Genomic DNA, 57,671 nt, shown 5'->3' on the forward strand with positions numbered 1-57,671 from the left:
TTGATCACCGCATCGGAGCCGCGCACAGCGGCGGCGACCGAATCGGGGTAGCGCAGATTGGCCTGGACGGCGTGGATCTGGCCGACGATGCCGAGCGGCTGCAGGAAATTGGCGAGATCGGGCCGACGCACGGCGACGCGGACGCGATAGCCGCGCCGGGCGAGCGCCCGCACGACGTGCCGCCCGAGGAAGCCCGAGCCGCCGAAGACGGTGACGAGTTGCTGAGCGGGAGGCTGGGTCGCCATGGTCACGCGAGCTCCGATTTGGAAGCGTTGGAAACTGTTCCTGTCGCGCCTGTCCTAGTTCATCGCATCCCAACTGTGAAGGCGGCGCAACGCCTCGCCGCCCGCTGCACAGCCCTCTGCACAGCCGCGTGATAATTTCGTCGGCTAGGCCGTTGACAGGCGCGTCCGCCCCCCCTAAACGGACCCTCGTTGCCCAGGTGGCGGAATTGGTAGACGCACCAGCTTCAGGTGCTGGCGCTCGCAAGGGCGTGGAGGTTCGAGTCCTCTCCTGGGCACCACTCTTTCTCTTCAGCAAAGAGAAAGAGTTCCGCATCGAGAAAAGCCAGTTTGGCGCCGCATTTATCTTGCGGTTGCATTTGGTGGACCTTCAGATGCCATGACCCGTCACTACCAAGACGGGTTTCTATTTTTAGAGTACGCAGCGCGCACTGTCCTTTGCCTGATCGCAAGGGACAGCGGGCTTCCCTGCTGCAGGCAGGGAGCATCGCTCCGCTGCCATCCGCTACAAGGCCGTCTTCCCGCGCCGAGCGAAGGAAGCGATGATCGCTCGGTCGCGCTTTTTCGCGCGCTGAACGTCCTTGGCACGATCTACGAATCGCTCAAGCAGCCCCCGTGCTTTCGGGGGGACTTATCGGCCGCCTCCCGCCAGCATCGCCTACCTTCGCCGGCGTTGGGGCGTTCCGACAAACCCGGCGCGGTTCGATCAGCCCGCGAGGATCGCCTGCTCGACGATGCCGAGCGCCCGGTCCAGCTCAGCCCGAGCGATCACCATCGGCGGCGACAGGGTGAGCACGTTGCCCTGGCTGATCTTGAAGCTGAGTCCCGCCTCCAGGCAGCGATAATAGGCCCGCTCGGCAAGGCCATTGTCAGGCGTGAAGTCGGCGCGGTCGGAGACCAGCTCCACCCCGAACAGCAGCCCTCGTCCGCGTACATCGCCGACAGAAGGGCAGCGCTCGGCGAAGTTTCGCAGGCGATCCATCGCATAGGCGCCGAGCTCCGCCGCCTTCTCCGTCAATCCTTCCTCGCGGATGATCTCGATCGTCGTCAGAGCCGCACGGGTGGTGACCGGGTTCTTCTCATGGGTGTAATGGCCGATCGCATAGCCGCCCGCGACGTCGAGGTCGCGGCGGGCGACGACAGCGGCGATGGGCAGGATGCCGCCGCCCAGTGCCTTGCCGAGCACGACCATGTCGGGCTGCACTTCGTCATGTTCATGGGCGAAGAAGCGCCCCGTCTTGCCGAGGCCCGTCGGGATCTCGTCGAAGATCAGCAATGTGCCGTGCCTGTCGCAGGCCTCGCGCACGCTCTTCCAGAAGCCGGGCGCCGGCGGATAGGGTGTGGCGCGCATCGGCTCGGCGACGACCGCGGCGATGTCGCCCTCCTTCGCGAGGACATAGGCGATCATCCGGGCGCAGGCGCGTGCCGATGCCTCCAGGCTGTCGTGGCCATAGGCGCAGTTGCGGTTGCCCCAGGGCGCGACGTGCTCCGCTCCCGGCAGCAGCGGGCCGGCGATGCCTGACCGGAAGGTCGCTTCGCCGCCGACGCTCGAGGCGCCGAAGCCGGCCCCGTGGAAAGCATCCCAGAAGGACAGGGTCTTGAACCGCCCCGTCGCCGCACGGGCGAGCCGCAACGCCACCTCGATCGCATCCGAGCCGCCGGTGGTGAAGAGCACCTTGCCGAGATCGCCCGGCGCCAGCCGTGCCAGTGTCTCTGCGAGCTCGACGGCCGGTTCGCAGGTGAAGCGCCGCGGTGCGAAGCAGAGATCGTCGAGCTGAGCCTTGATCGCCGCCTTGAGGCGCGGATGGCCATAGCCGATGTGATGGACGCTGTTGCCATGGAAATCCATGTAGCGGCGTCCCATCGTGTCCTCGATCCAGATGCCCTCCGCTTTGGCGATGGCGGTCAGGCACGGGCTGGAAAGGCTCTGGTGCAGGAAGGTGGCGGAGTCGCGGGCGAGTAGCTCGCGGGTTCCGGCATCGCCGATGCCGGCCGCCCAGCCACCGCGGGCCGCGGAGGTGTTGGACTCACCCTCGGTGTGAACGATTGCGGAAGCTTCGGCGCGCATGGCAGGTCCCGGTTCGCGCCTCGCGGGCGCCATGGAATCCAGAATGCCGATCCCTTCTCCATCTGAGAAATCGCTAATTCGTATCTATCTATAAAATAAATCGATATAACAGCAGCTCCCCTCGCTCGGGTCTTCCTCGCCATGCGCCATGTCCAGCTTCGCGCCTTCCATCAGGTCGCGCTCTCCGGCGGTTTCTCGAAGGCGGCGCAGGCCTTGCACCTCACCCAACCGGCGATCTCCGACCAGGTCCGACGGCTGGAAGAGGAATACGATGTCGCCCTGTTCAGCCGCCGCCATCGCCAGGTCGTCCTGACCCCGGCCGGCAGCAGGCTGCTCGCCGTCACGCACCGCCTGTTCGGTGCGGAAGGGGAAGCTCTGGAGCTGCTGCAGGAGGAACGTTCGCTGCGGACCGGCTCGCTGCGGATCATGGCCGATTCCGTGCATCACGTGCTCGACGTGCTGACCGCCTTCCGCGAGCGGCATCCAGGCATCCAGGTCACGATCGCACAAGGGAATACCGGCAGCATCGTCGAGACGCTGATCAACTACGACGCGGAGATCGGCGTTCTCGGCGAACTCGGCGATGAGCGCGCCTTCACGGTGATGCCGCTCAACGTCTCCCCGATCATCGCCTTCGCTGCCCGCAGCCATCCGGTTGCGGGCAAAGCCAACCTATCCCTGGCGGAGCTCGGCGACTGGCCGCTGATCATGCGCGAGCGCGGATCGCGCACCCGCCAATTGCTTGAGGAGCGAGCCGCCGAACAGAAGGTCGAGCTGCGCTTCGCCGTGGAAGCGGAGGGACGTGAGGCCGTCCGCGCCATCGTGGCCGCCGGTGGCGGCGTCGGCTTCGTCTCCGCCGCGGAATTCGGCGCGGACGATCCGCAGCTGATCCGTATCCCGCTCGACGGGCCGCCACTCCTGATGCACGAAAAGCTGATCTGCTTGCACGAGCGGCGCAACAGCAAGACCATCCAGGCCTTTGTCAGTCTGGCGCAGTCCCTGCGCGGTGTCGCTCACGCGCAGTCCGGCAGCGCAGACGCAGATTGCGGTGCCTGGGCAAATCGGGGCAAGAAGGCGACGCGCTGAATCATCATCGCAGGAGCGATGATCGGGCGGGTAACCGGGCACTCTAGATGGTCACACGCGCAGAGCTCGTATCACGGCTGGAACGGGCGTTTCTGGACCATGGCTACGCGCAGCTGACGATGATCACCATCGCCGGGATCGTCGATGTCACGCGCCGGACGCTCTACAACTATTTCAGCAGCAAGGAAGAAGCATTCCGCTTCCTGATCGAGCAGGCCAATGCGAATGCCGTCGAGGCCGGCATGGCGGCAGGGCGTGCAGCCCTCGCGGCAGGAGACGACGCGGTCGAGATTCTCGCGACCGTTCTCGACATCCGCTACGGCGACACGAGGCGGCGGCTGAGCCAGTCGCCGCACGCGATCGAGATCAACGACCAGGCTTTTCGCCGCTGCCGAGACATCATGGTCGGCTCGGCCATCGCCTTTCAGGACAAGCTGGCGGCGTTCATCGTGGAACTCGAGCAGCAAGGCATTCTGCGCGTCAGGAAGAGCGTAAGCCCCGAGGATCTTGCGCAACTGCTCGCCGACGGAGCCCGCGGGACCAATCAAAGCCTGCCGCCGATCGCTCCGGACAAATTGCATCTGCGCTATCGGGGCATGGTCCGGGCACTGCTTCATGGCACGCTGGAAGGCGGAGGCTGAACGTCCGCGTCTGCCCCGATATGGATACCGCCCCCTTCTCATTTTTTACGATATTGTGCAGAATGCTTGAGGGGGACGGACCGGTACGGCGTCATCCGGCGGGGGGCCGATGCAGTCTTTGGAGTGGAAGATCGATCGGCTGCTGGCCGATCCGCAGTTTGATCGCGCCATCCATCGCCTGGCCTCCGGCTTCGTGGATGTGCAGGCCGCCGCGCCGCGGCTCGCCTCGCAATTTGCGACCCAGCAGCGCTGGCTGATGTCGCACGCGGCGCTGTCGCGTTATTTTCGCGGCCTCCGCTCCGGTCGGCCGGGCTTGTCGCGGACCGAATTCCTCGAGGAAGCGCTGGGCCACCGACTGGCAAGCCGCAACACCGCGACAGCCTTCTTTGCCGAAGCGCTGCACTACGGGTTGATCCGGCCAATTGGAGCCACCGGCCGCAACTCCGGCCAGGTCGAGCCCTCGCCAGCAACTTTATGGGCGCTGACCGAGTGGTACGCCCTGCATCTGTCGGCGCTCGATGCACTCGACAGCGAGAACCGGGTCGAACGCCTGCGAAACGCGGACATGATATTGCTCGGCGAGATGGAGGTCGGCGTCGCCGACGGCCTGCTGGGCTGCGAGCTGATCCGTTCCCCCGCTCCGATCTATGCCGTCTTCGCCTCGGTGGATGATGGCGGCAGCTTGATGGACCGCTTGATCGTCGGCCTGGACAGGGATGTTGCGCCGGCTCAGGAGCACGCACTGACCGACGTCACTTCAGTTTCCGCGCTTGCCCGGCGGCTCAACCTGTCCCGTACGCATACGGGCAGAACCGTGGCGGCAGCGGCTGCTCTCGGCGGGCTCGGCTGGAGCGGCGCGCCCGGGCGCTCACCGATCTGGCTTTCGAAGCGTTTTCGCGCCGAGTACGCGCAGATCCAGGCTGCGAAGCTCGCCATCATCGGCACAGCCTTCGACGCTGCGGCGAGAACGGCAGAGCCTTCCTTGCCGACGGCTGCCGTAGCAGCTCCGGAGCTGGTTCACGGCCATTCCGATGGCCCGCCATGCTGAGGAAGGCTGAAGAGGCAGAGCCTTCGCCAGACAGCCAGGCGCAGCCCTCGATCGGCGCGCGTCTCGATGCGCTGCCGTTCTGCCGGCTCAGGCTGGCGATCTTCGCCGTCACAACGCTGGCGCTGTTTGCTGACATCGCCGAGGTCGCGCTCGGCAATGCGCTCGGCGCGGTCTTCCAGGCGCCGCCGCGCAGCATGACGCGAACCGAGCTTTCGCTGTTCCTCGCCGCGATCTTCGCAGGCGGAGCCGTCGGTGCTCCGGGCTTCGGCCTGCTCGGCGACCGGACAGGCCGGCGCCTCGCCCTCCAGGTGGCGCTCCTGGTCGTCGCCATCGGCTCGATCGGTGCCGCGGCGAGCGATGATGCCGTTACCCTGATCGGCTTTCGTTTCCTGTCAGGGCTCGGCATCGGCGCCTGCCCGCCGCTGATCGCCGCCTATCTCGCCGACGTCATGCCGCCGCGCTGGCGCGGGACAATGGTCTGCCTTTGCGCGGGCCTCGCCTTTCTCGGCGCCCCAGCCATCATTTTCCTGATGCGCGCGACGACGCCGAGCTTTCTCGGCCTGGAAGGCTGGCGCTGGGCGCTGAGTTCGGGAGCCGTTCTCGCCATCCTCGCCGCGGCGCTGTTGAGCCTGCTGCCGGAATCGCCGCGCTGGCTGGCAGCGGCCGGCCGTCTTGAGGAAGCCGAAGCCGCCTTGCGCCGCTTCGGAGGGCAAAAGCGCAAAGTCGCTGCCATTCCTGTTCCGGCAAGCGACCTCACCTCGACTGCGGACGCGCGCGAGACGCTCAGCGTCGGCCGACGGCTGCTCCTGCTCTGCGTGCTCTATGCACTGGCGCCCTGGGCGACGATCGGCTTCCCGCTGATGAGCGGCGCCGTCATGGTCCAGAAGCAGTTCAGCATCAGCGATTCCGTGGTCGCGGCAGGGCTGATCATGTTCGGGCCGGTGATCGGCAACCTGCTCATGGCCCTCGTGATCGATCGGATCGGCCGTAGGGCGAGCCTGATCGCTAGCGCCGTCGCGATGATCCTGCTGGGGGTGGCCTTCGCTGCGGCGACCGAATTCACTCCCCTGGTCGGGATCGGGATCGCTTTCGCGCTGTGCAGCGCCATCTATGCCAGCGTGCTCGGCGTCTATGCCGCCGAGATCATTCCGACGGCACTGCGGTCCTCACGGACGTCGCTGGCCTGGGGGATCGGACGGCTCGTCTCGGTCTTCGTGCCGCTGGTCTTCTTCGCGCTCATCCACCAGTTCGGCGTCTGGACGATGTTCGGCGTGATCGCGGTTGCCCTTGGCTTCAGCGCCTTTCTGGTTGCCAGCGTCGGCGCCCAAGGACGGTCGCGACAGCCTGTCGCCTGACCGTCAGGCCCATACACGACCACCACCCTGGATTGTACCGGCCGATTTTGGGTGATCCATGCATGTGACCATTTTTGAAACGCGTATTGCACAAGATCGAGCAATTTGAGAATTTCCAGTCCTTCATCGGGGCGCGAGATCGCCTCGGCGCGGGTCCGCATGGGTCATCCATCTGCCGTGATCGACGGTAGCAGGCGCCGGGAGACGAGATTTCCTTGATGCGAAGACCGTTCCGGCGCGCTGCCGGAATGGTGGGGGCTGTGTCGAGGTGTGACGTGAAGGCGAAGCGATTGATGTCCGGCTGGGCGAGGCTCGGCCTGGTCATGACCATATCAACCGGCTCGGCCTACGCTCAGCCTACTCCTCCCAAACCCGCGCGCCCCTCCGCGCCAGCTGTGGCGACGGCCACGCCGGCAGCCCCGCCCGCCGCATCCCCGGTATCGCCCGAGCCCAGCAGCACCACGGCGAGCTTCGGCGACTGGACGCTGCGTTGCCAGCGCATCGCCGACGCGGCGAAGCCGATGCGGGTCTGCGAGGTCGCGCAGGTCCTTCAGGCACAGGGCCAGCAGGCTCCGATCGCACAGGTCGCGCTCGGGCGGCTCGGCAATGACGAGCCCGTGCGTATCACGGCGGTGATGCCCGTCAGCATCTCATTCCCCGGGAGCGTGCAGATCGTGATGGGCGAGAAGGACGCAAAGCCGGTCGACCTGCCCTGGCGGCGCTGCCTCCCGACCGCCTGCTACGCCGATGCCGCCCCGGGCGACGAGGCCTTGAAGCAATGGCGCAAGGCGACCGAGCAGGGCCGGATCCTGTTCAAGGACGCCGCTGGACGCGAACTGGCCCTGCCCTTGTCCGGCCGCGGTCTCGATCAGGCGCTCGACGCGCTCGCGAAGGAGCGCCTCTGACATGTCGAAGCGTCGCTCGCTCCGCCCGGCTACGGCATTCCTGCCGCGCACAGCCGGCCCGCGGCAACGCGACGTATTCGCGCCGCGGCCGCGTTCGGTCCTGGCGACCTGGCGGGAGCGTTGCCTGGTCGGCCAGGCGATGGCACTGGCGCTCTGGAACGCGCCGGCCTTCGCGCAGAACATCATCACGCCGGATGGGCGCACCCAGACCAATGTCTCGGTGAGCGGCGGCACGACGACGATCACGACGCAGACGGTGTCCGGTGGGGCCGGCTATAATTCGTTCTCCCGCTTCGAGCAGGCGGCGGGCACGACCGTCAACATGCACCTGCCCCAGAACACCGGCGCGCTGGTCAACATCGTCAGAGACGGCCCCGTCGTCATCAACGGCATCCTGAACTCGTATCGCAACGGCCAGATCGGCGGCCATGTCTACTTCTCGGATTCGGCCGGCTTCACCGTCGGCCCGAGCGGCGTCATCAACACCGGCCAGCTGACCGTCAACACGCCGACGCGGGCGTTCCTCGACCAGGTGATCGGGCCGAACGGCGTCGTCAATGAGGCGATGGCGGCACGCCTGCGGGCCAACGACGTGCCGATCTCGCCCGATGGCACGATCACCATCGACGGCCGGATCAATGCGCGCCGCGGCGTCAGCCTGAACGGCCATACGGTCAGCGTCGCCGGCCAGATCAACGCCAATACCGCCGCCGTCGATATCAGCGAGCGTCGCCGCCAGCACCGGGCGGCCTTCGCCCAGAGCGTCAACACCGCAGGGCTCCAGCAGGGCGGCGCCATGGTCGCACGCCGCGGCGGCGGCATCGAGATCGTCGCGGCCGGCACGGCCTCGATTTCCGGGACCTTGAATGCGAAGGCGACGGCGCACCGTCCGGCGGGGACGATCGCCGTCCGCTCCGGCAAGGGCACGACGATCGCCGCGACCGCGCGCATCAATGCGACGGGCAGCGCGCCAGGCGCTGCACCCATCTCGGCAACGCCAGGCAGCCCCAACGTCAATACGGCGGATGGCGGCAGCGTCTCGATCCTTTCAGGCGGCGCGATCTCGATCGCGCGCGGCGCCGTGATCGATGTGAGCGGCGCCCAGGCGGTCGCGGCCAAGGGCGGCTCGGCCGTGATCTTCGCCGACACCAATCTCGACGTACAGTCGGGAGCGATCTTCCGCGGCACTGCCGGCATCACCGGCGATGGTGGTTTCCTCGAGCTGAGTGCTAAGAACACAGTCACGCTCGGCGCCGTCGATGTCGACCTGTCGGCACGCAGCGGCAAGGCCGGGCTGCTCTACATCGACCCGACCGACATCGTCATCGGCGCCGGCGGCAGCGCCAACATGATCACCAACGGCACGAACGTGTCGCTGGAAGCCACGAACAGCATCACCATCGCCGGCGACGGCATCATCGACACCCGCAATTTCAATCGCTCCGCCGGAGCGCTCTCGGCGCTCAACCCTTCGCTCGGCAATTCCGGCAGCATCACGCTGACCGCGCCGAGCATCACGGTCCGCGGCACGCTGCTGGCCGGTGTCAGCGCCGGCAGCAGCCACATCGCCGGCGACGTGACGCTCGACGCGACGACCTCGCAAAGGCTGATCGGCGGCCGCGCCAGCGCGAGCTCGACCATCGACATCTACGGCACGATCACCGGTCGCGACGTGCTGCTGAAGGCGGACGCCACGGCAATCGCGTCCTATATCGACCCATCGGCGGGTCCGCTGGTGGCGCTGGCGGCTCAAACCGCTGCAGGCGCGGCGCTTGGCCTGAACGGTGGCTATGTCGGCAGCGAGATCACGAGCCGGGTCCAGGTCGCCAGCGGCGCGACGATCGAAGCGTCGCGCGACGTCAGCCTCACCGCCAAGGGCCGGCAGGAGGCCTCGCTGCCGGCGATCACGGTCAACGGGAACAGCGTGTTCGGCGGGGCGGTCTCGATCGGCGAGATTTCCGGCACAGTGACCGCCGACATCGCCTCGGGCGCCACGATCCGTGTCGGGCGCGACCTCGCGGTCAAGGCCGAGAACGACGTCAAGCTCGGTGTCTCCGCCATCTCCGTCACCGTCGGCGAGACGCTAGCGGCGGCGACCGTCGCCTTCGGCAGCGTCGACGTCAGCACCGCGGCCAAGGTCCATTCAGGCGCGACGATCGTCACCGGCGGCGTCAGCAACGTCAGCATCACCGCGTTCAACACCAATTCCTTCTCGACCTCGGCCAACTCCATCGCGGCGTCGGGCGGCGTGGCGGGCGCCTCGATCGCCTATTCCGACTACAGGGCGCAGGCCGATGCCCTGCTCGGCGCCTCGCTCGGCACGGAGGCGAGCAAGCTCAAGCGTGTCACGGTGTCGGCGGTTTCCGACACGACCAAGAACGCCACCAGCGCCTCGACGACAGTCGGCGACAACCTGATCTTCAACGCCGGCCCGGCCGGCACGACCGTCTCGACACTGCTCAGCCAGCTCCTGGGCAAACTCTCGAGCGGCTCGTCGAGCGTTCCCGTCAAGGCCGGCAGCGCCATCGCCATCGCGGACAGCAGCCTCGTCGCCAGGGCCGCGATCGCTGCCGATCCGGGCGGGGCGGCGCCGACGCTGCATTCCGACGGCAATGTCGTGGTGGCGAGCCGCCAATCCGATTTCGGCGTGCGCCTGATCGCCGACAGCTCGATCAACTCGAACTCGAAGGATCCGACGAGCGCGCAGCCAGAGGCGCAGGTCTCGCTCTCCTTCGCCATCGGCGTCGGCAACTACGCGCACGAGTCGACGGCCTCCATCGGCTCCGGCGTGACCATCAACGCCTACCGGGTCGGCGTCGGCGCCACCAACGAGATGCCGATCTCGAACACCTGGACGAACTGGGCCGGCCCCCTCGAGGTCGTCTCGCACCTCAACGGCAATCTCGGCACCGTCAACAACATCATGACGAGCTATGCCAACGCCAGCTCGCAATCCCAGCAGCTCGGCCTGGCCGGCTCGGTCAGTTACTTTCGGGTCGACAACGAGACCTCAGCCTATGTCGCCAGCGGTGCGACGCTCAACACGACGGCGCTGGCCCCGAGCTGGACGACGCCGCTGGCCGACGGCCATGTCCAAAGCTGGAGCAAGGGCGTCAGCGTCACCGCCGAAACGACGGTGCACAGCATCGACGGCGGCGGCAATTTCGGCCTGACCGGCGGCCTCAACGGCGGCGCCGGCTCCGCGGCGGGCGGTGCCCTCCTGAACATCGGCCGCAGCAGCAGGACGGTCGCCGCCATCGCGGACGGCGTGACCATCACCGCGTCGGGGGTCGACGTGAAGGCCAGGACGACGGACGAGATGTACGTCGTCGTGACCTCCTCAGGCAGGGCGCAGGGCGCCGCGCTGAGCGGCATGGTGGGCCTGGCGAACCTCGACAACCAGACGCTTGCCTCGATCAGCAACCGGGCCCTCGTCACCGCCGACGTCGTGTCGGTCAAGGCGGAGCAGTCCATCTCGGTGCTGTCGGTCAGCGGCGGGATCGTAGCGGCCAGCACGGGTGGCAGCAGTGCCGGCGTGTCCGTCGGCCGGATCGACGCCAGCACGGTGACGCGCGGCTATATCGGGGACAATTCCGGCGATCTCTCCGATGATCGCCTGCGCGGCGCCGGGACCACTGCCGGCCGCATCCAGACGGATTCGTTGGCCGTCCAGGCAGAGACCAATGGCTGGCTGTCGGCGGCCTCTGTCGCGGCGGCGGTCGTCGACGGCACGATGGACTTCGTCACCGACGACCCGTTCTTCACGGTCGTCTCGGCCGCCAGCGCATCGCAGGGCGGCGGCAAGCCGTCCTTCGCCCTGGCCGGCAGCGCCGCGGTCGCATCGACCCAGCTCGGCACCTCGGCCTGGATCGACGGCGCGACGATCACGGCCAAGACGGACGCGGTCACCACCACCGTCGCCGCGCTGAACTCGACCATCCTCGAACTGGGCTCGGGCTCCGCCGCGATCAATCTCACTGGCGGGGGGCAGGGCACGAGCGCGGCCCTGGCCGGAGCGATCGCCTTCGCCAAGCTCGACAACAGCACCGACGCGCGCATCAACCGATCATCCCTCACCAATATCGGCGACACTAGCGTGCAGGCGCTGGCCGGCGGCCGCGCCACCGTCGTCGGGCTGGGCCTCGCCGGCTCGGGCGGCGGGAACGCCGCCGCGGCGATGTCGGTGGCGCTGGGGCTGGTGACGAACAGCGTCTCTGCCTCGATCGCCGATTCCACGCTGATCGCACCGACAAACATCTGGGTGTCGAACCTCGTTACGGTCGACGCGTACCAGACGACCGATATCGGCATCGGCGGCGGCGCGGCCTATGCCGGCGCCAAGAACGGCGTCGGCATCGCGCTGACCTATGCCGAGATCCGGGATCCCGATGGCGAGGACGCGGTCAGCGCCAAGGTGACGCGTTCCACGCTCACCGGCGCCGACCGGCTCCAGGTCAGGGCGACGAATGCCAGCCGCATCATCTCCTCGGCCATCACGGCCGGCCTCGGCGGCAACGGGCTCGGCGGCGCCTTCGTCATCAACCGGGTCACGCCGACGACGAACGCGGCGATCTCGGGCGTCAGCGGCACGCTGGCGACGATCTCGGTCTCCGGCGATGTCGTGGTGCTCGCCGATGGCAGCCGGATCGGCGTCTATGACGATATCATCCGTGGCCGCCAGGCCGTCTCCGCCGCCAACCGATCCGAGGTCGACTTCTCCGGCGCGGCAGCCAATGAAGGCGCTGCCATTGCCGAAGGCGCGGCGGTCCTCGCCATCGTCGGCGCCCTGCAGGGCGGGGACAACAATGTCGGCGTCTCGGTGCTCAGCAACACGATCGCCCAGTCGCATATCGCGGCGATCGACTTCGCCACGGTCACGGCCGGCGGCGACGTCAGCGTCGTCGCCCGGGACGGGGCGACGCTGACGGGCATCGCGGTCGGCCTTGGCATCGCGACCGGCCAATTCGCCGGCGTCGCCTCGGTCGCGCAGCAGACCATCGACAACGTCATCAGAGCCCGCATCAGCGGCGGCGGCATCACGAGCCGCGACGTCGCCGTGCAGGCGCAGGCGGCGTCGGAGATCGAGGGCAGAGCCGGCACGCTCGCCGGCAGCACGGGTGTGGCCGCTGTCGGCCTCTCGATCGTCGACAGCAGCATCGCCAACGATGTCGCCGCGGGAATCGGCGGCACGCAGATTCGTGCCTCGGGCGATGTCGTGCTCGCGGCCGGATCGACCGCGAGGATCGACACGGTCGCTATCGGCCTCGCCATGGCGCGCAATGTCGGGCTCGCCGGCTCGGTCGCCAACAACAACGTCGCCACCGATATCGGCGCGACGATCACCGGCGCCGATATCATCGCCGGCAACAATCTCGGCGTGTTCGCCGCCAATACCGACCGGATCACGGTCTCGGCCGGCGCGCTCGGCGCCACAGCGGCGTCCCCCGGGCTAGCCGGCGGCGTCTCCGTCGTCGACAACACGGTCGGTGGCGACACGGTCGCCCGGATCGAAGGTAGCACCGTCGATGCGCGGGCCGGCGGCACCGGTTCGCTGAGCTATACGGCCGGCCAGCTTCTCACGGCCTTCGACCTCAGCACCGCCAACGGCCCGAGCGCGGCGCAGCCCTCGCTCGCGATGACGGCGCGCAGCATCCACGGTCTCGGCGTCGTCGCGACCTCGCAGCAATCCGTGCTGGCGAATGCGGTCACCGGCGGCATCGCCGCTTTCCCGATCACCGGCGCGGTCGCGATCGTGTCGATCCGCAACGTGCTCGGCGGCAGCACCGGCGCGACGATCGATGCGAGCCAGGTCGATACCCGTCTGACTGGAACGGGCAGCACCGCGATCGCCGTCGAGGCGGCGAGCCATTCCTATGCCGCGACCTTCATCAACGTCGGCGCGATCGGCGGCGTCGCCGCCGCGGGAGCCAACACCAGCAACATCATGCAGCGCAGCACCAGAGCTGCGCTGACGAACTCGACCACCGGCACTACGACACCCGGCTATAGCGGCGGCGGCGTCGGCGCGCTCGATATCGCTGCGAACGCCTCGCAATCGGCGGCGAGTAATGTGACCGGTTTCGCTCTCGGCTTCGGTGGCGCCGCGGCGATGGGCGTCGTCAACACCTTCGCGGCCTCGACGAGCGCCGCGCTTGACCAGGGTCTCGTCACGGCCGGACGGGTCGGCGTCAACGCCGACAGCCGCAATGGTTTCCATGCCCAGACGGTCGCAGTCGGCGCAGGCGGCGTCGGCGTCGGCAGCGCCTTCATTGTCGGCACCAGCAAGAACGCGACGCTGGCAACGATTGGCGGCGGCTCCGGCCAGACCGTGCTCAACCTCAATGGCGGCCTGGCCGTCGCGGCCACGAGCCGCAACGCCTTCACTACGCTCGCGACCGGTGGTGCGGCAGGTGGCTTTGCCGGAGTCGCCGGCATGGTCAGCTTCGTCGATGTCGACAACGAGACGCGGGCGGGGCTCTATGGCGCGCGGGTCACGATCCGGCCGGGTGCAATGCAGACCGTCGGCAGCGTCACCAGTGCGGCTGGCATCAGCGTCACGGCTTTCGAGACGACGAACATCACGCCGAAAACCGCCGCGGGAGCGAATGGCAGCTTCGGCGCCGGCGCAGCCGCCAACATTGCGAGCCTCGACAGCAGCGTCCAGGCCGACATCCAGGGCTCGACCCTGGTTGCGCCGGGCACGGTCTCGGCCTCCGCCACCTCCGAACGCACGGTCAGCGCCGAGACGATCACCTATGGCATCGGCGGCTCGGTCGGTATCGGCGCTTCGGTCGCCCTGATCTCGGTCGGCACCGGGACGCCGTCCGCGGCGCAAGGCGAGATCACTTCGGGCGGGGGCGGCACGCTCTCCCGCATCGGCCAGCTCACCGCCGGCAACAACGATCTTGTCCTGAGCGCTGCCGGGCTCGCCAGCTATCGCAGCTATCGAGGTCCCACTGGTGCAGCCATGAGCGAGAGCGCACTGCGCGACGCCGCTCAGACCGATTACAATGAGCTGCTGGCCAATGGTACGGTTTCCGGCGGCACGCTGACCTTGAGCAATGCCGGGGTCGTCGCGTTGCGCAGCGCCGCGGCGAGCGCGCTCGGCATCCCAGACCCGGACGCAGACCAGGTGCGCGGCTGGGCGGCTGCCCGCTATGCAGCGCTGCAGGGTGGAGCGGTCGGCTATCTGCTCAGCGATGCCGGCGTCAGCGCCTATCGGACACGCGTCACCGCGACGACGCCGGATGCGAGCGACGACCAGATCCGCAGCGCCGCCAACGACGCCTATGCTCGCCTGCTGGCGAACGGCACCGTCAGCAGCGGCGTCCTAACGCTGTCCACGGCCGGCATCGACGCCTATCGGGCCGAAGCAAATGCCGACCTCGGCCGCACGGCGACCGATGCCGAGGTGCGCAACTACGCGGCCCAGCAATACGGCTTCTTCACGGCCAATCGCAGCCGCATCGCTGCGCCGACCGCACAGAGCGCTGCGGCCTTGCTGGAAAGCACCGGCTCGGCCACCAGCGCCAGCGTAAGCGGCGGCAGCATTACCAGCGGCGCCGTCGCCGTCTCGGCCCTGTCGAAGACCACGACCAGCAACATTGCCAGCGGCGTCGGCGCCGGCGGCGCGGCCGGCGTCGGCGCGGCAACCGCCTATACCGATATCGGCGACAAGGTCTCGGCGCGTCTCGACCAGATCAACGTGAGCACCGGCTCGATCGCCGTGACGGCCAGTTCCACCGACGGCACAGGCTCTGCGGCACGCATCGAAGCACGCGCCGGAGCCGGTGGCCTCGCTGCCGCGGCGGGGGCAGCGGTTGCGAAGGGGACGATCGACAACGAGGTCAAGGCCACGCTCGGCGGTGCGCTGACGGTGACCGGAGCGACCAGCGTCAATGCAAGCAACAGCCAGACCGGCCGCTCGGACGCCTTCGGCGCCACGGTGGCCGGTGGCCTCGCGCTCGGCATCTCGCTCGCATCGAGCGAGGCGAAGAGCGACGTGGAGGCGAGGTATGCCGGCGGTTCGAACCTCACCGGAACCGGCCTCACGATCGGCGCGCAGAGCACGGGCGCCGCCCATGCCGCCGCCGTCGCCGGTGCCGGCGGCCTGCTCGCGGCCGGTTCGGGCGCCGAGGCCAAGGCGAGCGACACCACCAAGGTTACAGCTTCTATCGGCGCGGGAGCGCGGGCCAATGTCGGCACGGGCACGATCAGCGTCTCGGCGACCGCATCGCCGGATGCGAAGGCCGCAGCCTTCGGTGTCGCGGTTGCCGGAGGCCTCGCCGTCGGCGCCGCCATCGCCGAAGCCACGGTCGGTGCGATCGTGACGTCCGAGATCGAGCGCAATGCCAGCCTGATCGCGAACCAGTTCACCGCCGGCCTGCTCTCGGTCACCGCAGCCGGCTCGGTGTTCGGCACGGCCGCGGGCGATGCCGTCAGGCTGTCGGATGCGACCTCCGGCTTCGCGCGCGGCGGCTATTCCGCTGCCGCCTCGGCCGTCGCCGGCTCGGGCGCCTACTATGTCAGCGCCGTCGGCACCGACGCAAAGGCGCGCAACACCACCTCCGTGACGGCCTCGGTCGGCGACTATATCGGTCTGTCCTCCGGCTCCGTGACCATCAGCGCGACGAACACCACCCTCCAGGCCGCCAAGGCGACCGGCATCACCGTCGCAGGAACGGCGGCGATCGGCAGGATCAATGCCCAGGCCGATGCCGTGACCGCGACGACGGCCTCGCTCGGCGCCTCCTCCACCATGGGCGGGAGTGGCACCGGCCGCTTCATCCTGACGGCGACCGGTGAAGACACGCAGATCGCGCGGGCCGAGGCCGGCAGCGGCGGCCTCTATGCCGGCTCCGGCGCGGAGGGTTCGACCTCCAACACCTCGGATGTGACCGCCGCGCTCGGCGCCAATGCGGTGATCGTGACCGGACTCGCGACGATCGGCGCCAGCCATTCGACACGCTATGCCGCACTGGTCGACAGCCTGCAGGCTGCAGCCCTGGGCGCCAGCGCGGCGCTCGCCAAGAACAATGCCAATGTCGACGTGCTGACCGAGCTCGGCGCCGGTGCCCGGATCACTGCCGCCGGCCCGGGCACGAATGGCTGCTATCTGACGAGCTGCCTGCAGGCGATCTCACTGACAAGCCGCAACACCTTCACTCAACTCGAACTCGGCGATTCCGTGCGCGCCGCCGCCGGCGGCGGCATCAACGGTGCCGGCGCCACCTCCCGGACCGGGCTCGACGGCACCTCCAAGGTGGAGCTCAAAGACGGCGTCGTCCTGATCGGCGGCACGAGCCCGACCGCTGCCCCCGGCTCGATCCTGGCCCAGGCCTGGAGCGAGCTTTTCGGCGACGACACCGCCACCCTGACCACCGGCGGCCTGCTGCAGGGCGCGGGGGTGTCGACGCGCTATCGCGCCGGCTCCGCCCAAAATCCGCTCACGAACACCGTGAGGCTCGGCAACAACGTCGTCCTCACCTCCTTCGGCGCCATCAACCTCGGCACCTATACGCTCGCCGACGTCACGGCGAACGCCTATGTCAGCACGTACGGCCTGGCGGGCGTCGGGCTCGCCGATGCCGACGTCACCATCCGCACCGACAACAAGGTGCTGATCGGTGCGAATTCCGAGCTGCTCGGCCTCTACGACGTCAACGTCACCGCTGGCCGCGACGGCGCGGACGCACGCAGGACCACGCTCTCGGGCACGGCGAATGCGCTCGGCTATGTCCGCGGCCTCATCGCCGTCCCCGACGCCGACGCCTCGACCGACCTGCAGCACCATGCGCGCGTCGAGGTCGGCAGCGGCACCAGAATCTCCAGTGCCCAGAATGTTACGCTCGGCGCCTATGAAGGCGTGCTCGATGCCGAGGCCGACGGCACCGGCCACGGCTACCAGCTCTATTTCATCCCGGTCACCACCGGTTCGAGCAGCCCGGGCCGGTCGTCGAGCTCCACACTTGTGATGAACGGCACGGCGACGGCCGGCATCTACAACACGCAGCGCATCGAGATCGGCTGCGGCGCCAACGCCTCGGTCCAGTGCGGCCCGAACGAGGCTCCGACGATCCGCTTCGTCAGTGGCGCGCCGGTGACCGCCAGCCTCACTTCGACCTTCGATCCCGTCGCCTACATCAATGCACGCTATGAAGCCGCAGTCGCCAGCACCCTGATCTCCGGCGTCAATGCGGGCCCGGTCAAGGCGATCAGGCTCAGCCAGCTCTATGCGGCGGGCGGCAACGTCTTCGTCAGTGCCGGCACGGTTCAGGGCAACGGCTCGCTCGTCGCCAGGGGCGGCCCGTCGATCACGGTGATCAACCGCAGCAACGCCTATCTCGTGCTCGACGGCGGCGCCTATATCCCGCAGTCGAGCGGGGGGCAGATCATCGGCTCCACCGGGACATTGGCGCGCAGCTCGAACCCCGACGCGACGCCCTCCATCATCATCGACAATGCCTATAGCCGCCCGCTCGACCCGGGCGACAAGGGGCCGGCGCTGCTGATCGGCGGCGACATCACCAATCTCAGCGGCCTGGTCTCGATCAACAATACGCTGGGCTCGTTCGGCTTCTCCGGCCAGCGCATCGACTCGCTGCAGTTCAACATCACCGTGCCGAACGGTGTAGTCGCGGTGTCCTCGAACGGGCCGAACGGCATGTACAATGCCGGCGGCTCGCCGCAGGGGGAATACAATCACGCGATCTACTATCCCGGCGGTGCGCCGGGGTCGGGCTCGTTCGACGTCAACCAGGCGGTCATCGCCGCAGCCAACGCGCTCGCGACAGCAGCCGGCTACGGCAACAACATCAACTACTTCCTCTATGGCCGGCAGGACGAGGGTGCGACTCGCAACTGGTCGCTGCAGTTCTTCGGAAACTGCGCCGGCTACATCGCCAATTCCGGCGCCAACTGCACCGGCGACTACAATATGGGCCGGGGCATCAATTTCTACGCGCTGCCGACGATCCCGACCTATCGCGAGAGCAATCCGACCGTGGCGGGCAGCGCCCCCAAGATCTTCGGTGCCCAGGTTGCGATCAAGGCGACGACGATCAACATCAACGCTTCGATCGAGGCAGGGCGGATCACCAACTGGTCGGGAACGGTCGATGCCGGCATGGCGGCCAGCCTGCGGAGCCAGCGCCAACATTACATTGATCGCGGCTATGTCGAAGTCAGCCTCAAGGAGGCCCTGGGCGGCAGCTGGGCGAATGCGGGCGCGGCGCCGGTATACTACGATATCGTCAACGATCGGCTGGTCCTTTGGGACGTCAATGCCTCCTCGGGCGGTGGCTCGGTGCTGCTCGACGGCCAGATCATCAGCACCAACACGCTCGGCTCCATCAAGATCAATGGCGGCTTCGGCGATGTCAGCCTGAACAACACGTCCGGGCTCGACCTCGTCGTCAACCGCGTCAATACCGGCACCGGCGTCGGGGTCGCCGCGAGCGTCAGCAAGATCACCATCATCGACCGGCTCATCACCTCCGGGCCGAACACGACGGTCTATGCCTACACGCCGGGCTCCGGCATCGCGAAATACATCACGCATAATGGCGCGCAGCCGATCCTCACCGGCGCTGGCGCCTCGGTGCCTGTCGAGTTCATCTCCGGCGATCTGACGCGGCACGAAACCGTTGCCGGCACCCGTTACGAGTGGACACAGCAGGCCCTGCTCCAGAAGGTCGGCCTGACCGAGGAGAACCGCAACCAGGCGAACATACCGGGCGTCTACTGGCGCTTCGACTCCGGCACCTCGAGCAATCCCTGGGTCTATGTCGACGCGCAGTCGCCCAGCACCGATCCAGGCGAGGATCCGAGATTCTGGTGGTCCCGAGATGCGCAGGCGCCGAGCGCCGAGCTGGTGTCGGGCCGGGTGGTGACGGGCAAAACGGGCCTCAGCCATGTCGGGATGACGCAGGAGATCACCGGCGGCCATCTCGACTTCATCCACAACCAGGCGAGCTACGGCGGCTGCAACGGCCAGGCGATCAACCATTGCGACTACGACTTCGTCGCTAAGGCGGGCGAAACACAGGCAAAATGGGACTATAATTACGCGACCAGGGCCTTCGTCCAGATCACCACCTCGGTGAAGGCCGATAACCCGTTCAACATCAGCTTCGCCGGCAACGCGGCCGGGCGCATCAACATCACCTCGAACAGCTCCGTCCTGCAGAACGGCACCATCGTCAATCCGAGCGGCACGACGACGATCATCGCCTCGGGCGGCAGCTTCACCCAGACGAACAACGCCACGATCCTTAGCAGCAACCTGAACCTGAGCGCGCGTGACTCGATCGGCACGCAAACGACGGCGATCAAGGCGACGCTGACCGCGGGCGCGCAGCTCAATGCGACGGCCGGTAGCGGCGGCATCAATCTCGACATTACCGGCAGCGCCCAGGTGGTCGCGCTGCGCGCCGACCAGAATCCCGCCGCCTATGGCGACATCAAAGTGCAGGCCACGGGCAGCCTCGAGGCCGCAGCCACCGGCGGGCCGCACGTCGTCGGCCGCAACATCACGCTGGTGAGCGAGGAAGGGAGCATCGGCTCGACCTCGAACCTCATGCGGATGCGCGCGGTCGCGACGCAGCTTCCGAACGGCAGCCATGTCGATGGCATCGTGAACGTCAGAGCCCGTGGCGATATCGGCGTCGCACAGACCGTCGGCGACCTGCGCGTCGGTCAGATCGCGAGCGCCGCCGGCAATGTCCGCATCGACGTCAGCGCCGGCCGGCTCGTCTCGGCTTCGGGGCAGACGGCGGCGCAGGCGCTGAGCGCCGAGCAGCTGTCGCAGGTCTCGCGCGCCCTGAAGCTCACGGCGGCCGACGGCGCGGGGGCGGCTGCTCAAGCCAGCGTCGCGGCCTTCGAGAAGCAGGTGACGCAGAGCTACGGGCTCTACACCGCGCTGATGCGCAACGGCGAGATGAAGCCGCGCACCGTCAACGGTGTCAGCCGGCTCGTCTTCACGCTGAACGAGGACGCGATCGCGCTCTATCAGGCCTTCGCCGACGCGGCCGTGGGCGGCACCGCGACCGAGCAGCAGGTCATGAACTATGCGGAGAGCCGCTACGCTGCCTATGCAGGCGTCTTCGAGAAGGCCTATGGCGGCGGCTGGGCGAGCCAGGCGCGCTTCAACCCGGCCACGGCGGAAAGTAATTTCAGCTTCAGCGTGACCGCCTCCGACGCAGCCCCGAACCTCGAAAACCGGATCTCCGGCGACGCGGTCTGGACCGAGCGCCAGCTGGTCTCGGCAATCAACAAATCGGCACTCGAGCCTGCGTCCGGCGTCGTCGGCAACGGCACGGCGCTGGTCATCGGCCGCGACATCACGTTGAACACCGCCGGCAGCATCGGCTCGCTCGCTCCGGACGTTCAGGTCGCGCTGTCGGACATCCGCAACGGCACGATCTCGAACGCCCAGCTCGCCGCGCTCGCAGTCGCGACCACGGCGGGCAGCGTCAAGATCATCGGCCAGCGACAGGATGGCAGCCTTGTCGAGGTCACGGATCTCAACAATGTCCCTGCCGGGGTCACGCTGAGCCGCGTCGACGTCAAGCAGACAGCTCCGCTCTTCATCAATGCGAGCGGCACCTTCTCGGGCTCGGCCCAGGGCGATGTCTATGTCCAGGCGACCGGGACGCCGCAGGCGGCCGGCGGCACGCTGACCATCGGCCGGATCACCGCGACGGGCACGGTGAGCCTGCAGGCACCGCAGGCGATCGCCGTGGCGACCAATGCCGGCGGCTCCGCGCCGAGCCATGCGGTCCAGATCCAGACCAATGGCGACCTCGTTCTGGTCGCCGGCGGCGGCGGCATCGGCTCGGCCGCAACGCCGTTGAACTACCAGATCGGCGGCAGGCTGGTCTCCGCCTCGGCGGCCGCGGGCGACATCCATCTCGTTGCCAAGGGCGGTGATGCGCAGATCGGCCGCATCTTCGCTTCGGGCACGGCTTCGCTGACGGCAAGCGCCGGCAGCATCCGGGGCTATCTGCCGGGTGTCGCGATCTCTGCCAGCTCCATCCTGCTGAACGCGACCGGCAATGTCGGCTCCGCGAGCGCCGGGTTGGGCCTCCAGGTCGGCGCCACCGGTGATGTCTCGGGACAGATCGGTGGCTCCGCCTGGCTCTCCGCCCCCGCGATCGGCGGGCAGCCCGCGACGCCGTTGCGGATCGGGGAATTCAGCGCCGCCGACGGCGTCAATGCGATGGCGGATGACGAAATCCGCATCCTGCGCAGCCTGCGCTCCAGCAATGGCGCCGTCTCTGTTTCCGGCGGCAAGATCGTCATGGCGAGCGGCGCTGATATCGCCGCGGGCGGACGGATCAGCCTTGCCTCGGCGAGCGATGTCCAGCTCGGCAAGGTGACGAGTTCCTGGAACACTCCCGCCGGCAGCGCCTCGATCCTGATTGCCGCTGCAGGCGCCATTCTCGGCAATGGCGACGCCGGCATGCTGCTCAGCGCGACCGGAACCGGCGGCATGATCGATCTGCGGGCAGGAACGGGGATCGGCAGCGAGGCCGCGGCCTTGACCTTCGCCTCCCCCCACCTTGCGGCAAGCAGCCTCGCAGGCGACATCCACCTCGCCGCGGCGGGCGCTACGCATGTCATGAGCCTCCTCGCCAGCACCGGCGCGGCGAGTCTCGTTGCGAGCGGCAATCTGACGGTCGATGCGGCCACGACCGGGAGCGGCGCCAGCATCGCCAGCACGGCAGGCACGCTCGACATCACCAGCCTGCGGGCGGGCGCGACTTCGACCCTCTCGGCCGGGGGCACGGTGACGCTCGGTGACGCGAGCGTCACGGCCGGCCATCTTGCGGTCTCCTCGACCGGCGCAGGCCTGTCCCTAGCCGGGCTGAACGTCACCGGCGACCTCACTCTGGCTGCCGCGACCTCAATCACCGCGACCGGAGCACTGCTGGCCGGCGGCGCAATGGAGATCAGCGCGCAGAACGGCCCGCTGTCTCTGGCGAGCCTCGCAGCAGGCGGAGCAGCCACGCTCGACGCGACGGGAGCTATCGACTTCAGCAGCGCAACGACCACGACCGGCGCCTTCTCGGCACGCTCGCACGGTGCGGGCATCACGGCCGGCTCGATCGCAGCGGCGACAGTGGCCTCTCTGAACGCGGCCGGCCCGATCTCGATCACCACCAGCCTGACCGCAGGTGGGGCGGCGAACGTCACCAGCACCGCCGGCGCGCTCGACATCGCCAGCCTGACGGCCGGCGCGGGCTCGACGCTCTTGGCCTCGGGCGCAGTCACGCTCGGCGAAGCCAGGACGACGGCGGGGGACCTCGCGGTCACCTCGACCGGCGCGGGCCTGTCCCTTGCCGGCCTCGACAGCGCCGGCAAGCTGACCCTGAACGCCGCGACCTCGATCGCGGCGACGGGGGCGCTGCTGGCCGGCGGCGCGCTCGACGCCACCGCGCAGAACGGCACACTGACCCTGGCAGGCCTGTCGTCAGGTGGCGCGGCCACGCTCGACGCGACGGGCGCGATCGGTTTCACCAGTGCGACGACCACGGCCGGCGCCTTCTCGGCCCTGTCGCGCGGCGCCGGCATCACGGCGAGCGCGATCACTGCCGCGAGCGGGGCGACGCTGGCCGGCGCGGGACCGATCTCGGTCACCACCGCCCTGACGGCCGCTGAGGCGGCGAACGTCACCACGACCGCCGGCACGCTCGGCATCGCCAGCCTGACGGCCGGTGCCAGTTCGACGCTCTCGGCCTCGGGCGCGGTGACACTCGGCGATGCCAGGACGACAACGGGCGATCTCGCGATCACCTCGACCGGCGCTGGCCTGTCGCTCGCCGGGATGGACGTCGCCGGCGGCCTTACCCTGACCGCTGCGACTTCGATCACGGCCACCGGCTCGCTATTGGCCGGCCGGGCGCTCGACGCCGGCGCACAGAACGGCGCGCTGACGCTTGCGAGCCTCTCGGCGGCCGGTCCCATCACCCTCGACGCGACAGGGGCACTCGGCTTCACCAGTGCGACGACCACGGCCGGCGCCTTCTCTGCCCTGTCGCGCGGCGCTGGTATCATGGCCGGCACGATCACTGCGGCAAACGGCGCGACCCTGACCGCCGCGGGGCCGATCTCGATCACCACCAGCCTGATCGCGGGCGCGGCGGCGAACGTCACCACGACCGCCGGCACGCTCGGCATCGCCAGCCTGACGGCCAGCGCCAGTTCGACACTCTCGGCCACAGGCGCGGTGACACTCGGCGATGCCAGGACGACGGCGGGCGATCTAGCGGTCACGTCGACCGGAGCTGGCTTGTCGCTGGCCGGGCTCGACAGCGCCGGCAAGCTGACGCTGACCGCCGCGACCTCGATCGCGGCGACGGGCGCGCTGCTGGCCGGCGGCGCGCTCGACGCCACCGCGCAGAACGGCACGCTGACCCTGGCAAGCCTGTCATCGGGCGGCGCGGCCACGCTCGACGCGACGGGCCCGATCAGCCTGACCAGTGCGACGACCAGGGCCGGCGCCTTCTCGGCCCTGTCGCGTGGCGCTGGGATCACGGCGGGCACTATCACTGCCGCGAACGAAGCGACGCTGACCGCCGCGGGACCAATTTCGCTCGCCGCCGCCCTCATTGCAGGCGCGGCGGCGAACGTCACCACGACCGCCGGCACGCTCGACATCGCCAGCCTGAGGGCCGGCGCCAGTTCGACGCTCTCGGCCTCGGGCGCAGTGACACTCGGTGATGCAACGATCACGGCGGGCGATCTTGCGGTGACCTCGACTGGCGCGGATCTGTCCCTCGCCGGGCTGGACGTCGCCGGCAAACTGACACTGAGCGCAGCAACCTCGATTGCGTCGACGGGCGCGCTGCTGGCCGGTGACGCGATGGAGATCACCGCTCAGACCGGTGCGCTGACCTTAGCGCGCCTGTCATCGGGCGCCGCCGCCAAGCTCGACGCGACCGGCCCGATCGGCTTCGGCAGTGCAACGACCACGGCCGGCGCCTTCTCGGCCCTGTCGCGCGGCGCCGGCATCACGGCCGGCACGATCACTGCCGCAAACGGGGCGACGCTGACTGCCGCGGGACCGATCTCGATCACCACCAGCCTGATCGCAGGCGAAGCGGCGAACGTCATTTCGACCGCCGGCAAACTCGACATCGCCAGCCTGCGAGCGGGGGCGAGTTCGGCGCTCTCTGCCTCGGGCACAGTCACGCTCGGCGATGTCACCACGCTCGCGGGCGAGCTCTCTGTCACCTCGGCCGGAGCGGGCATCAGGGCAAAGAAGCTCTCTACGGCGGAGCGCCTGTCTGTCGCAGCAGCAGACTCTATCCATGTCGAAGCGTTCGAGGCCGGCAGCGAAGCCGTTCTCGAGGCCGGCAGCCGAGTGCAGCTGACGCGCGGTGCTGTCCGCGACGGCGGAGTGTCGATCATGGCGGCTGCCATCGAGGCAGGCGGGCTGCAATCGGGGACGACGCTCGGGCTTCTGGCCTCCGGCTCGGTTGTTGTTGGCCGGGCGGAGGCCGGCACAGCTCTTTCCATCCGCTCCTCGACGGCAACGATATACGGATCCGACCTGAAGGCCGGACAGAGCGTCTCGATCGATGCGGCGCACGCTTTGATGCTCGGCAACGTCGTGGCGGGACAAGGCGGCATCTCGGCGACCTCTCGAAGCGCCGGGATCACGGCCAAAGATCTGCGCACCACCGGTAATGCCATGCTTTCGGGATTTGGCTCCGTTTCGGCCGATAGCCTGTCCGCGCAGGATGCCAAGGCGACAGCCGCGACCGGTTCGCTGGCGATCGCGGCACTGGATGCGACGGGATCGGTCATGCTGCGTTCGGGATCCACCCTTTCCGTCGATCGCCTGGCGAGTGCGGCGTCGACGGATATCGAGGCGCGGGATCGTCTGACGATCGGAACGCTCCTGGCCGGCGGAGACATCCGCCTGACGTCGGCAGAGGCAGGTGTCGCCGTCTCGACTGCGCGTGCGGGAGCGTCCATGCGGGTCACGGCGGAGCGCAGCATCGAGGGGGGCACGGTTACGGCCCAGGATGCTCTGGTGCTCCTGGCCGGGCGCAGCGGCCAGGGCTCGCTCAGGCTCGCTCACGGCGCGGCGCGTCAGCTTGTCGGCACAGCGCCGGACGAGGTCCAACTCGCGCGCTTCACTGCCGGCGACAGCATCGTGATCATGGGAACGCGGATCGCTGCCGATATCGTTCAGGGCACCGGCAGCGGACTTCCGCTCGCGCTCGATATCAGCGGCTTCCGCAGCCGCAGCGCGGAGCGCGTCGATCTGGCGGTCGAAGCCGGGAGCTTCCGGGCCAGCCGCCTGGCCGCGATCGATGCGCGTCTGACTACGACGGCTGGCCAGTTGCGCATCGCCGAGGCATTCATCCCGGGCTCCCTGACGCTGACGACACCGTCCATGACGGTTCTCGCCAATAATCGCAGCCTGGCGCCAGACCCGGCCTATGACGTGCAGCTCCATTCAATGGGTCGCCCGTTCTATCTCGACCTTGACCGCACCAGGCTGACGACGAACGCTCATATCGTCCGCTTCGACTCCGACATCGTTGAGATTCCTCCGACAGCCGGAGGGTCGCTGACCCGTGACATGGCTCGGTTGGGGGCTTGGCTCACCGCGGGTGCGACTGCCGAAGACGTCGCCGGCGGCTTCCGTTACGCGCCGAACGGGCACTGGTGGAGCGCGTGGGGCGCCGGGAGCTGGAACAGTGGCCCGTTCGGGCGCCCGCGCGGCTTCGTCTTCGCGGCCGAGCCGGGCAGGCTCCCTGTCAACCTGGACGAGACAGAGGACCGGCCTTGAAGACAGCACGGCGCGGGACCAGACGTCTCGCATTGGCACTTCTTGCCGGCTGCACCGCCGGGTCGGCCTCCGCACAGATCGTGTCTCGCACGATCGAGAGCGAGGCCGATCGGCAGCGGCTGGAGATCGAGCGCCAGACCGCGCCGCAGCGCCAGAGCGGCCCTGCCGTGGTCGCTCCACCCACCGGCCCGCGGCTGGAGTTTCCAGCGGGCGGCGCGAGCGTCGTGCTGACCCGCATCGACTTCGACGCCTCGCGCTTTCTCAATCCGGCCGAGCTGGACACAATCCGCGCGCGCTATGTCGGCCAGCGCGTCGATCTCGCCGAAATCGGCAAGATCCTGCAGGCGGTCAACGATCTCTACGCGCAGAAGGGGCAGGTCACGGCGAGCGCCGTGCTGCCACCGCAGAAGCTCACCGGCGGTGTTCTCAAGATCGGACTCGTCGAGGGAAAGATCGGCAAGGTCTCGGTCTCGGGCGCTGTCCAGACCTGGCCCTGGTATGTGCGCTCGCAGGTCCCCGTCGTCGAGGGAGAAGTCGTCGACACTCCGGATCTCAACCGCACCGTCTCGATCTTCAACCGTCTCAATGAATCGCAGATCCGGGCCCAGCTCAACGCCGGCGCAAGTTTTGGCCTCACCGATCTCGACCTCATCCTCACCGAGGCGCCGAGAAACCTCGCCCAGATCTCCTTCGACAACCAGGGTGTGCAGTCGACCGGGCGTTACCAGGCCACGCTCTTCCTGCGCCACAGCAACCTGCTCGGGATCGACGATCGGCTGGTTTTCTACGGCTCGCGGGCGCGCGGCAGCATCGTCGGCACCGGCAGCTATACGCTGCCGGTCTCTCCCTGGGGCACACGGCTCGGCCTCAGCTTCACGCGCTCGGCCTACCGCATCGTCAGCGGCACGATTCGCGAGCTGCGGCCGGAAGGCATTTCGGAGAACGGGGCGCTCACCCTGTCCCAGCCGGTGTTCGCGACCGACGCCATCCTCCTGCAAGCCGTAGGCGCCATCGGCGGCGGCTCCGGTCGCAGCAAGCAGCTCGACATCGCCACGGTCGATACAAGCTATACCCGTGCGAGCGCCGGAGCAGCGCTGAGCCTCAATTTCGCCGGCCTCAACCATTCCTCGACGGTGAACTGGTCGCAGGTCGCCCATCGCGACAAGCTCGCCGAGACCAGGCGAAACTACACGATCTGGACCGGCAACGCCGCCTCGATCTGGCGCATCACGGACGATGTCTACGCTTCGCTGGTCGGCGCCTGGCAATACACCAACGAGACACAGCTGCCGGGCGACCAGATCTTTCAGATCGGCGGCCCGACGACGGTTCGCGGCTATCCGATCGGCGTCGCCTTCGGCAATTCCGGCTTTTATGGCCAGGCCGAACTCCACTACGTCCTGCCGGACGTGTTGAAGCAGCTGGAGGCCTTCGTCTTCCTCGATCACGGCAGGACCTACGCCAATCCGACCTTCACCAGCCGGGCGACCTCGATCGGCGCCGGCCTGATCTGGCGGCCGCTCGACTGGGCGACGCTCGAAGGCGGCATAGGGCGGCCGCTGGAGCGTGTCTCGGCGACCCAGCGTGACGCGGAGCTTTATTTCCGCGTAACTCTGCGCAAGACCATCTGAACCTCTAGACATCGCCATCCCGCTTCCAGGACAAGACTATGGCCCCCCTGCCCCTGTTCTACTCCAGCATCGCCGTCCTCGACCGCAGCACGCATCGCAAGGCCCGGCTCTCCCCTGCCGAGAAACCCTTTGCCTTTGCGGCCCAGGCGCATGTCCTGCCGGCGCTGATGGCCGAGTTCGTAGCCGGCTGCCGCGACATGCCGATCCTCTTCCTGGAAGAAGCCGGCGCCGTCTCCCCGCTGTTCATGGTCGGCATGCGCCCTGGCGAGAGCCGTTTCGTCGATGAGGAAGGGCGCTGGCGCGGCCATCACGCGCCGGCCTATCTGCGGCGCTACCCCTTCATCGGCGGCGATGTCTCGAGCGACCAGCAGGTCGTCTGCATCGACGGCGGCTTTACCGGGCTGCAGAACGAAACCGGCGAGCCGCTGTTCGGTGAGGATGGCGAGCCGGCCGAGGCGCTGCAGCGGGTCATCGGCTTCGTGGCCGAGTATGGCGACGCTGCCAAGGCGACCGCTGCCTTCACGGCAGAGCTGAAGGCGCTCGATCTGTTTCAAACGATCAACGTCGAAATCCGCGCGGCCGACGGCGCGACATCCAGCTACAGCGGCTTTTCGGCGATCAGCGAGGAACGCCTCAACGCACTTTCGAACGAGACGTGGATCGACCTACGGCGCAAGGGCTATCTCGTGCCGATCCACGCCCATCTGATCAGCCTGGCGAATTTCGCCCAGCTCGGCGAGCGCCTTTGACGCTCTCCCCGTCCAGAAACCGGGTAGATCACCGAACGTCCTAGCGGATGCGGACTGACGCTCTGGCTCGTCGCTAAAATACTGGACCGAAAAGTGGATCTCACCTTTCGGTCCAATGCTCCAGGTACTCAGGCGCGGTGCTATCGAAGGTCGATATTGAAACTGCGCTCCAGAACCAGATTGCCCTCGTGGAGCACCGTGTAGCTGGCCTTGTAGGTGCCTCGCGCCCAACCGGTAGGCGGTTTCCTGAGACCTACAAAGATCAAGGTCTGTGCCTGATTTCGCGGAAGCCGCTCTGCTTCATGCCTGGCGATCACCTGGCCCGACGGATCGCGCAGGATCATCGCCTGGACATCGCCGATCTTGAGGCCGATCCCGCGGATGTAAGCCACCAGCGCGGGCGTCTCGGTGTCCGGCGGCTGGCGCACCACGTCACCCGCCTCCAGCGAGGCCATCGTCACCGGTGTGCCGGCGAAGCCCGCGTTCAGGACCTGTCGCGGCTGGTAGGCGAGCGCAGGACGTAGCGCCGGCAGCCAGAGCATGCGACCGGCTCCGCACGCGTTCGGGGCGGCCTGATGGGCGAAGGGATCGACGATCTCGCCGCGATGACGGACGATGAAGTGAAGATGCGGATATTCGGTCAGGCCGGACAGGCCGATCCGCCCGATCGGCTGGCGCGCCTCGACCCGTTCGCCAACCGCGACGCGCAGGCTGCCGCGAGCCATGTGGCAATACTGCGTCTCCCAGCCAGCGTCATGCGCGATCACGACGGCGTTGCCGCATTCCGAGCCCTTCACCGCGTCTCGGCCGCCTTCTCGGACCGAGGTGTCGGCCATGCCGTCGCGCCGCCGCAGCACCCGGCCGGGGGCCGCCGCCAGCACATCGACGCCGGCTCGTTGCTCTGCCATCGTCGGCAGGCGGATATCCGTACCGTTATGACCATCATAGGACAGGGTGCCGCAGGTGTAGTCGCGGGTCGAAGCGGACGGATCGGCGTCGACATAGTTCTGGATGAAGCAACTGCGTCCGAGCTCGCATGCAACCGGCAGGTCGAAGAGCGGCAGCTCTTCGGAGAAGGCCCCTGTCGCGAGGACGAGACAAAGCAAGGGCCCGGCGACATGAAGGCGGCGGGTCCGCTGCATGCATTCACACTCCCTCGTGACGGAAGCGATCCAGCTTCGCCAATGGCCGACCCGCATTCATCTCGCCCTGGACGATCTGGTCCCGATAACCATCGACGAAGGGCGACAAGGTCAGAATGTAGAGCAGAAAGAACTCGATCTGGCGATTGATGCCGAGCTTGAGCATGATCCGCTTGATGTAGGTCCGGACCGTCGCTTCCGTCAGCTCCAGAGCCTGGCCGATTCTCCATGGCGGCTCGGCGCGCAGGATGCGCTGGACGATTCTTTCCTCGGCCCAGGGCAGGCCAAAGGCGGTCGCGATGCGCTTGGCTCCCGCGGCCGGGTCGATCTGCGGGATGATGACGAGCAGGCGGTCCATATGCTGCCTGGTTGGCGCGGCACCGATCCAGGCGAACGCGAAGGCACGGTGGTCCGTAGACAAGGGAATGATCGTGTTCGTCCAGGCGCGCCCGCAACGAGCTGCCGTCATGTCGCGTGGCGCCTGGTGCAGTAACGTGTTGACCAGTGCGTTCGGACCGACGAGCGCACCGTGATCGAGACGCAGCGGAGCTTTCGCCAGAAGCAGTTGCCGGCCCGCATCGTTCGCTTCAAGGATCCGCAATCTGTGGTCCACGGTGAAGGCCGGAAAAGCCAGTTCCTCCAGGAGCGTATCGAGGCTCAGATCGTCGGAGCGATGCTGCGTGAACCCCAGCGTCGTCGCCCATATGACGCCGGCAGCGCGCGAGACGCAGACGATCTCGTCGGCCGACAGCGGACGCGAACGCCAGCCCGCCAGGAAAATCAGATCGCTTCCGTCACCGCACGGCAAGCGACCTGCCAGCCCGTGCAAGGGCTCGTCCTGTTCCCTGCCGAGCAATTCCGTGACGAGCCGGTCGGCGGGGTCGACGGCGAACAGGCTCTTGTCCTGCCATTCCGGCCGATGCGCCAGATGCGTGATCACGTCTGCCGATGGCTGCACCTTGCTGTCGAAGCCGACGCGAGCGGCCTGACCCGCAAATCCGCTAGATCGGACAAGCGTCAGCGCGAAACATCGCTTGCATTCAAGCAGTCCGAGCATGGCTCGCCCGAAGGCATCGAGAGCGAGAAGCATGGCGGCCCTGCCCGGCTGTGCCGGCCTGGTGGAATCGTCCCGCAGCATCGGGTCCTCCCTGTCTCACGTTCCCCCGGCCGATTGGCTCAATTCTCCTTGAATGCACGCTGCATGCGTACCATCAGCGGCTGCAGCAGATACTCCGCGAAGGTACGCTGTCCGGTCTCGATGAAGATCTCGACCGGCATGCCCGGCTGAAGCGAGGCGAGATAGGTGGAGAGCTCCGGCGTACGCTGGAGATCGACCTCGGCCTTATAGAACGACCTGCCGGTCCTGGGATCAATGAGCGCATCCGCGGTAACCATGGTAACCGCGCCGGCGAGCAAGGGTGAGCGGCGCGCGTTGAACGCGAGGATCTGGATACGGGCCGGTTGCCCCACCCGCACTTCGTTGCGATCAGTCGGCTTGACCTCGCCTTCGACGATCAGCCGGTCCTGGACCGGCACGATATCGAGCAGCGGCTCACGCGGCGCCAGCACGGCGTTCACGCTTCTGGTGTTGAGGCCGACCACGATGCCCTTCTCGGGGGCCCGGACCTCGCTGCGGACGAGAATGTCACGTGCTGCCGCTATCCGATGCCTGGTGTCCGCGATGCGTTCGCGCGCGGCATGCCGCTGCTTGGCGATATCCTCGAGCCAGGTCAGGACGCGCTGCCCGCGCCTGTTCTCCAGCTCGGCGATCTTGCCCCGGGACTGGGCCACCGAGGACGCGTTCGTCGTGACCTGCGCTTCGGCGTCGGCTTCTGCCCGCCTGAGGGCGAGAACCTTGGGCTTTCGGGCAAGCCCCTTGGCGAGGAGGAAATCCGAATCCTTGATCTCCTCCCGGAGAAAGGCGAGCTGCCGCTCGAGGCCGCTGGAGCTGCTCTGGAGCCCGCGAATGCCGTCCTCCAGCTGCAGGATCTGCTGGTCGATGAGGTGGCGCTCGCCTTGCAGCGAGGCTGCTCGCGCCGAGAACTCCGCTTGCTGGCTCGCCATCGAGACCTGCGCCTCACGGTGGCTCGCACCGTCCTTCAGCTCGTCCGGAAACGAAACCGCGGCGGCGCCGGCCTGTTCCGCTTCCAGGCGCGCCTCCATGGCGAGATCGGCGAAGAGCTTGCTCTCGAGGACACCGAGATTGGCCTCGATCTGTGTCGTGTCCAGCCGGGCGAGGAGCTGGTCGCGGTCGACCCGCTCGCCCTCGCGAACGAAGAGCGTCTTGACGATGCCGCCTTCGAGATGCTGCACCGCGCGGCGCTGGGACAGCACTTTCACCACACCGGGCGCGATGACCGCACTGGCGAGCGGCACCGTTCCGGCCCAGACGCCGAAAATGCCGAAGAGCAGGACGACGAGCACGGCGCCCCACAGGACGAGCGGTCCAGTCTCGGAGCGCGGACGCTCCGCCACGTCGTGCGGGCCGGCACTGAGCTCGCGCGGCGCAGAGGCCGGCATGCCGCCATGCACGATGCTCGGCACCCAGCGCGACTGCGATCCGGAATCGGCGCCGGGCATCAACGCCTCCCCTCGATGAGATCGGGCTTGGCCTGCTCGTTCGCAGCCGAACGCGACGGCCGTATCGGCGTGGCTCCCGCCATGGCCTGCGGGAGCACCTCGTCGGGCGTGCCGAACGCGACCTGGACGCCGTCACGCAGGAACAGGATCAGATCGGCGACCGTGAACAGCCTGGGGCGATGCGTGACGATGACGAGGGTCATGCCGCGCGACTTCGCCTCCCTGATCGCCCGGCACAGTGCCTCCTCGCCATCCGGGTCTAGATTGGAGTTGGGCTCGTCGAGCAGGATGAGCTTGCGCCTGCCGAAGAGGGCGCGGGCCAGCCCGATGCGCTGGCGCTGGCCGCCGGAGAGCTTGCTGCCGTCCCGGCCGATCTCGGTCTCGTAGCCATTCGGCAGCGCCAGGATCATCTGGTGAGCGTTCGCCTGCTTGGCGGCAGCGACCACATCCTCGTCGGTCGCCGTCTCGTCGAAGCCGGCGATCGCTTCCGCCACGGAGCCACCCATGAGCTCGACATCCTGGGGCAGGTAGCCGACATAACGGCCGAGCTGGTCGGCGTCCCAATGCTCGAGCGAAGCGCCGTCCAGCCGGATCGTGCCGGATGTCGGCTTTTCGAGCGCTGCGATCATGCGCAGAAGCGTCGACTTGCCAGCCCCTGTCGGGCCGATGACGACGACGACGCTCGCCGGAACGCAGCGGAAGCTGATACCGGCGAGAGCCGCGCGGCGGGCGTTCGGGGGGCGAAAGCCGACGGCGCTGACATCGAGCGCGCCCAGCGGCGGAGGCAGGAGCGTGCGGCGCTGGCTCAGCAGGGCCGAGGCGGCCGCGCCGCGAATGTGAACCCAGGAATCGCGTGCCGAGGTCAGCGTCCGCAACCCGGCGACGAGATGTTCCATCGGCGCCAACGTCCGCGCGATGAGGATGGAGCTGGCCATCATGCTGCCGCTCAGCACCTCGTTTTGCAGCACGAGCCAGGCCCCGGCCCCGATCGCCGCGACCTGAAGAACGACCCTGATCGTGCGGGCGATCGCCGCAATCAGAGCGACCCGCTCATTCGCCTTGACCAAGGGCACAAGCGCCTCGTCGTTGAGGCGGAAGAACTCGCGGATGGCTCCGTGCGTCCAGCCCATGGCCCGGATGAGGCTGGCATGGCGGACGATGCCGTCGAGTGTACGCTGGGTACGCTGCGCGGTGCCCGACGCCTGCGCCAGTTCCGTGCGGGCGACGTGCCCGCTCGCCAAGGCCAGCAGCAGCAAGAGCAGGGAGCCGACCAGCGCAATCATCCCGTACCAGGGATGAATGAGGTAGAGCACGACGATGAAGGCCGGCAGGAACGGCGCGTCGATCAAGGTCGCGGCGGTCCCGCTCGACAAGATGTTCCTGAGTTCGCGCACCCGCACCATGTCGTGGGTTCCGGCCTCGTTCCGTCGCGCGGGGTCGATGATCGAAGCCTTGAGGACGAGCGGCGCGAGCAATTGCTCGAAGCGGACTGCAAACCGGCCGAGCAGGCGGCTTCGCAGGACATCGAAGCCGGCACTGAAGCCGAGCGCCACGACGGCAAGGACCGTCAACCCGACGAGCGTCTCGACGCTGCCGCTGGTGATAACCCGGTCGAAGACCTGGGTCGAATAGAACGGCAAGATCAGCAGGAGCACATTGATCGCGATGCTGAAGACGACGACCCACAGCAGGGCCTGCCGCCCCGGTATCGCCATGATGAGAGCGCGGCCTCTCAGTATGGCGGCGTCGGCGGTGGCCTTGGCGCGAAACGCTGAAGTCGTGCGGCTCGCAGACGCGTCGGACATGTGTCCTCGGACGGGAAGTGACGTTGATGGAATAATGTCAGAGCTCGATGCCGAGCCGGCTTCTGTCGAGATCGTGCTCGAGCGGACTGGAGAGAAGGGTGGCGTTCAAGCTTCAGGACATGCCGCATCGCGGCTTGGTGCAAAAGCATCCGCCCCCTGAGCCCGGTAACCCGCCCAAGCCGCACAAGGGAATTGTCTCGGACGTTCGTATCGCCGTCAGCTCGTCCATCGCCATGACTTCGCCTCCCCTGTTTTCCAGCGCACGCCACTGCAGATTGCCGTAAACACCGAGCGAACCGATTGGCCCGCATCGTTGCCGGCCGGAGACGGCCTTGACGCCGCTTGGCGAGGCTAGGGAAGCCTATCCGCCGGCATAATCCCCATTTGGTGACAGAAATGGTTTCGGCGCCCGACGTGCTGGAGACTTCGCAATTCCGACGGCGCCCGGCGGAAGCGGCGCCGCTCGCGTAAGCCCGGTCGCGGCGAGCGTGATGGACGACGCCAGGGCAAGTTCGCGAACCGCGAGTTTAACGTTCGCAGACCTGAAGTTTAAGAGAAATACTCAGAGAACCGCAGCCAGAATAGCGGTCGCGCCGACAGCCTTTTGTCTCCAAATGGGGATTGCGTCGCCCCCCTGCATCTCCGTAGCGTCGCCCGCCCTCGCAGCAATGTTCGATCCATGACGATCGATGCCGATGTGCATGACTACGCGCATTCGCAGTCCTGCGCCCAGGCGAGGGTTGATTTCGCAACAGGGAGAACTGCCATGGCTATCATCAATGGTACACCCGGCGACGATATCATTCCTCCTCCTTCCACCGCGGGTGACGACATCATCAACGGGTTCGCCGGCAACGACTGGATCGACGCCGATGGCGGCAACGATCTCGTCAATGGCGGATCGGGCGACGACTACATACTCGGCGGCACCGGGGTCGACACCCTGAACGGCGATGCCGGCAACGATACGGTCAGTGGCGGTGACGGCAACGACGTCGTTAACGGCAATGCCGGCAACGACATCCTGAACGGCGATGCCGGCAATGACACGCTGGATGGCGGTGCAGGCGACGACACCGTCAACGGCGGGTCGGGCGACGACGTGCTGACCGGCGCCACCGGCAACGATACGCTGAACGGCGGATCCGGCGCCGACAACATGGACGGCGGACTCGGCAACGACACCATGAACGGCGATGGCGGCGCGGATGTCATGAACGGCGCCGGCGGCAGCGACACCATGAATGGCGGCAACGGCGGCGACACCATGAATGGCGGCCTCGGCAATGACGTCATGGGCGGCGATGCCGGCAACGACACCATGGAAGGCGGCGCCGGTGACGACGAGCTGAACGGCGGCGATGGCAATGACACCCTGAGCGGCAGCGCGGGCACCGACACGCTGAACGGGGACGACGGCAACGACACGCTCAATGGCGGCGACGGTAACGACGCCCTGAGCGGCGGCGCCGGCAACGACACCATGAACGGCAATGACGGCGACGACCAGCTCGACGGCGGCGCCGGCAGCGACACCGGCTACGGCGGCGACGGCAACGACAGCCTGGATGGCGGCGGCGGCAGCGACAATCTATGGGGCGATGCCGACGACGACAGCATCAGCGGCGGTGCCGGCAGCGACCACCTCCATGGCGGGACCGGCAATGACGAGATCAATGGCGGCAACGGCGCCGATCACATCTATGGCGATGCCGGTGATGATCTGCTGACCGGTGGCCCGGGCACCGACACCTTCCATTTCGGGGACGGCGCCGACAATCCCTTCGGTGACGATACGGTCACCGATCTCGACGTGCCCGACGAGGATGTCATCGTGGTCGATGTCCTCGATCCGGACACCACCGTGGTGACGGTGGACGATTCCGGCGCCAGCGTCGTGCTCGACTTCGGCTTCGGCACGATCCAGATCGACGGCGTTTCCGGCGGCGGGACCTTCACCTCTATCGCCGATATCAACGACGCGCTCGGCTACGACGCCATTACGCTCGTGTGAGACCTACCAGCCGGAGGTGGCGACGCATCGCGCCGCCGCCTCAGCCGCCGAGACGGCGCAACGGGCGCCCTGCCAGCACAGCGGCTTCGATGTCCTCGAGCCGGGCGCCGCGCGTCTCCGGCGCGAAGGCCAGGCAGAAACCGAGCGAGAGCAGGCAGACCACAAGGAACAGCCCGATCGCGCCGGAAAGGCCGATCGCCGCCACCAGCGACAGGAAGGTGAAGGCGATCAGGGCATTGAACAGCCAGCTCGTCGCCGAGGCGACCGCAATGCCGGATTCGCGGATCGCGGTCGGGAACAGCTCCGACATCAGCACATAGGGCAGCGGGCCGAGGCTCATGGCGAAGGCCGCGATGAAGATGGCGAGGCCTGCGAGGCCGACCCAGGGCCAGCCGAGCTGGGAGGCGATAACCACGGCCGCAAGCCCGATCGCCATTGCGGCTGAGCCGAAAATCAGCAACGGCCTGCGGCCCAGGCGATCGACCAGGGCGATGGCGGCGATCGTGGCGAGGACATTGACCAGTCCGAGGCCGAAGGTCGCCGCCAGCGCCGCCGTCCCGGCCGAGAAGCCGAGTTCCTGGAATATCCGCGGCGCATAATAGAGGATGCCGTCGATGCCGCTCAGATTCTGAAGCACGAAAAGCGTGCTGCAGAACACGAGGACGGCGGCGGTGCTGCCGCGTGTCAGTGCGGTGCCGCCATGGTTGCCGGCATGCGCGGGTGCTGGCGGCGTCTCCTGCCATTCATCGGTGAGGCCGAGGGTGAGCGTCGCCTTTTCTACCGCGGCATGTTCGCCCCGTGCGGCCAGCCAGCGCGGGCTTTCCGGCAGGAACAGGATCGCCAGCAGGCCGAGGCCGAGGGGCAGCGCGCCGGCGCCGAGCAGAATCGGCCAGGGCACGCTCGCGGCGAAGGCGAGGGTCATGCCATAGGCGGCGAGAATGCCGAGCGTGATCGCGAGCTGGAACATCGAGACCACGGCGCCGCGCCGCTGCGCCGGCGTCGTCTCTGCCGCGTACATCGGCACCACCATCGAGATCAGGCCGATGCAGAGCCCGGCAAGGCTGCGCCCGAGCAGCAATCCGCTGAAGCCGATCCCGGCCAGGATCAGCGTATAGCCGAGCCCACCGAGCGCAACCGCCAGCATGATCGTTCGTCTTCTGCCCCAGCGGGCCGAGATCGGCCCTGCTATGGCGGCGCCGACGAAGCAACCGAGGACCAGAATTCCAACGACAAATTGTTCGCCGATCTCCGAAAGTTCAAACTCCGACTTTATAATATCCAGAACGCCAGAAACAGATGTTATTCCAAATCCGAATGCTATTCCTCCCGCTAAAATTAGAGTCAAAATCAACTTAATTGGACTGATAGACCTGAAAATCCAGTTATTTCCAATCATTTCAGATCTTTTCCAAAACTAAAGGCCGGATTTGCTGCTCTCTTTCATGCTACAAGCGCTTCGTCGGCCAGATCAACATCTTCCAATCTCGTTGGTCAGACCGCCAAGGCGACGCATTGCTGACAGGGGGAAGCGCATGACCGATCTGGCCGAGACAGGATCGCGGGTTGGTCAGGAGCGGGCCAATCGGCTCGCCATCGACGGTGGCGTGCCGGTCAGGAGCGAGCCTCTGCCCTGGGAGCTGCCAGGGGTGCACTGGATCGGCGAGGAGGAGCGCGAGCTGGTCGACCGCGTCGTGCGTGCGCGCAGTCCGTTCCGCTTCTATGGGCCCGACCCGCAGCACATGGTCGAGACGTTGGAGCGCGAATGGTGCGAGGCCTTCGGACATCGCAACGCGCTCGGCGTATCGTCCGGAACGGCCGCCCTCACGATCGCCCTGTCGGCGCTCGGCGTCGGTCCGGGCGACGAGGTCTTCGTGCCCGGCTATCTCTGGGTGAGCTGCCTCTCGGCTGTGGTGCGGACCGGCGCCATTCCCCGTCTGGTCGATATCGACGAGACCTTCTGCATCGACCCCGAGGATCTCAAGCGCAAGATCGGGCCTCATAGCCGCGCCGTGCTGTGCATCCATATGAGCGGCGCTCCGGGGCGCATCGCCGAGATCGCCGAAATCTGCCGCGCCCATGGCCTCGGCCTGGTCGAGGATTGCGCCCAGGCGGCGGGAGCCTCCGTCGCCGGGCGTGCGGTCGGGCGCTTCGGCGATATCGGCATTTTCAGCTTCCAGCTGAACAAGAACATGACCTCGGGCGATGGCGGGATGATCGTCGCCGAGGACGACGCGCTGTTCCGGCGCATCGTGGCGCTGCACGACCTCGGCTATCCCCGCAACGAGAAGGGCCGGCTCGACTCCTCCGACGAGAACTGCCAGCTCTGGGGCATGGGCGCGCGCATGTCCGAACTCGCTGGCGCGATGGCTCTGGCGCAGATGCGCAAACTGCCCCGCATCACCGGTGCGATGCGGGCCTCGAAATGGCGCATTCGCGAGCAGCTGGCCGATCTGCCCGGCCTCAGCTTCCGCCATATCCCGGACCCGGCCGGCGATACCGGGCCGTTCCTGCTGATGCTGTTACCCGATGCGGGCCTTGCGCGGCGCTTCGTCGAGGCGCTGCGCGCCGAGGGCATCGCCGGCCCGCCCGGCAGCCTCGCCTGCATCACCATGCAGGAATGGGGCATGCACTGGTACTTCAATGTTCCGAGCCTGGTGCAGCGCCGGTCGAACAGCCGTGACGGCTTCCCCTGGACCCACCCGGCCAACGCCTTCGCCAAGGATTATGACTATGGCGTCGGCGCGTTGCCGCGCTGCGACGAGTTCCAGGCGCGCGGTGCCCTGCTCGCCATCGGCTCGACCCTGACCGAAGCCGACGAGAGCGACATCATTACCGCCTTCCGCAAGGTGGCGAACGGCATCCTGCGCTGACGCCCGCGAACCCACGCCAACCAGAGCGGAGACGATGATCTATTTCGTAGCTGCCATCGCCGGCATTGCCGGCTTCCTTTTCGGCTTCGACGAGGGCGTCATCGCCGGCGCGCTGCATCTGCTGCGCGGGGAATTCACCATCAGCCCGTTCGACGAGGGGCTGATGACCGCCGCCGTCCCGCTGGGCGCGCTGGGCGGCGCGCTGCTGGCGGGTCGGACCACCGAAACCTATGGACGCCGGGCCCTGCTGCTGGTCGCCGCATTGCTGTTCGCGGCGGGTGCGCTGCTCTCGGCTATGGCTGGCGCGGTCTGGGTCCTGACGGCCTCGCGCCTCTTGCTCGGGCTGGCCGTGGGCATCGCCGCGATGGTGGCGCCGCTCTACATTTCCGAAAGCGCGCCGGCCGAGAAGCGCGGCATGCTGGTCTCGATCTACCAGCTGGCGATCACGCTCGGCATTCTCGGCGCCTATATCGTCGACTTCGTCTTCGCCGAGTCCTGGCGGCTGATGTTCGTGATGGGCGTCCTGCCTGCCCTTGCCCTGCTCGTCGGCATGTATCGCATGGGCGATACGCCGCGCTGGCTCGCCCTGCAGGGGCGTACCGAAGAGGCGCGCCAAGCGATCGCACGGATTCGCGAGCTCGCGCCGCATGATCCGGCGGTCGATGCGGAACTCGCGAGCATCCGCCAGGCAGCGCAGCAACGGACCCGGCCCGGCACCTGGGCGGACCTGCTCAGCCCGACGGTCCGGCCGGCGCTGATCGTCGGCATGGGGCTGTTCTTCCTGCAGCAGCTCAGCGGCATCAACGCCGTGATCTACTACGCGCCGACGGTGTTCAAGGAGGCGGGTTTCAACTCGACCTCGACGCAGATCCTGGCGACGGTCGGCATCGGCGTCGTCAATGTCGGGATGACCTTCGTCGGCATGTATTTGATCGACCGGATCGGCCGGCGGCGCCTGCTCTTCATCGGCTTTGCCGGCACCGCCCTCAGCCTGGGCATGATCGCGCTGGGCGCGGCCACCGGCTCGGAATCGCTGGATATCCTCGCGACAATCGGCCTGGTTCTCTACATCGCTGCCTTCGCCGCCAGCATCGGCCCGCTGCCCTGGGTGATGATGTCCGAGATCTTCCCGCTCAAGGTTCGCAGCCTCGGCATGAGCGTGACCTCGCTCGCCAATTGGGGCTTCAACTTCCTCGTCGTGTTCTCCTTCCCGATGCTGGTCAGCAGTATCGGGCTCGGCGGGGTTTTCGCGGTCTACGCGTTGGTCTGCGCTGCCGGTCTGGTCTTCACCTATCTGCTGGTGCCTGAGACCAGCGGCGTCTCGCTCGAGGAGATCGAGCGGCATCTCGAATCGGGCCGGCCGCTCCGGACGCTCGATGCGGCTCCGGTTCGGGTTGCAACGGCATGAACCAGCTGTCGCCGGCTCTCGAGCAGCAAACGCCGGGCAGCGCCGATGCCGCCGGCACGGCCATTCCCGGGGACAGCGAGCGGCTGGTTGCAGCACTGATCGAGCTCAGCCCGTATCGCGCGGTGCTGATGCCGATGCTAGCCGACATCACGCGGATCGGACGTGCCAACCGGCAGATCGGCGCGGCGCTCGCGGCGGTCGAGCTGCGGGCCGACTTCGCTCATACGGGGCGGCTGCGCCGCGCCGATCTCGGCCCCGAGCGGACCGCGCTGCTCGGCTTCCTCGAGTATATCCGCTTCGCTTCACCGGACTTCTTGCGCTCGGTCGGGGAGTGGCCCGTGGGAGGCATGCGTGACCGAGGCTGAATTCTGCGATGTCGTCGTCGTCGGCACCGGCGCGGGCGGCGGCATTCTCGCCCACAAGCTCGCCAGATCCGGCTTGCGCACGATCTCGCTCGAACATGGCACGATGCTGCCGGAGGACCATTTCCGGACGACGATACCGCCCGGCGTGACCCGGGATTTCGGGATCGATCCGAGCACGACCTGGCCCAGCGACCCGCATGACAGCCTCTTCGTCCACCCGCTCTTCGCCGATGGCCGCACCGGTTCAACAGCTCGGCCGAAGGGTGGCTTCCGGCATTTCCAGGTGCTCGCCGTCAACGGGCTGCAGAACCTCTGGAACGGCGTCAGCGTCCGGTTCTCGGCGGAGGACTTCAAGTCCTGGCCGTTCTCCTATGCCGATCTCGCACCGCATTACGGCGCGGTCGAGCGCCTGATCGCCGTCTGCGGTACCAAGGAAGGGCTGCCGAACCTGCCGGATGGCGATTACCTGCCGCCGAAGCCGCTGCGCCCGGCCGACCGGCTGATCGTCGATGCCGTCAAGGCGCTGAAGGACGGGCACTCCCACGCAATCCCGAACCGCAAGGCGATCAACACCAAGGCGGGAACCCCGACATCCTGCATCTCGACGGGGATGTGCACCTCGGGCTGTCCGGTCGGCGCGGTCTACAAGTTCTCGACGCGGCTGCTGCCGCAGATCGCCGACCTGCCGAACTACGAGTTGCGGACGCAGGCGAAGGTGGTCCGCCTGCTCCGCGACGGTAACAGCCGGCGGATCGCGGGGGTCGAGTATATCGATCTTGTGAGCGGCGAGCGGCGGCATCTGCGCGCCGGCACCGTGGTGCTGGCCGCCGGAGCGGTCGAGACGCCGCGCATCCTGTTCAACTCGGCCGATGAGGCCGATCCCTCCGGCCTCGGCAACAGGCATGAGCGGGTCGGAGCGGGCCTGCAGGACAATCCCAAGGTCGTGCTCTCGACCTCGCTGCTGAAGCTCTGGGGCAAGCGGCGCAACTATGATCTCGGCTATGGCGACCTGCTGATCCTGTTGTCGCAAGGCCGGCTGCCCGACGGCGCGCCCTTCCCCTTCATCGGGCACGCCATCCATAGCGCGCCCGACGTGCCGCATTACCTGACCGGCATGCGCCACTTCCCGCCCTTCCTGAAGGAGCGGTTCGCCCGGATGATGTTCCACAGCTATGTCACGCTCGGCCTGTTCTGCCAGGGCGAGGCGATGCCCGGAAACCGGGTGCGGCCGGGCCGGAGCGTCGATGCCTATGGCGTCCCTCAGGTGGAGGTCGATTTCACGATCCCCGCTGCAAGCCATCAGATGATGGATGCGATGAGCGTCTGGGGCCGGCGCGTACTCCGGCGGGCCTCCGCCACGATGATCTACGCCAGCCGCGACAATAGCGGCACCGGAATCCATTATGCCGGCACAACCGCCATCTCGCAGGACCCTCGCCGCGGTGTCGTCGATGCCGACCTGAAATGCCATGACTTCGACAACCTCTATGTCTGCGATGGCGGAGTCATTCCCGATCTGCCCGACAAGCACCTGACCTTGACGATCATGGCGATGGCCGACCGTCTGGGCGGCCATCTCGTCGCGACCGCTCGTCAGCAGGTGGTCGCGGCCTGACGGCGCGGCGCATGGCGATCGAGAACAGGGACGCGCGATGAGCGGGATGATGAGAGCGCTGCTCGCCGTGGCGATGGGCTTCACGCTCGTTCCGCCGCTGTCGCATGCGCTGCGCGCCGAGACCCCGGCAGCCCTCGCCGCGGTGATGCCGACGGGTCTGGTCGGCAATGTGCTGTTCGCGCCGCGGCCCGTGCTCGGCTCGGATGGTCTCCAGCATCTGGTTTACGAGCTGCAGCTGTCGAACGTGACGGGCGAGCGGGTCCAGCTGAAGCGGCTCAGCATCTTCGGCGACGAGGACAAGGAGCCGCTCGCGATCCTCGATGGTGCGGAGATCGCACGGCGCTTCTCTCCCGGGGGCCGGCGCGGCAACGAGTCGGCGGATCTCGGCGGCTACCAGTACGGCATCGGCTTCCTGCATGTGGCGCTGCCGGCCGGACGCGCGGTTCCGCAACGCCTGCGGCACGATGTCGAGGCCTGGTTCGACCAGTTCAAGGCCGATGCCGTGATCAGGCTCGGCCCCGTTGCTGTGACGAACGCTACGCCCCCCGTGCTGGGGCCGCCGCTGCGCGGCGACGGCTATATCGCCGGCGACGGCTGCTGCGACTCGGTCCGGCATGTCCGCGCCCTGCTGCCGCTCAATGGCGGCTTTCGCCTGGCGCAGCGCTTCGCCATCGACTGGGAGAAGCTCGGCGCCGATGGGCGGCTGGTCAAAGGCGACCGCAAGCAGGTCGCCAATTACCACATCTATGGCGAGCCCGTTCTGGCCGTGGCCGACGGCACCATCGTCGATACCCGGAACGATCTTCCCGACCAGGTTCCCGGAGCGTTGCCCGACGGACTGCCGATCAGCGAAGCCGACGGGAATTTCGCCGTGCTCGATATCGGTGGCGGCGCCTTCGTGCTCTACGCTCACATGAAACCGGGGAGTGTCCGGGTCAAGGCGGGCGACAAGGTCAGGCGCGGCGATCTGATCGGCCATGTCGGCAATACCGGCAACAGCTCGGAGCCGCATCTGCACCTGCACATCATGGATGGGCCGTCTCCGCTCCTCGCGGATGGCCTGCCCTATGTCTTCGATGCCTTCACGGTGAAGGCGATCGACCGGGCTGGCACGGCCGACTTCGACAAGGCCGCGGAAACGGGTACGCCCGTGACCCTGACGCCGGTCGTGCCGCCTTTGGCGATCCGCCGCGCGCTGCCGCTCGATCTCAGTGTCATCGAATGGGGGCAGTAGGGCGGCACTGCCGCAATGGATCGTGTGGGCCCGGACTCCGGTCCAGAAACCGTTCCATGACCCGACACCTGCAGCCGGCCCGGCACGCAGGACACGTCCACTGATCGGCCATCGTGGGCTTGCACAGCGCTGGGTCTGCACGCAACCTCGCGTCGACTATCGCCTGGGCTTCTTCATGCTTCGCCAGATCGCGCTCCTCGGCCTGCTCTCCCTGGTTCCGGGGCTCGCCGCCGCCTCCCAATGCCCGGCCGAACGTCCGACGCCGATGGTCCCCAGCGACCCCGCGCTCTGCGCCGCACTCGATGGCGATATCCGCAGGCCGGGCGCCTTTCCGCTCGACGTCTATCAGGAGAAGCTCGGCCGCTATCTCGGCGCCTTCTGCCACCGCAATCCTGCCGCGGGCTGGCGCGTCGACAAGGCGGTGCGCGATACCGGGCCGTTCACCGCGACGCTCCGGAACGACAAGGCGACCGGGAATTATCACGGCACCCATGCGCCGGTCGTGATCTGGTACTCACCGGAGATGTTCGGCTGGCTGAAGGCCAACCGTGGCGGAGCGCACGAGACGGCCGCAACCGAGGCGCCGGTTCCGGACGGGGCGCTGATGGTCAAGGAGATGTTCCCGGCCCCCGCCGCTCTCTGTCGCGATATCGACCCGCTGCGCCTGCTGCCGACCAGCGGCGCGGCCGTGATGGTGCGCGACGCCAAGGCATCGCATGATGGCTGGTTCTGGGGCTGGTTCGGCTGGAGCGACTGGAAGCCGGACTGGCCGGCCGGGCCCGGCAACGGCTATCCAAATATGGGCTTCGGGCAATATTGCGTGAACTGCCATGCCAGCGCCAAGGCTAATACGACCTTCGCCGACATGAAGAACATCAAAGGCGAGCCCGGCCGCCCGCTGGTCTTCCTGAGCCAGAACAGCTTCACTGATCGCTCGGCCCAGGCGCATGACGACCTTTCCGCCATGCTGAACCACCTGCGCATCGTGCAGGAATCCGACGACGTCACGCTGCTCGGCGCTCCCGCCCGCCAGAGCCCGGCACCTGAATTCGCCGCCTTCTACGGCATCCCCTTCCCGCATCCGAGCGCGGACAAGGTGATGCGAATGCCGTCGCAAACCTATGACAATGTCTGGGCAAGCGCCGACCGGCGCGAGGCGAAGCAGCAATTCCTGAGCTCGGACCAGTGCCTCGGCTGCCACGATGCCGGCTCGACCGGGCTGCATTTCGACATGACGCTGCCGGGGCCGGGCGGCCGTTTCCTCAATCTCTCGCCCTATGGCACCTGGAGCACCTCGCCCATGGGCCTGGCCGGGCGCGACCCGGTGTTCTTCGCCCAGCTCGCCAGCGAGACCGAGACCTTCCACCCGCAGGCGGCGGAGCTGGTGCAGGACACCTGCCTCGGCTGTCATGGCGTGATGGGGCAAAGACAGTTCAAGGTCGACCAGCGAGCCGCCGGCAAGGGCTGCACTCCGTTCACGCGCGCCGCCGTCGCCGCGGTGCCATGGCCCGCCGGCCATTCCGGGCTCGCCGCGAAGCATGGGGCGCTCGCCCGCGACGGTGTCTCCTGCGTGACCTGTCACGCGATGGCGCTGAGCGAGGCCGAACGGAACCGGGTCAAGGCGGAGCCGCAGAACGCTTGCGTCGAGGAGCGACAGGCCTTTCTCAACCCCGAGAATACCGGCTTCGCCAGGACCTTCACCGGCAGCTTCCTGATGGGCGAGATGACCCAGATGAAAGGTCCGTTCGAGGATCCCAGGGTGAAGCCGATGGAGCATGCGCTCGGCATGACGCCGGTGCAGAACCCCGCCATCAAGAGCTCGGAGCTCTGCGGCAGCTGCCACACGGTGCATCTGCCGGTGCTCGACAAGGGCAAGGTCATCGGCCACACCTACGAGCAGACGACCTATGCCGAATGGGCGTTCAGCGATTTCCGCACCGGCCAGTCCCCGGACGGGGCGCTGCCCTTCGGCGCCGGCAAGAGCCCGGAGACCTGCCAGAGCTGCCACATGCCGAGCCGCGATGCGGACGGGCAGCCCTATCGCAGCAAGATCGCCAGCATCCAGGAATACTCGAACTTCCCGCAGGCGGAGCACACCCTGCCGCCGGAGGAGATCGACCTGCCGGTGCGCTCGGGCTTCGCCAGCCATGCGCTGGTCGGGCTAAACGCGTTCCTGATCAAGATGGCGCAGCAGTTCCCCGAGCTGATGGGAATCCGGACTCAGGATCCGATGCTGACGAAGAAGGGCATCGATCCACTGCTCTTCACCGAGAAGGCGATCGACCATCAGGCTGCCGAGCGCACCGCCGCCATCGCGGTCGAGAACATCCGGCTGACCGGGTCGGCGTTGGAGGCCTCGGTGCGCATCACCAACAAGGTCGGGCACAAATTCCCGAGCGGAGTCGGCTTCCGGCGCGCCTTCATCGCATTCAAGGTGCTCGACGCCGGCGGCCGGACGATCTGGGCCTCGGGACGCACCGATGCGCTCGGCGTCATCACCGACGCCAAGGGCACGCCCGTTGCCGGCGAAGTCTGGTGGAATTCCGACTGCTCGGCGAGGCTCGACCCGCTCGCCCACCAGCCGCATCACGAGGTGATCACGCGGCAGGACCAGGTCCAGATCTATCAAGAGCTGGTCTCGAGCCCGCCGCTGTCCGGGCCGGCGCAATGCGTCACCGGCTCCGCGCCGGCCGGGCAGCTGACGACGAGCTTCCTGTCAATCTGCGCCAATGTGAAGGACAACCGCCTGCTGCCGAAAGGCTATCTCAAGCGCAACGAGCGGGTGAAGCTCGCGGCGTCCCTCGGCGCCGGGCCGGAGCTGGCGGACGAGGCCGGGCCGGTCAATGTCGGCGACGATCCCGACTACCGGGAAGGTGGCGGCGACGCGACGCTCTATCGGATCGCCCTACCCGAGATCGACGGCAAACCGGCCTCGGTCGAGGCGACGCTCTACTACCAGGCGATACCGCCCTTCTATCTCCAGGACCGCTTCTGCACCTCGAAGAGCGCGGACACGCAGCGGCTGCATTTCATGACCAGCCGCCTCAACCTCGCCGGCTCGCGCTCGGAGGGCTGGAAACTGCGGACGGTGACGACCGGGGCCGTCGCGATTGCGGAAGGGGCTCAGCTTCGGAACTAGGCCAGCGGAGCGATCGCCAGTTCGCGTCAGCAGGGGCATTTTGGGCGAATTGAGCGCCAATTCAGCCTTTACCGGCCACGCTGCTGCTTGATTGCGCGCTTCTGCGCTTTCTTCTGATGGCGCCAATAGTCGACCGGAGCGCCTTGCTGCGCTCGTAAGTAGTCGTGGATGCAATCATTCCGCAACGTCAGATCCCGGTCGCGCTGCCAAGAATCCAAACCTTGCGGCTACTCGGATGGAGTGAGACGTTCGATCAACTGCTCGAGCGGCGCGAGATCATTAAGGCGGGCCTCGCAGAGGCCGGAGGATGAAAGCCCGGTCAGGAACTCGACGACGCCGGCTCCAAGCGCAGTCCTTGCGGCATCGTCACGATAGCCGAGCGCGGCCAGTTCACGCTCGACCAGTGCCCCGTCAGCGCCGAGATAGCCTGCGCGCGCGAGCAGGGCCTCCGGCTGAATGCCATGCGCCCGCAGAAGCAGGATGCGGCATGCGGTGGCGCGAGCGTCTGGGTCATGCACGGCTGCGCCACTGAAGATTCCGCCGATGAGACTGGCCGGAGGCGTGGGTACGTTCAACGCCATAAAGAACAGCCGGTGCGTATAGGAGCAGGTTAGCGCGCCCTGGGCGGTACGGCCATCATGCAGCAACTGCCCGCTCATCAGGACCTGGCGGTTGAACAGGTTTTCGCTGTAGCTGATCTCCAGACGTTGCGCCGCCGTGGGGTGGATCGTCACGGCGCCGAGGATCAGCTGCCCTCCCGCGGCTCGGGACCAGGCCGGTGAAATCGCGAGATAGCCACCCTCCAGCCAATGCCCGCCGAGCTGCGGCGCATTTGAAGAGGCGGACGACGGTGCGGCGACGATGGGATCCCGCCCCGGCGGCAGGCCAGCCTCCGCCCGCAGCATCGCAAGCGCGGTTTCCGGCACGACGAAGCGGGTGCAGATCGCGTCCTGGAACTCTTGGAACGAGGACGAGGCGATGAACGGCGCGGTCAGCGCGCCATCGACGACCCTTACCCAGTCCTCGTAGACACTGGAGGCGCGCGGCATGGCCTTGCCGCTGAGCCACTTGTAGGCGTTCTGGGGCACGAACAGCGTCGTCCGATTGATGGCGGCGAAGCGCGCGCAAAGTTCCTTATGGGTTGAGCAGCCGAGCGCCAGCGACGTCAACCTCAGCTTCAGCGCGAGGTGATGCGAGGCTTCGGCCATCGGCGGCTGGCGATCGATATCGGCCAGCAGTGGCGCGCCGCCATCCAGTCTAAACTGCTTCACCGCGTTCCCCAACCGGTTGCCTTGAAAATTAGACGACGGGCCGAAACTGGTCTCCAAGCCAAGAAAGATCAATGCCTGCGCTTTGCCCGTAGCGGGTGCAGATCTTGCGGCGACCGGCGGTCGACGTCTGCCGGACCGACCGCGACCTGCCCCAGAGGCGCCTGCTCCCACCAAGCATCAGATCACGACCCGATTCTTGGGCGCGCGGAAGACGGGCGTCATCTTGCTTGAAGATGCTGTTTTCCTCCGGAACAACCGCTCTCGCCTTCGTCATAGGCCAGAGCCATTGCAGGTCTTCCAGAATCAGATTTTCTGCCGAAGTTGAGAGGACGACAGGTTTCGCGGCCATGACATTGCATCCCAACTTGATGACCGACCGTCCACGATCGCCGAAGACCCTCGCGCGCCTGAACGAGGTGTCCGTCTTCAGCCGGTGACGAGCCTCGTCGTCCGGACGTGCCTTACGTCGGCCCGGGGCGCCCGGAGAGTGCCTCGGATCGCGCCACTCGAGCGTGGCGGCCCGCATGCATGCCGTGGGCGAGGACAAATCCAGCCGCAGCCACGCGAGATCGCCAGCCAACGAAAGACGCAGCGGGCGCGAGGGCTCCGGCGGATCGGACCACGGTGTGCGTTGCGATCGACGACCGTGGCCGTGCCGCCGCTCCAGTCCGGCAGCTTCCGAAGTACCCGGTTTGCGTCGCAGGTCCGCGCTGCCTAACCTCCCGGACCCGCATCTGCAGCGTGTGCGCGCTGATCGAACCAGGGATGCCGAATGCCCAGCCGAGAAGCCTGCCTGATATCGCTTCGGCGCTCCGTGCCGATCCTGCTTGGCTTCGCCGTACCGCTTGCCCCGGCGCTTGCGCAGGGCGGCGACTTCGCGGGCATTGTCGACCTCGACGGCGGTCGCAAGATGCATCTCGAATGTCGCGGCAAGGGGTCTCCGGCCGTGATCATCGTGCCCGGCGCACGCGCCTCTGCCGCCGATTGGACTAGTTCCGAGCCGGGCAAGGCGAACGTCTTCTCCGCGGTCGCAGGGTTCACGCGGGTCTGCACCTATGACCGGCCGGGGACGCCGGTCGGCGAGGCGCCGAGCCGCAGCGCCCCGGTCTCGCAGCCGGTCAGCGCGAGGCAGGCAGTCGCCGATCTGCACGAGCTGGTGAGCGCTGCCGGCATCGCGACGCCTTTCGTGGTCGCCGGGCACTCCTATGGCGGCCTCGTCAGCCGGCTTTATGCGATGACCCACCCCGGCGCGGTGAACGGCATGGTCCTCGTCGATGCCCTGTCCGAGGGGCTTCGGGCGGCGCAGACGCCGCGCGAATGGGCGATCCAGCGGGTTCTGCTCGATGGCGACCTGACGGAGGCGCTGAAAATCTATCCTGCGATCGAGCGGGTCGATGCGGATCTCAGTTTCGATCAGGTGCTCGCCGCCACGCCGCTCCGGCCGATGCCATTGATCGTGCTCAGCGCCGATCGGCCCTGGGGACCACTCATCCCGGGGCTCATCGCCGACAGGCGACTGCCGCCCGACATCCCTTCCGATTTCGGCTACGTCACCGACAGGGCCCAAAAGCAGGCGCAGACCAAGCTTGCCGCACTCGTGCCGGGCGCCAAGCACATCACGAACACGGGCAGCGGCCATGATATCCACAAGGAGCGGCCGGAACTGGTGATCGACAGCATCCGCAACATCGTCGACGCCTTGCGGACCGGCAAGCTCAGACCGGCTCCCTGACACCGGTCGACGCAGCCGGCTCGATCGCCCACGACCTATCGCAGCAGCTTGGCCCATGCGGCCAACGAGCCGGCCCCGACATCGGTGCTGGAAACGCGTTATCGCCGGTCGCCGGCGCGGTCTTCACGACCGCTGCGACGCGACCTCGCCCGCCGCGGCGAAATCCCCAAGTTCCTTCTGCAGGAAGGCGACGAAGGCGGGATCGTCGGCATAGGCGACGTTGACGCGCATGCCGGACGGGCCTGCATCGAGCTCGCCAGAGCGCCGATCGGGCAGGAAGACCGTGCCGGGCGCGATGAAGATGCCCTGCTCCGAGGCCCGGCGCGCCAACGCGAGATCGTCCAGGCGCTGCGGCAGACCGACCCAGAGATAATAGCCGCCGCCCTGGCGGGCGAAGATCGGCAGGCCGAGACGGTCGAGGCTGGCGAAGGCGTTGCGCGTCGCCTTGCCGATCCGCTCGCCCAGGCGTTTGAGATGATGGCGGTACTGGCCGCTGGCGATCAGGTCGCTGATCAGCCGCTCCAGATATCCGGACGAGTTGACCACGGTCAGCATCTTCATGTCGCCGAGCGAGCGGGCGAGCGCCGGACTCGCGGCGATGTAGCCGATGCGCAGGCTGGCCGAGAGCGTCTTGGAGAAGGTGCCGACATAGATGACGCGCTCGAGCTGGTCGAGCGCAGCGAGCCGCGGCGCGCTCGCCGGCATCACATCGGCGAAAGGATCGTCCTCGACGATGGTGAGATCGTGCTGGGCGGCGATCTGGAGCAGGCGGTGGGCGACCGGCAGGGCGATCGAGCCGCCGGTCGGATTATGCGCCAGCGACTGGGTGAAGAAGATTTTCGGCCGGTGCCGGGCGATCTGCGCGGAGAGATCGTCGAGATCGGGCCCGTCGGCGAGGCGGCGGACGCCTGCGATCTCGATGCGCCCGAGCTTCAGCTTGCCGAAGAGCGGATAATAGCCGGGGCTGTCGACCAACACGGTATCGCCCGGCTGCAGCAAGTGGCGGATGATCAGGTCGAGCGCATGGTTGACGCCGAAGGTCATCAGGATCTGCGCCGGCGAGGCCTGGATCGAGCGTTCGGCCAGCATCAGGCCGATCTGGGCCCGCAGTGGTCCGTAGCCGACCGGGTCGCCATAGCCATGCTTGACCGGCAGCTCGTCCTTGCCGCCGCGCAGACGCAAATGACGACCGAGCTCGGAATCCTCCATCCAGGAGGATGGCGGACGCCCGTCGCCGACGCGCACAGGATGGACCTGGCAAAGCTGCTCGCGCAGCAGCGAGACGATGTCGATCGCCTCGGTCATATGCTGCGGAGGCGCCTCGCTGGGGCGATGGCCGGGGGCGCGGACATAGAAGCCGGCGCCGCGCCGCGCCTCCAGCCGGCCGCTGGCGACGAGCCGGTCATAGACCTCGACCATGGTGTTCTTCGAGACGCCGTATTCGCCGGCGGCGCTCCGCAGCGAGGCCATGCGTCGCCCGGGCTGGAGTAGCCCCTCGTCGATCATCCTGCCGATGCGCGCGACGATCGCGCCAGTGCGGTTGCCTTCGGCCTGCTCGTCCATCGGACCTCGCATCTGTACCAGTAAATCAACTGGTACAGAGAATGGGACATTGCAGAAATTGTGCCTTGCCGCTCTCCAGCGATTGTCCGAGCTTGTCAATCGAAGAAGCGCCGATGCCCAATGCGCGGCGCAACAAAAACCCCGGCTGGGGAGGAAACTGCATGACGACGGCCCAGGCACGCGGCGGCGCCGCGCGCGCAGTGAATTCGCGCATCGAGAACTACCGCAATCTGAGCTGCTCCGAGCGACTGTCCCAGGCCGTCGCTGCTGCCGGCCTCGCCGATGCCGACCTCGCCTTGCTCGCCCAGCCCGGCGGGCTGCCGCTCAATCTCGCCAACGGCATGATCGAGAACGTCGTCGGCACCTTCGAACTGCCGCTAGGCGTCGCCACCAACTTCACCGTCAACGGCAAGGACTACCTGATCCCGATGGCGGTCGAGGAGCCCTCGGTCGTCGCCGCCGCCTCCTATATGGCCCGCATCGCCCGTGGCTCCGGCGGTTTCCGCACATCGAGCGACCGGCCGATCATGCGGGCGCAGGTCCAATTGCTGGGCGTCAGCGATCCCGAAGGCGCGCGCCACAAGCTGCTGGCGGCACAAGGCGAGATAGTCGCCGCCGCCAACGCCAAGGACAAGGTGCTGGTCTCGCTCGGCGGTGGCTGCCAGGGCATCGAGGTCCATGTCTTCCCGCAGACTCCGCGCGGGCCGATCGTGGTGATGCACCTCTTGGTCGATGTCCGCGACGCTATGGGCGCCAACACCGTCAACACCATGGCCGAAACGGTGGCGCCGATCGTCGAGCGCATCACCGGCGGTACGGTGCGCCTGCGCATCCTGTCGAACCTGGCCGACCTCAGGCTGGCACGGGCGACAGTCACTATTCCCGAGGCGGCGCTGACGACCAAGGAATTCTCCGGCCGGCGGATGATCGACGGCATGCTCGACGCGTATACCTTTGCGGCGATCGACCCCTACCGCGCCACCACCCACAACAAGGGCATCATGAACGGTATCGACCCCGTGGTGGTCGCGACCGGCAATGACTGGCGCGCCATCGAGGCCGGCGCCCATGCCTATGCCGCCCGCAGCGGCCGCTACACCTCGCTGACGACCTGGGAAGAGGACAAGGACGGCAATCTCGTCGGCTCGATCGAGATGCCGATGGCGCTCGGCTTGGTCGGCGGCGCCACAAAGACGCATCCGCTGGCGCAATGGTCGCTGCGCCTGCTCGGTGTCACCAGCGCGCAGGAGCTGGCCGAGGTTACGGTCGCGGTCGGGCTCGCCCAGAACATGGCGGCGCTCCGGGCGCTGGCGACCGAGGGCATCCAGCGCGGTCACATGGCGCTGCACGCCCGCAACATCGCCATCGTCGCCGGCGCCGAGGGCGCCGAGATCGAGGCGATCGCCGCCGAACTCGCCCGCGCCCACGATGTCCGCGTCGACCGGGCTCGCGAACTGCTGGCGGAGCGCCGTAAGGGCAGCTAGCCCGGCATCCTGCGCCTTCAACACTCACCACAGAACCGCATCAAGCGGACGACAACCGGAGGAACGTTCATGACCACCCTGATTTCCCGCCGCATGCTCGGCGCCCTGCTGGTCTCGACCGGCATGGCGCTCTCACTGCCGGCCTTCGCCCAGAACGAGATCAAGATCGGCTACAATGCCGACCAGTCAGCCTCCGGCGCCGCCGAGCTCGGTCTGTCGGGCCTCTATGGCTTCCAGGCCGCGATCGAGGATTTGAACGCACAGGGTGGCGTGCTCGGCCGCAAGATCGTCGGCGTCGTCCGCGACGATGCCGGCGCGCCGCCGAAGTCGATCCAGAACATGAACGAACTGATTGACAACGAGAAGGTCGCGGCCGTGGTCGGCCCGACCAATTCCGGCAATGCGCTCGCCTGGCTGCACATCCCGCAGCAGAAGAAGGTGCCGGTGGTCTCGCATGTCGCGACCGCGACAGACATTACCGCCCGCTACGCCAAGGAGCCGCAGAACTACATCTTCCGCGTCTCGATGGTCGACCGCGAGCAGCTCGCTCTGCTCGCCGCCTATGCGGTCAAGGCCTCCAAGACCAAGAATGTCGCGATCATCGCCGACACCACCGGCTACGGCCAGGCGGCGACCAAGGACCTTCAGGAGATCCTCGCCCTGCATGGTATCAAGCCGGTCGGCATCGAGAAGTTCGGGCCGAAGGACACCGACATGACCTCGCAGCTCGCCAAGCTGAAGGCGGCCGGCGCGGACATGATCATCACCGGCTCGCTGGCCGACGCCACCGCGCAGGTGCTGAAGAGCATGGAGAAGATGGACTACTACCCTGGCCTGCTCTCGACCTGGGGCTCGATCAACACGCCGCTGATCAACATCGCCGGCCCCAAGCTCGCCGAGAAGACGATCTTCGCCGCCTCGACCACCGAGGATGCGAGCGACCGCGCCGCGGCACTGCACAAGCGCCTGATGGCCAAGCATCCGAACATGCCGGCCTTCGTTTCGGCCGCGCAGGGCTATGACGCGGTGATGCTGATTGCCGCCGCGATCAAGCAGGCAGGCGGCACCGAGGGGCCGAAGGTCCAGCAGGCGCTCGAAAACCTCGGCGCGGTGCAGGGCATCATCAAGAAGTACGAGAAGCCCTTCAGCAAGGAGCAGCATGAGGCGCTGGGCGTCGCCGACTTCCATCTCGCCCAGTGGAAGGATGGCCGCGTGGTCAAGCTCGACGACGCCGTGGTCAAGGGCCTGACGGCGGCCGATCTGAAGCGCTGAGCCTCTTCAGCTGCCTCCTTCCGTCATGGTCGGGCTTGTCCCGACCATCCACGTCTTGGTTCGGCAGATGCGGTGTTCAAGACGTGGATGCTCGCCACAAGGGCGAGCATGACGGCGTGCGAGTGGAAACGGATCGGCTGATGGCGCCTCTGGCCGCTAGCCGCTCAAAATGATGGCGCAAACGACCTGAGTCGTGGCGGAGAGACGATGACGGCATTCCTTCAGGCTCTGGCCAGCGGTCTGGCGCTGGGCGCGATCTACGGGCTGATCGCGCTCGGCTTCAACATCACCTATGCCACGACCAAGACCTTCAATTTCGGCCAGGGCGCCTTCCTGGTGCCAGGCAGCCTGGTCGGCGTCTCGCTCTTGCTGCTGGCGGCGGGCAAGCCGCATTTCGGCAATCTCACCCAGGCCGAGATGACGATGACGGCCTATGTGCTGGCGACGGTCGCCAGCGTCGTCGTGGTCGGCGCCATCGGCGTCGCGCTCTACTACTGCGCGATCAAGCCATTCGTCGGTGCGGGCGGACTCAACTGGGTGCTGAGCACGATCGGCTTCGGCATCATCATGCAGAACACCGCGCTGGCGATCTGGGGGCCGGCCTCGATCGCGGTTCCCTCCCCGCTCGGCAGTGATGTCTGGCGCATCGCAGGCGCCGGCATCCGGCCGCAGGAGGTGCTGATCGCGGTCGTCGCGGTCGCGGTCATGGTCGGGCTCGACATCGTCCTGCGCAAGACGCGCTTCGGCAAGGCGCTGCGGGCCGTCGCCTTCAACCCGCAGGCGGCCGCGATCGTCGGCATCAATGTCGAAACGATCGTCATCCTCGCCTTCGTGATCTCCTCGGCTTTGGCCGGTCTCGCCGGTATCCTGATCGCGCCGATCACCACCGCCTCGGTCTTCATCGGGCTCGGCGTCGCGCTGAAGGCCTTCTCGGCCGCGATCGTCGGAGGCCTGACAAGTCCGCGCGGCTGCATGCTCGGCGGCTTCCTGCTCGGCGTGGTCGAGGCGCTGGTCGGATTGTGGCGCGCCGAGATGCGCGAGATCACGATCTTCCTGCTGATCATCATCGTGCTGGTCGTCCGCCCGAGCGGGCTGATGGGCGCGCGCAGCGTGGAGAAGATCTGATGCCAGCGCTCGGCCACGCCATCGGGGTGGCGGCGCTCGCGGCAGCGCTGGCGCTCGTTCCCTATCTCTCACTCAACGATTTCTACCTGCAGATCCTGTTCACGATCGGGGTGAACTATCTCGCCGCCGCGGGCCTCAACGTGCTCGTCGGCTATGCCGGGCAGAAATCGCTGGGCCATGCCGGCCTCTTCGCGGTTGGCGCCTATACGGCGGCGATCGCCAATATCGAATGGGGCATCAATCCCTGGCTTTCGCTGGTGCTGGCCTGCATCTTCGGCGCGATCTTCGGCCTCGTCATCGCGATGCCCTCGGTGCGCGTCTCCGGACCCAGCCTCGCCATGGTCACGATCGGCTTCGGCATCGTCGTCGAGAAGATCGTCACGGAATGGACCGACATCTTCAAGGGCCAGGCCGGCTTCTACGGCATCAGCCCGCCCTCGCTCGGCGGGGTGAGCTTCACCAATCTGCACTGGGTCTGGTTCGTCGGGGCGCTGTGCATCGCGACGCATCTGATGCTGCGCTCTTTGCTCGCCGGCCGCTATGGCCGGGCCTTCCTGGCCGTACAGATGGCGGAGCCGGCGGCGCAATCGGTCGGCATCTCCGTGGTCCGCGCCAAGACGCTGGCCTTCGTGATCTCGGCCGTGACCTGCGCGCTCGCCGGCGCCGTGGTCGCCCAGCAGAACCAGTATTTCAACTCCGACTTCATCACCTTCAACCTGTCGATCCTGCTTCTGGTGGTGGTGATCTTCGGCGGCTCGGGCTCGCTCTATGGCCCGGTCTTCGGCGCGGTGATCCTGACCCTGCTCGACGCCTGGCTGGCACGCTGGCCGGCGCTGCAGCATTTCACCTATGGCGCGCTGCTGCTGTTCTCGCTCTATCTGATGCCGAACGGCATCGCCGGGGCGGTCTCGAGCCTAGCCGGGCGCTGGCGACGCACTGCGCCTGCCCTCCCTGAAGTGGCCGGCCATAGCGTTCTTTCTGCAAGGGCAGCGCCGGCTGGCGGCGAAATCCTCGTCGTGAATGACCTCTACAAGGCCTATGGCGGCATCGTGCCGGTCCGCAATGTCTCCTTCGCGATCGGCGCCGGCAAGGTCCACGCGCTGATCGGGCCGAACGGAGCCGGCAAGACCACCTTGCTCAACCTGCTCTCCGGCCATGTCGCGCCCGATGGCGGCTCGATCCGCTTCGAGGGCCGCGAGACGGTCGGCCTGCCAGCGCATAGCGTCGCCGGGCTCGGCATCGCCCGGACCTTCCAGAACCTGAAGCTGTTCGGAGAGCTCTCGGCGCTCGACAATGTCCTGCTCGGCGCACATCTGCACATCGAAACCGGCTTAGCCGCCTCGCTGCTCGGCCTGCCCGCCAGCCGCCGGACAGAGGCTAAGGCGCGCGCCGACGCCCTGGCGCTCCTGACCGATCTCGGCCTCGGCGAGCGCGCCGATGAGCCGGCGAAGAGCCTGCCCTATGGCCTGCAGCGGCGGCTCGAGATCGCCCGCGCCCTCGCCTCGCAGCCGAAGCTCCTTCTGCTCGACGAGCCGGCCGCCGGGCTAAACCCGCAGGAAACCCACGAGCTCGGCGAGGTCATCCGCCGCATCCAGCAGGCCGGTGTCACCGTGCTCCTGATCGAGCATCACATGGACCTCGTCATGGGCATCTCGCAGCATGTTCTGGTGCTCGACTACGGCGCGCTGATCGCGGAGGGGCGGCCCGAGGCGATCCGCAGGGATCCCAAGGTGGTCACCGCCTATCTCGGCACCGAGGAGGACGAGGCGGCATGAGCATGCTCGCGATCGAAGGGCTGAAGGTCCGCTATGGCGCGGTCGAGGCACTGAAGGGCATCTCGCTCTCCGTCGGACAAGGCGAGGTCGTGACGCTGATCGGCGGCAACGGCGCCGGCAAGTCGACGCTCATGCGGGCGATCGGCGGGCTGGCGAAGGTCGCCGGCGGCACGATCCGCTTCGAGGGGCGCGACATCGCTGGCATCAAGGGCCATGAATGCGTCCGGCTCGGCATCGGCCATTCGCCGGAAGGACGCATGGTCTTCGGCGACCAGAGCGTACGCGACAATCTCGTGCTCGGCGCCTATGCGCGTAGGGACGAGGATGGCATCGCCGCCGATATCGAGCGCTATTTCGGCATCTTCCCGCGCCTCGCCGAGCGACAGGACCAGCTTGCCGGCACGCTCTCGGGCGGCGAACAGCAGATGCTGGCGATCGCGCGCGCGCTGATGGCGCGGCCGAAGCTGCTCCTGCTCGACGAGCCCTCGCTCGGGCTCGCGCCGCTGATCGTGCGCGAGGTCTTTGCCGTGATCCGGCGGCTACGCGAGGAAGGCATCACCATCCTCCTCGTCGAGCAGATGGCCAATCAAGCGCTCGCCGTCGCCGACCGGGCCTATGTCATCGAGACCGGCACGATCACGCTCGAGGGTACCGGCGCCGAGCTTTTGCGCGACGAGCGCGTCCGCTCCGCCTATCTCGGCGCCTGAGATGGCGGGCGAACGCGTCACCATCGTCGAGGTCGGCCCG

30 protein-coding genes, 1 tRNA gene and 1 pseudogene (2 of these 32 cut by a window edge) are annotated in these 57,671 nt (G+C 67.5%); 23 read left to right on the forward strand and 9 right to left on the reverse strand.

Annotated elements, in window-relative coordinates; genetic code table 11:
- Nucleotides 1-245, reverse strand: partial view of a complex I NDUFA9 subunit family protein gene (locus tag DK26_RS24710; protein WP_066478477.1) — the start only. Its footprint begins 760 nt before the window's first position; 245 of the gene's 1,005 nt are visible here — the first part of the coding sequence; its start codon is at nt 243-245; its stop codon lies off the left edge, out of view.
- Between the two features lie 191 nt (nt 246-436).
- On the opposite strand from DK26_RS24710, the gene DK26_RS24715 reads away from it, so the two are divergent.
- Nucleotides 437-523: transfer RNA gene (locus tag DK26_RS24715), tRNA-Leu, on the forward strand.
- A gap of 425 nt (nt 524-948) precedes the next feature.
- Here the strand turns inward: DK26_RS24715 and DK26_RS24720 are convergent.
- Nucleotides 949-2,310, reverse strand: a complete 1,362-nt coding sequence (locus DK26_RS24720; protein ID WP_066478481.1) for an aspartate aminotransferase family protein — start codon at nt 2,308-2,310, stop codon at nt 949-951.
- Between the two features lie 141 nt (nt 2,311-2,451).
- Here DK26_RS24720 and DK26_RS24725 point away from each other — a divergent pair, with 141 nt between their 5' ends.
- The 8 genes from DK26_RS24725 to DK26_RS24760 all read left to right on the forward strand — a co-directional run bounded on the left by DK26_RS24725 (nt 2,452) and on the right by DK26_RS24760 (nt 28,530).
- Nucleotides 2,452-3,396 carry a LysR substrate-binding domain-containing protein gene (locus tag DK26_RS24725; protein ID WP_083533577.1) on the forward strand — a complete coding sequence of 315 codons (945 nt, stop codon included), beginning with the start codon at nt 2,452-2,454 and terminating at the stop codon, nt 3,394-3,396.
- Nucleotides 3,397-3,443: 47 nt separating this feature from the next.
- Nucleotides 3,444-4,037 (forward strand): TetR/AcrR family transcriptional regulator, encoded by a 594-nt coding sequence (locus tag DK26_RS24730; RefSeq protein ID WP_066478487.1) that lies wholly within the window; start codon nt 3,444-3,446, stop codon nt 4,035-4,037.
- 109 nt (nt 4,038-4,146) lie between these two features.
- Complete coding sequence (locus DK26_RS24735) at nt 4,147-5,085, forward strand: hypothetical protein (RefSeq protein WP_157089833.1); 939 nt, start codon at nt 4,147-4,149, stop codon at nt 5,083-5,085.
- On the forward strand, nt 5,079-6,440 hold the full coding sequence (locus tag DK26_RS24740) for an MFS transporter (RefSeq protein WP_066478491.1): 1,362 nt from the start codon (nt 5,079-5,081) through the stop codon (nt 6,438-6,440). The genes DK26_RS24735 and DK26_RS24740 overlap by 7 nt, the downstream gene beginning before the upstream one ends.
- 395 nt (nt 6,441-6,835) lie before the next feature.
- Complete coding sequence (locus tag DK26_RS24745) at nt 6,836-7,345, forward strand: invasion associated locus B family protein (RefSeq protein WP_066478493.1); 510 nt, start codon at nt 6,836-6,838, stop codon at nt 7,343-7,345.
- A 1-nt stretch (nt 7,346) separates the two neighbouring features.
- On the forward strand, nt 7,347-26,150 hold the full coding sequence (locus tag DK26_RS24750; RefSeq protein ID WP_066478496.1) for a leukotoxin LktA family filamentous adhesin: 18,804 nt from the start codon (nt 7,347-7,349) through the stop codon (nt 26,148-26,150).
- Nucleotides 26,151-26,230: 80 nt separating this feature from the next.
- Nucleotides 26,231-27,781, forward strand: coding sequence for a ShlB/FhaC/HecB family hemolysin secretion/activation protein (locus tag DK26_RS24755; RefSeq protein ID WP_184231611.1), 1,551 nt, complete (start codon nt 26,231-26,233; stop codon nt 27,779-27,781).
- A gap of 38 nt (nt 27,782-27,819) precedes the next feature.
- A complete protein-coding gene (locus DK26_RS24760; protein WP_066478503.1) occupies nt 27,820-28,530 on the forward strand; it encodes a SapC family protein in 711 nt (236 codons plus the stop codon).
- 140 nt (nt 28,531-28,670) lie between these two features.
- Here the strand turns inward: DK26_RS24760 and DK26_RS24765 are convergent, their stop codons facing one another.
- The 4 genes from DK26_RS24765 to DK26_RS24780 are packed head-to-tail and all read right to left on the reverse strand — an operon-like array spanning nt 28,671 to nt 34,057.
- Nucleotides 28,671-29,672, reverse strand: a complete 1,002-nt coding sequence (locus DK26_RS24765; protein WP_066478505.1) for a M23 family metallopeptidase — start codon at nt 29,670-29,672, stop codon at nt 28,671-28,673.
- A gap of 4 nt (nt 29,673-29,676) precedes the next feature.
- A complete protein-coding gene (locus DK26_RS24770) occupies nt 29,677-30,810 on the reverse strand; it encodes a helix-turn-helix transcriptional regulator (RefSeq protein ID WP_066478507.1) in 1,134 nt (377 codons plus the stop codon).
- A gap of 38 nt (nt 30,811-30,848) precedes the next feature.
- Nucleotides 30,849-32,252 (reverse strand): HlyD family type I secretion periplasmic adaptor subunit, encoded by a 1,404-nt coding sequence (locus tag DK26_RS24775; RefSeq protein WP_066478509.1) that lies wholly within the window; start codon nt 32,250-32,252, stop codon nt 30,849-30,851.
- Nucleotides 32,252-34,057, reverse strand: coding sequence for a type I secretion system permease/ATPase (locus DK26_RS24780; RefSeq protein ID WP_248310096.1), 1,806 nt, complete (start codon nt 34,055-34,057; stop codon nt 32,252-32,254). The genes DK26_RS24775 and DK26_RS24780 overlap by 1 nt, the downstream gene beginning before the upstream one ends.
- A gap of 679 nt (nt 34,058-34,736) precedes the next feature.
- On the opposite strand from DK26_RS24780, the gene DK26_RS24785 reads away from it, so the two are divergent.
- Nucleotides 34,737-36,071: a calcium-binding protein gene (locus DK26_RS24785; protein WP_248310097.1), complete on the forward strand. Its 1,335-nt coding sequence runs from the start codon at nt 34,737-34,739 to the stop codon at nt 36,069-36,071.
- A gap of 40 nt (nt 36,072-36,111) precedes the next feature.
- On the opposite strand, the gene DK26_RS24790 is transcribed toward DK26_RS24785, so the two are convergent.
- The gene (locus DK26_RS24790; protein WP_066478513.1) at nt 36,112-37,467 is read right to left on the reverse strand and encodes a sugar porter family MFS transporter; all 1,356 of its coding nucleotides are present in this window, start codon (nt 37,465-37,467) and stop codon (nt 36,112-36,114) included.
- A gap of 136 nt (nt 37,468-37,603) precedes the next feature.
- Here DK26_RS24790 and DK26_RS24795 point away from each other — a divergent pair, with 136 nt between their 5' ends.
- The 6 genes and pseudogenes from DK26_RS24795 to DK26_RS24820 all read left to right on the forward strand — a co-directional run bounded on the left by DK26_RS24795 (nt 37,604) and on the right by DK26_RS24820 (nt 46,702).
- Nucleotides 37,604-38,941 (forward strand): DegT/DnrJ/EryC1/StrS family aminotransferase, encoded by a 1,338-nt coding sequence (locus DK26_RS24795; RefSeq protein ID WP_184231612.1) that lies wholly within the window; start codon nt 37,604-37,606, stop codon nt 38,939-38,941.
- Nucleotides 38,942-38,966: 25 nt separating this feature from the next.
- Nucleotides 38,967-40,349, forward strand: a pseudogene (locus DK26_RS24800) (sugar porter family MFS transporter); the annotation flags it as partial.
- The gene (locus DK26_RS24805; RefSeq protein ID WP_066478519.1) at nt 40,346-40,714 is read left to right on the forward strand and encodes a hypothetical protein; all 369 of its coding nucleotides are present in this window, start codon (nt 40,346-40,348) and stop codon (nt 40,712-40,714) included. The pseudogene DK26_RS24800 and the gene DK26_RS24805, both read left to right, overlap by 4 nt.
- A complete protein-coding gene (locus tag DK26_RS24810; RefSeq protein ID WP_066478526.1) occupies nt 40,701-42,329 on the forward strand; it encodes a GMC family oxidoreductase in 1,629 nt (542 codons plus the stop codon). Before DK26_RS24805 ends, DK26_RS24810 begins: the two co-directional genes overlap by 14 nt.
- Nucleotides 42,330-42,375: 46 nt before the next feature.
- Nucleotides 42,376-43,563 carry a M23 family metallopeptidase gene (locus DK26_RS24815; RefSeq protein WP_157089839.1) on the forward strand — a complete coding sequence of 396 codons (1,188 nt, stop codon included), beginning with the start codon at nt 42,376-42,378 and terminating at the stop codon, nt 43,561-43,563.
- A 175-nt stretch (nt 43,564-43,738) separates the two neighbouring features.
- A complete protein-coding gene (locus DK26_RS24820) occupies nt 43,739-46,702 on the forward strand; it encodes a hypothetical protein (protein ID WP_066478528.1) in 2,964 nt (987 codons plus the stop codon).
- A 227-nt stretch (nt 46,703-46,929) separates the two neighbouring features.
- On the opposite strand, the gene DK26_RS24825 is transcribed toward DK26_RS24820, so the two are convergent.
- Nucleotides 46,930-48,045, reverse strand: a complete 1,116-nt coding sequence (locus DK26_RS24825) for a hypothetical protein (protein ID WP_157089835.1) — start codon at nt 48,043-48,045, stop codon at nt 46,930-46,932.
- Nucleotides 48,046-48,745: 700 nt separating this feature from the next.
- Here DK26_RS24825 and DK26_RS24830 point away from each other — a divergent pair.
- Complete coding sequence (locus DK26_RS24830; protein ID WP_066478532.1) at nt 48,746-49,705, forward strand: alpha/beta hydrolase; 960 nt, start codon at nt 48,746-48,748, stop codon at nt 49,703-49,705.
- A 123-nt stretch (nt 49,706-49,828) separates the two neighbouring features.
- Here DK26_RS24830 and DK26_RS24835 read toward each other — a convergent pair whose 3' ends face one another.
- Entirely contained in the window at nt 49,829-51,268 is a 1,440-nt protein-coding gene (locus DK26_RS24835; protein WP_066478535.1) for a PLP-dependent aminotransferase family protein, read from the reverse strand.
- A 161-nt stretch (nt 51,269-51,429) separates the two neighbouring features.
- On the opposite strand from DK26_RS24835, the gene DK26_RS24840 reads away from it, so the two are divergent.
- The 6 genes from DK26_RS24840 to DK26_RS24865 all read left to right on the forward strand — a co-directional run.
- Nucleotides 51,430-52,752 carry a hydroxymethylglutaryl-CoA reductase, degradative gene (locus DK26_RS24840; protein ID WP_066478537.1) on the forward strand — a complete coding sequence of 441 codons (1,323 nt, stop codon included), beginning with the start codon at nt 51,430-51,432 and terminating at the stop codon, nt 52,750-52,752.
- A 69-nt stretch (nt 52,753-52,821) separates the two neighbouring features.
- The gene (locus tag DK26_RS24845) at nt 52,822-54,024 is read left to right on the forward strand and encodes an ABC transporter substrate-binding protein (protein ID WP_066478539.1); all 1,203 of its coding nucleotides are present in this window, start codon (nt 52,822-52,824) and stop codon (nt 54,022-54,024) included.
- A 207-nt stretch (nt 54,025-54,231) separates the two neighbouring features.
- Nucleotides 54,232-55,149 carry a branched-chain amino acid ABC transporter permease gene (locus DK26_RS24850; RefSeq protein ID WP_066478541.1) on the forward strand — a complete coding sequence of 306 codons (918 nt, stop codon included), beginning with the start codon at nt 54,232-54,234 and terminating at the stop codon, nt 55,147-55,149.
- Nucleotides 55,149-56,924, forward strand: coding sequence for a branched-chain amino acid ABC transporter ATP-binding protein/permease (locus DK26_RS24855; RefSeq protein ID WP_066478543.1), 1,776 nt, complete (start codon nt 55,149-55,151; stop codon nt 56,922-56,924). Before DK26_RS24850 ends, DK26_RS24855 begins: the two co-directional genes overlap by 1 nt.
- Entirely contained in the window at nt 56,921-57,631 is a 711-nt protein-coding gene (locus tag DK26_RS24860) for an ABC transporter ATP-binding protein (protein WP_066478545.1), read from the forward strand. Before DK26_RS24855 ends, DK26_RS24860 begins: the two co-directional genes overlap by 4 nt.
- A 1-nt stretch (nt 57,632) precedes the next feature.
- Nucleotides 57,633-57,671 carry the start of a hydroxymethylglutaryl-CoA lyase gene (locus DK26_RS24865; protein ID WP_066478547.1) on the forward strand. The gene runs 828 nt beyond the window's last position, so 39 of the gene's 867 nt are visible here — the first part of the coding sequence; it begins with the start codon at nt 57,633-57,635; the stop codon falls past the right edge of the window.

This window comes from Allobosea sp. WAO (assembly GCF_001509835.1).
Taxonomy (GTDB): Bacteria; Pseudomonadota; Alphaproteobacteria; order Rhizobiales; family Beijerinckiaceae; genus Allobosea.

Coding starts and splice junctions, on each gene's coding strand:
- DK26_RS24720 (WP_066478481.1), bottom strand. CDS start 2,310: ATGCGCGCCGAAGCTTCCGCAATCGTTCACACCGAGGGTGAGTCCAAC.
- DK26_RS24725 (WP_083533577.1), top strand. CDS start 2,452: ATGCGCCATGTCCAGCTTCGCGCCTTCCATCAGGTCGCGCTCTCCGGC.
- DK26_RS24730 (WP_066478487.1), top strand. CDS start 3,444: ATGGTCACACGCGCAGAGCTCGTATCACGGCTGGAACGGGCGTTTCTG.
- DK26_RS24735 (WP_157089833.1), top strand. CDS start 4,147: ATGCAGTCTTTGGAGTGGAAGATCGATCGGCTGCTGGCCGATCCGCAG.
- DK26_RS24740 (WP_066478491.1), top strand. CDS start 5,079: ATGCTGAGGAAGGCTGAAGAGGCAGAGCCTTCGCCAGACAGCCAGGCG.
- DK26_RS24750 (WP_066478496.1), top strand. CDS start 7,347: ATGTCGAAGCGTCGCTCGCTCCGCCCGGCTACGGCATTCCTGCCGCGC.
- DK26_RS24760 (WP_066478503.1), top strand. CDS start 27,820: ATGGCCCCCCTGCCCCTGTTCTACTCCAGCATCGCCGTCCTCGACCGC.
- DK26_RS24765 (WP_066478505.1), bottom strand. CDS start 29,672: ATGCAGCGGACCCGCCGCCTTCATGTCGCCGGGCCCTTGCTTTGTCTC.
- DK26_RS24770 (WP_066478507.1), bottom strand. CDS start 30,810: ATGCTGCGGGACGATTCCACCAGGCCGGCACAGCCGGGCAGGGCCGCC.
- DK26_RS24775 (WP_066478509.1), bottom strand. CDS start 32,252: ATGCCCGGCGCCGATTCCGGATCGCAGTCGCGCTGGGTGCCGAGCATC.
- DK26_RS24780 (WP_248310096.1), bottom strand. CDS start 34,057: ATGTCCGACGCGTCTGCGAGCCGCACGACTTCAGCGTTTCGCGCCAAG.
- DK26_RS24785 (WP_248310097.1), top strand. CDS start 34,737: ATGACGATCGATGCCGATGTGCATGACTACGCGCATTCGCAGTCCTGC.
- DK26_RS24790 (WP_066478513.1), bottom strand. CDS start 37,467: ATGATTGGAAATAACTGGATTTTCAGGTCTATCAGTCCAATTAAGTTG.
- DK26_RS24795 (WP_184231612.1), top strand. CDS start 37,604: ATGACCGATCTGGCCGAGACAGGATCGCGGGTTGGTCAGGAGCGGGCC.
- DK26_RS24805 (WP_066478519.1), top strand. CDS start 40,346: ATGAACCAGCTGTCGCCGGCTCTCGAGCAGCAAACGCCGGGCAGCGCC.
- DK26_RS24815 (WP_157089839.1), top strand. CDS start 42,376: ATGATGAGAGCGCTGCTCGCCGTGGCGATGGGCTTCACGCTCGTTCCG.
- DK26_RS24820 (WP_066478528.1), top strand. CDS start 43,739: ATGCTTCGCCAGATCGCGCTCCTCGGCCTGCTCTCCCTGGTTCCGGGG.
- DK26_RS24830 (WP_066478532.1), top strand. CDS start 48,746: ATGCCCAGCCGAGAAGCCTGCCTGATATCGCTTCGGCGCTCCGTGCCG.
- DK26_RS24835 (WP_066478535.1), bottom strand. CDS start 51,268: ATGGACGAGCAGGCCGAAGGCAACCGCACTGGCGCGATCGTCGCGCGC.
- DK26_RS24840 (WP_066478537.1), top strand. CDS start 51,430: ATGACGACGGCCCAGGCACGCGGCGGCGCCGCGCGCGCAGTGAATTCG.
- DK26_RS24845 (WP_066478539.1), top strand. CDS start 52,822: ATGACCACCCTGATTTCCCGCCGCATGCTCGGCGCCCTGCTGGTCTCG.
- DK26_RS24850 (WP_066478541.1), top strand. CDS start 54,232: ATGACGGCATTCCTTCAGGCTCTGGCCAGCGGTCTGGCGCTGGGCGCG.
- DK26_RS24855 (WP_066478543.1), top strand. CDS start 55,149: ATGCCAGCGCTCGGCCACGCCATCGGGGTGGCGGCGCTCGCGGCAGCG.
- DK26_RS24860 (WP_066478545.1), top strand. CDS start 56,921: ATGAGCATGCTCGCGATCGAAGGGCTGAAGGTCCGCTATGGCGCGGTC.